54 protein-coding genes, 3 tRNA genes and 4 pseudogenes (1 of these 61 running past the window's edge) are annotated in these 56,777 nt (G+C 52.2%); 43 read left to right on the plus strand and 18 right to left on the minus strand.

All coding sequences use genetic code 11. The features are described from left to right. Positions 1-329: 329 nt before the first annotated feature. Complete coding sequence (gltX, locus tag EH228_RS07980; RefSeq protein ID WP_152321150.1) at positions 330-1,745, plus strand: glutamate--tRNA ligase; 1,416 nt, start codon at positions 330-332, stop codon at positions 1,743-1,745. Positions 1,746-1,911: 166 nt separating this feature from the next. Here gltX and EH228_RS07985 read toward each other — a convergent pair whose 3' ends face one another. Continuing rightward, positions 1,912-2,271, minus strand: coding sequence for a YfeC-like transcriptional regulator (locus EH228_RS07985; RefSeq protein WP_152321151.1), 360 nt, complete (start codon positions 2,269-2,271; stop codon positions 1,912-1,914). Between the two features lie 137 nt (positions 2,272-2,408). After that, positions 2,409-3,197, minus strand: a complete 789-nt coding sequence (locus tag EH228_RS07990; protein WP_152321152.1) for a formate/nitrite transporter family protein — start codon at positions 3,195-3,197, stop codon at positions 2,409-2,411. A 536-nt stretch (positions 3,198-3,733) separates the two neighbouring features. Here EH228_RS07990 and EH228_RS07995 point away from each other — a divergent pair. Beyond that, positions 3,734-3,809, plus strand: a tRNA-Ala gene (locus EH228_RS07995). A 44-nt stretch (positions 3,810-3,853) separates the two neighbouring features. Continuing rightward, positions 3,854-3,929 (plus strand) — tRNA-Ala (locus EH228_RS08000). Positions 3,930-4,033: 104 nt separating this feature from the next. Here EH228_RS08000 and EH228_RS08005 read toward each other — a convergent pair. The 4 genes from EH228_RS08005 to EH228_RS08020 are packed head-to-tail and all read right to left on the minus strand — an operon-like array spanning position 4,034 to position 8,264. Then, positions 4,034-5,626 (minus strand): rhodanese homology domain-containing protein, encoded by a 1,593-nt coding sequence (locus tag EH228_RS08005; RefSeq protein WP_152321153.1) that lies wholly within the window; start codon positions 5,624-5,626, stop codon positions 4,034-4,036. Continuing rightward, positions 5,619-6,212 (minus strand): cysteine dioxygenase family protein, encoded by a 594-nt coding sequence (locus tag EH228_RS08010; RefSeq protein ID WP_152321155.1) that lies wholly within the window; start codon positions 6,210-6,212, stop codon positions 5,619-5,621. The genes EH228_RS08005 and EH228_RS08010 overlap by 8 nt, the downstream gene beginning before the upstream one ends. Beyond that, positions 6,205-7,182, minus strand: coding sequence for an ABC transporter substrate-binding protein (locus EH228_RS08015; protein ID WP_152321156.1), 978 nt, complete (start codon positions 7,180-7,182; stop codon positions 6,205-6,207). Before EH228_RS08015 ends, EH228_RS08010 begins: the two co-directional genes overlap by 8 nt. Beyond that, complete coding sequence (locus tag EH228_RS08020; RefSeq protein ID WP_152321157.1) at positions 7,182-8,264, minus strand: LLM class flavin-dependent oxidoreductase; 1,083 nt, start codon at positions 8,262-8,264, stop codon at positions 7,182-7,184. Before EH228_RS08020 ends, EH228_RS08015 begins: the two co-directional genes overlap by 1 nt. Positions 8,265-8,489: 225 nt before the next feature. Here EH228_RS08020 and EH228_RS08025 point away from each other — a divergent pair, with 225 nt between their 5' ends. Continuing rightward, entirely contained in the window at positions 8,490-9,413 is a 924-nt protein-coding gene (locus EH228_RS08025) for an ABC transporter substrate-binding protein (protein ID WP_240116255.1), read from the plus strand. A gap of 1 nt (position 9,414) precedes the next feature. Continuing rightward, positions 9,415-10,722 (plus strand): LLM class flavin-dependent oxidoreductase, encoded by a 1,308-nt coding sequence (locus tag EH228_RS08030; protein WP_152321159.1) that lies wholly within the window; start codon positions 9,415-9,417, stop codon positions 10,720-10,722. 54 nt (positions 10,723-10,776) lie between these two features. On the opposite strand, the gene EH228_RS08035 is transcribed toward EH228_RS08030, so the two are convergent. After that, positions 10,777-11,961 carry a NupC/NupG family nucleoside CNT transporter gene (locus EH228_RS08035; protein WP_152321161.1) on the minus strand — a complete coding sequence of 395 codons (1,185 nt, stop codon included), beginning with the start codon at positions 11,959-11,961 and terminating at the stop codon, positions 10,777-10,779. A gap of 365 nt (positions 11,962-12,326) precedes the next feature. Here EH228_RS08035 and EH228_RS08040 point away from each other — a divergent pair, with 365 nt between their 5' ends. Next, on the plus strand, positions 12,327-13,565 hold the full coding sequence (locus EH228_RS08040) for an Nramp family divalent metal transporter (protein ID WP_152321162.1): 1,239 nt from the start codon (positions 12,327-12,329) through the stop codon (positions 13,563-13,565). Between the two features lie 21 nt (positions 13,566-13,586). On the opposite strand, the gene mgrA is transcribed toward EH228_RS08040, so the two are convergent. Beyond that, positions 13,587-14,579, minus strand: coding sequence for an L-glyceraldehyde 3-phosphate reductase (gene mgrA, locus EH228_RS08045; protein ID WP_152321164.1), 993 nt, complete (start codon positions 14,577-14,579; stop codon positions 13,587-13,589). 248 nt (positions 14,580-14,827) lie between these two features. Between mgrA and glk the strand changes: the two genes are divergently transcribed. The 3 genes from glk to alaC all read left to right on the plus strand — a co-directional run bounded on the left by glk (position 14,828) and on the right by alaC (position 17,949). Further along, positions 14,828-15,793: a glucokinase gene (gene glk, locus EH228_RS08050; protein WP_152321165.1), complete on the plus strand. Its 966-nt coding sequence runs from the start codon at positions 14,828-14,830 to the stop codon at positions 15,791-15,793. A gap of 275 nt (positions 15,794-16,068) precedes the next feature. After that, a complete protein-coding gene (locus tag EH228_RS08055; RefSeq protein ID WP_152321166.1) occupies positions 16,069-16,596 on the plus strand; it encodes a GNAT family N-acetyltransferase in 528 nt (175 codons plus the stop codon). Between the two features lie 120 nt (positions 16,597-16,716). Further along, positions 16,717-17,949, plus strand: a complete 1,233-nt coding sequence (gene alaC, locus EH228_RS08060; RefSeq protein ID WP_152321168.1) for an alanine transaminase — start codon at positions 16,717-16,719, stop codon at positions 17,947-17,949. A gap of 113 nt (positions 17,950-18,062) precedes the next feature. Here alaC and EH228_RS08065 read toward each other — a convergent pair. After that, positions 18,063-18,341: pseudogene (locus EH228_RS08065) on the minus strand (HlyD family secretion protein); the annotation flags it as partial. Positions 18,342-18,509: 168 nt separating this feature from the next. Here EH228_RS08065 and EH228_RS08070 point away from each other — a divergent pair. Beyond that, complete coding sequence (locus EH228_RS08070; RefSeq protein WP_152321169.1) at positions 18,510-18,797, plus strand: hypothetical protein; 288 nt, start codon at positions 18,510-18,512, stop codon at positions 18,795-18,797. A gap of 310 nt (positions 18,798-19,107) precedes the next feature. Beyond that, positions 19,108-19,989 (plus strand): SMP-30/gluconolactonase/LRE family protein, encoded by an 882-nt coding sequence (locus tag EH228_RS08075; protein ID WP_152321171.1) that lies wholly within the window; start codon positions 19,108-19,110, stop codon positions 19,987-19,989. Positions 19,990-20,107: 118 nt separating this feature from the next. On the opposite strand, the gene EH228_RS08080 is transcribed toward EH228_RS08075, so the two are convergent. Together EH228_RS08080 and EH228_RS08085 are read right to left on the minus strand one after the other, a co-directional pair. After that, positions 20,108-21,364: a mechanosensitive ion channel family protein gene (locus EH228_RS08080; RefSeq protein WP_152321172.1), complete on the minus strand. Its 1,257-nt coding sequence runs from the start codon at positions 21,362-21,364 to the stop codon at positions 20,108-20,110. Between the two features lie 237 nt (positions 21,365-21,601). Continuing rightward, complete coding sequence (locus tag EH228_RS08085) at positions 21,602-21,922, minus strand: hypothetical protein (protein WP_152321174.1); 321 nt, start codon at positions 21,920-21,922, stop codon at positions 21,602-21,604. Between the two features lie 140 nt (positions 21,923-22,062). On the opposite strand from EH228_RS08085, the gene EH228_RS08090 reads away from it, so the two are divergent. From EH228_RS08090 to EH228_RS08135, 9 genes and pseudogenes are all read left to right on the plus strand, one after another. Next, entirely contained in the window at positions 22,063-22,296 is a 234-nt protein-coding gene (locus tag EH228_RS08090) for a putative hemolysin (protein WP_152321176.1), read from the plus strand. Beyond that, a complete protein-coding gene (locus EH228_RS08095) occupies positions 22,280-22,714 on the plus strand; it encodes a DUF4186 domain-containing protein (RefSeq protein ID WP_152321314.1) in 435 nt (144 codons plus the stop codon). The genes EH228_RS08090 and EH228_RS08095 overlap by 17 nt, the downstream gene beginning before the upstream one ends. A 137-nt stretch (positions 22,715-22,851) precedes the next feature. Further along, positions 22,852-23,937, plus strand: a complete 1,086-nt coding sequence (locus EH228_RS08100; RefSeq protein WP_152321177.1) for a glycosyltransferase family 9 protein — start codon at positions 22,852-22,854, stop codon at positions 23,935-23,937. 851 nt (positions 23,938-24,788) lie between these two features. Beyond that, positions 24,789-24,977 carry a hypothetical protein gene (locus EH228_RS08110; RefSeq protein WP_240116257.1) on the plus strand — a complete coding sequence of 63 codons (189 nt, stop codon included), beginning with the start codon at positions 24,789-24,791 and terminating at the stop codon, positions 24,975-24,977. A gap of 108 nt (positions 24,978-25,085) precedes the next feature. Continuing rightward, positions 25,086-25,755 (plus strand): annotated as a pseudogene (locus EH228_RS08115) (IS6 family transposase). A 168-nt stretch (positions 25,756-25,923) separates the two neighbouring features. Then, positions 25,924-26,526: a CDP-alcohol phosphatidyltransferase family protein gene (locus EH228_RS08120; protein ID WP_152321182.1), complete on the plus strand. Its 603-nt coding sequence runs from the start codon at positions 25,924-25,926 to the stop codon at positions 26,524-26,526. After that, the gene (locus EH228_RS08125; RefSeq protein ID WP_152321184.1) at positions 26,519-27,448 is read left to right on the plus strand and encodes a phosphatidate cytidylyltransferase; all 930 of its coding nucleotides are present in this window, start codon (positions 26,519-26,521) and stop codon (positions 27,446-27,448) included. The genes EH228_RS08120 and EH228_RS08125 overlap by 8 nt, the downstream gene beginning before the upstream one ends. Before the next feature lie 9 nt (positions 27,449-27,457). After that, positions 27,458-28,090 (plus strand): lysophospholipid acyltransferase family protein, encoded by a 633-nt coding sequence (locus tag EH228_RS08130; protein ID WP_152321185.1) that lies wholly within the window; start codon positions 27,458-27,460, stop codon positions 28,088-28,090. Then, positions 28,087-28,341 (plus strand): annotated as a pseudogene (locus EH228_RS08135) (serine aminopeptidase domain-containing protein); the annotation flags it as partial. The gene EH228_RS08130 and the pseudogene EH228_RS08135, both read left to right, overlap by 4 nt. A gap of 27 nt (positions 28,342-28,368) precedes the next feature. Here EH228_RS08135 and EH228_RS08140 read toward each other — a convergent pair. Continuing rightward, positions 28,369-28,690: pseudogene (locus EH228_RS08140) on the minus strand (IS1 family transposase); the annotation flags it as partial. A 172-nt stretch (positions 28,691-28,862) separates the two neighbouring features. Next, a tRNA-Arg gene (locus tag EH228_RS08145) sits at positions 28,863-28,937 on the minus strand. Positions 28,938-29,665: 728 nt separating this feature from the next. On the opposite strand from EH228_RS08145, the gene ccmA reads away from it, so the two are divergent. Genes ccmA through mlaA form a run of 10 tightly spaced genes read left to right on the plus strand, consistent with a single transcriptional unit; the run spans position 29,666 to position 37,435 of the window. Continuing rightward, positions 29,666-30,283 (plus strand): cytochrome c biogenesis heme-transporting ATPase CcmA, encoded by a 618-nt coding sequence (gene ccmA, locus EH228_RS08150; protein ID WP_152321315.1) that lies wholly within the window; start codon positions 29,666-29,668, stop codon positions 30,281-30,283. Next, positions 30,283-30,942 carry a heme exporter protein CcmB gene (gene ccmB / locus EH228_RS08155; protein WP_152321186.1) on the plus strand — a complete coding sequence of 220 codons (660 nt, stop codon included), beginning with the start codon at positions 30,283-30,285 and terminating at the stop codon, positions 30,940-30,942. Before ccmA ends, ccmB begins: the two co-directional genes overlap by 1 nt. Before the next feature lie 57 nt (positions 30,943-30,999). Further along, entirely contained in the window at positions 31,000-31,743 is a 744-nt protein-coding gene (locus EH228_RS08160; protein WP_152321187.1) for a heme ABC transporter permease, read from the plus strand. Next, positions 31,740-31,973: a heme exporter protein CcmD gene (gene ccmD / locus EH228_RS08165; RefSeq protein ID WP_152321188.1), complete on the plus strand. Its 234-nt coding sequence runs from the start codon at positions 31,740-31,742 to the stop codon at positions 31,971-31,973. Before EH228_RS08160 ends, ccmD begins: the two co-directional genes overlap by 4 nt. After that, positions 31,970-32,461: a cytochrome c maturation protein CcmE gene (gene ccmE / locus EH228_RS08170; RefSeq protein ID WP_152321189.1), complete on the plus strand. Its 492-nt coding sequence runs from the start codon at positions 31,970-31,972 to the stop codon at positions 32,459-32,461. Before ccmD ends, ccmE begins: the two co-directional genes overlap by 4 nt. Beyond that, complete coding sequence (locus tag EH228_RS08175; protein WP_152321190.1) at positions 32,458-34,416, plus strand: heme lyase CcmF/NrfE family subunit; 1,959 nt, start codon at positions 32,458-32,460, stop codon at positions 34,414-34,416. Before ccmE ends, EH228_RS08175 begins: the two co-directional genes overlap by 4 nt. Further along, a complete protein-coding gene (locus EH228_RS08180; protein WP_152321191.1) occupies positions 34,413-34,970 on the plus strand; it encodes a DsbE family thiol:disulfide interchange protein in 558 nt (185 codons plus the stop codon). The genes EH228_RS08175 and EH228_RS08180 overlap by 4 nt, the downstream gene beginning before the upstream one ends. After that, positions 34,967-35,434: a cytochrome c-type biogenesis protein gene (locus EH228_RS08185; protein ID WP_152321192.1), complete on the plus strand. Its 468-nt coding sequence runs from the start codon at positions 34,967-34,969 to the stop codon at positions 35,432-35,434. The genes EH228_RS08180 and EH228_RS08185 overlap by 4 nt, the downstream gene beginning before the upstream one ends. Beyond that, on the plus strand, positions 35,431-36,642 hold the full coding sequence (gene ccmI, locus EH228_RS08190) for a c-type cytochrome biogenesis protein CcmI (protein WP_152321193.1): 1,212 nt from the start codon (positions 35,431-35,433) through the stop codon (positions 36,640-36,642). The genes EH228_RS08185 and ccmI overlap by 4 nt, the downstream gene beginning before the upstream one ends. Positions 36,643-36,673: 31 nt before the next feature. Continuing rightward, on the plus strand, positions 36,674-37,435 hold the full coding sequence (gene mlaA, locus EH228_RS08195) for a phospholipid-binding lipoprotein MlaA (RefSeq protein ID WP_152321194.1): 762 nt from the start codon (positions 36,674-36,676) through the stop codon (positions 37,433-37,435). Positions 37,436-37,494: 59 nt separating this feature from the next. On the opposite strand, the gene fadL is transcribed toward mlaA, so the two are convergent. Further along, positions 37,495-38,778, minus strand: coding sequence for a long-chain fatty acid transporter FadL (fadL, locus tag EH228_RS08200; RefSeq protein ID WP_152321195.1), 1,284 nt, complete (start codon positions 38,776-38,778; stop codon positions 37,495-37,497). A 378-nt stretch (positions 38,779-39,156) separates the two neighbouring features. On the opposite strand from fadL, the gene EH228_RS08205 reads away from it, so the two are divergent. The 4 genes from EH228_RS08205 to sixA all read left to right on the plus strand — a co-directional run bounded on the left by EH228_RS08205 (position 39,157) and on the right by sixA (position 43,747). Continuing rightward, complete coding sequence (locus EH228_RS08205) at positions 39,157-39,453, plus strand: YfcZ/YiiS family protein (protein WP_152321196.1); 297 nt, start codon at positions 39,157-39,159, stop codon at positions 39,451-39,453. Between the two features lie 172 nt (positions 39,454-39,625). After that, complete coding sequence (fadI, locus tag EH228_RS08210) at positions 39,626-40,936, plus strand: acetyl-CoA C-acyltransferase FadI (RefSeq protein WP_152321197.1); 1,311 nt, start codon at positions 39,626-39,628, stop codon at positions 40,934-40,936. Next, positions 40,936-43,056 (plus strand): fatty acid oxidation complex subunit alpha FadJ, encoded by a 2,121-nt coding sequence (fadJ, locus tag EH228_RS08215; RefSeq protein ID WP_152321316.1) that lies wholly within the window; start codon positions 40,936-40,938, stop codon positions 43,054-43,056. Before fadI ends, fadJ begins: the two co-directional genes overlap by 1 nt. Before the next feature lie 208 nt (positions 43,057-43,264). After that, entirely contained in the window at positions 43,265-43,747 is a 483-nt protein-coding gene (gene sixA / locus EH228_RS08220) for a phosphohistidine phosphatase SixA (RefSeq protein WP_152321198.1), read from the plus strand. Between the two features lie 32 nt (positions 43,748-43,779). Here the strand turns inward: sixA and smrB are convergent, their stop codons facing one another. Then, on the minus strand, positions 43,780-44,331 hold the full coding sequence (smrB, locus tag EH228_RS08225; protein WP_152321199.1) for an endonuclease SmrB: 552 nt from the start codon (positions 44,329-44,331) through the stop codon (positions 43,780-43,782). 163 nt (positions 44,332-44,494) lie between these two features. Between smrB and prmB the strand changes: the two genes are divergently transcribed. The 6 genes from prmB to EH228_RS08255 are packed head-to-tail and all read left to right on the plus strand — an operon-like array spanning position 44,495 to position 49,083. Then, positions 44,495-45,427, plus strand: coding sequence for a 50S ribosomal protein L3 N(5)-glutamine methyltransferase (gene prmB, locus EH228_RS08230; protein WP_152321200.1), 933 nt, complete (start codon positions 44,495-44,497; stop codon positions 45,425-45,427). Between the two features lie 15 nt (positions 45,428-45,442). Next, positions 45,443-46,528 (plus strand): chorismate synthase, encoded by a 1,086-nt coding sequence (gene aroC / locus EH228_RS08235; protein ID WP_152321201.1) that lies wholly within the window; start codon positions 45,443-45,445, stop codon positions 46,526-46,528. Positions 46,529-46,532: 4 nt separating this feature from the next. Beyond that, complete coding sequence (mepA, locus tag EH228_RS08240; protein ID WP_152321202.1) at positions 46,533-47,357, plus strand: penicillin-insensitive murein endopeptidase; 825 nt, start codon at positions 46,533-46,535, stop codon at positions 47,355-47,357. Positions 47,358-47,370: 13 nt separating this feature from the next. Next, complete coding sequence (locus EH228_RS08245; RefSeq protein WP_152321203.1) at positions 47,371-48,174, plus strand: sulfite exporter TauE/SafE family protein; 804 nt, start codon at positions 47,371-47,373, stop codon at positions 48,172-48,174. A gap of 57 nt (positions 48,175-48,231) precedes the next feature. Further along, positions 48,232-48,777, plus strand: coding sequence for an elongation factor P hydroxylase (locus tag EH228_RS08250; protein WP_152321204.1), 546 nt, complete (start codon positions 48,232-48,234; stop codon positions 48,775-48,777). A 24-nt stretch (positions 48,778-48,801) separates the two neighbouring features. Continuing rightward, positions 48,802-49,083, plus strand: a complete 282-nt coding sequence (locus EH228_RS08255; RefSeq protein WP_152321205.1) for a YfcL family protein — start codon at positions 48,802-48,804, stop codon at positions 49,081-49,083. Positions 49,084-49,095: 12 nt separating this feature from the next. On the opposite strand, the gene mnmC is transcribed toward EH228_RS08255, so the two are convergent. Next, positions 49,096-51,105, minus strand: coding sequence for a bifunctional tRNA (5-methylaminomethyl-2-thiouridine)(34)-methyltransferase MnmC2/FAD-dependent 5-carboxymethylaminomethyl-2-thiouridine(34) oxidoreductase MnmC1 (mnmC, locus tag EH228_RS08260; RefSeq protein WP_152321206.1), 2,010 nt, complete (start codon positions 51,103-51,105; stop codon positions 49,096-49,098). A gap of 158 nt (positions 51,106-51,263) precedes the next feature. On the opposite strand from mnmC, the gene fabB reads away from it, so the two are divergent. Further along, the gene (fabB, locus tag EH228_RS08265) at positions 51,264-52,484 is read left to right on the plus strand and encodes a beta-ketoacyl-ACP synthase I (RefSeq protein WP_152321207.1); all 1,221 of its coding nucleotides are present in this window, start codon (positions 51,264-51,266) and stop codon (positions 52,482-52,484) included. Positions 52,485-52,836: 352 nt separating this feature from the next. After that, positions 52,837-54,012, plus strand: a complete 1,176-nt coding sequence (locus EH228_RS08270) for an MFS transporter (protein WP_152321208.1) — start codon at positions 52,837-52,839, stop codon at positions 54,010-54,012. Here the strand turns inward: EH228_RS08270 and pdxR are convergent. After that, positions 54,006-55,439, minus strand: a complete 1,434-nt coding sequence (gene pdxR, locus EH228_RS08275) for a MocR-like pyridoxine biosynthesis transcription factor PdxR (RefSeq protein ID WP_152321209.1) — start codon at positions 55,437-55,439, stop codon at positions 54,006-54,008. The genes EH228_RS08270 and pdxR overlap by 7 nt on opposite strands. Positions 55,440-55,526: 87 nt before the next feature. Between pdxR and EH228_RS08280 the strand changes: the two genes are divergently transcribed. Next, positions 55,527-55,979, plus strand: a complete 453-nt coding sequence (locus EH228_RS08280) for a rhodanese-like domain-containing protein (protein WP_193323304.1) — start codon at positions 55,527-55,529, stop codon at positions 55,977-55,979. Positions 55,980-55,982: 3 nt separating this feature from the next. Here the strand turns inward: EH228_RS08280 and flk are convergent, their stop codons facing one another. Further along, a protein-coding gene (gene flk, locus EH228_RS08285; RefSeq protein WP_152321211.1) for a flagella biosynthesis regulator Flk crosses the window boundary here: on the minus strand, positions 55,983-56,777 show its 3' portion. The gene runs 231 nt beyond the window's last position; 795 of the gene's 1,026 nt are visible here — the last part of the coding sequence; its start codon lies beyond the right edge, outside the window; the stop codon is at positions 55,983-55,985.

The raw sequence follows: 56,777 nt of genomic DNA on the forward strand, positions 1-56,777 counted from the left end.
AACCGCCGACCCCCTCCGTGTAAAGGAGATGCTCTACCAACTGAGCTAATCACCCCCGCTGTGTGGAGTCGCATTATAGGGAACACGGGAAATGAGTCAACGGTTTTTAAAACGAAAATGTGCGTTCGTCTTAAAATTAAACAGGATGTAGTGGTTTTGTGCAAAAACAGTGCTCTGCGATGGTCTTTCCCGGCAAAGACGGTATTGAAGCCGGGGAATGCCGTTGAGGATTCGCCTTCAGATGGTAGAATGTCGCCCACTTTCTGTTGGTCTTGAGCAGACCTCCCCGGCGATGGCCGATTCTAATAGCGTAATTAAGGCAGCTGTTAATGAAAATCAAAACCCGCTTCGCACCGAGCCCAACTGGTTACCTGCATGTTGGCGGCGCTCGTACCGCGCTTTATTCCTGGCTGTTTGCCCGCCATCACGGCGGTGAGTTTGTGCTGCGTATAGAAGATACGGACCTCGAACGTTCTACTCAGCAGGCCATCGACGCTATTATGGATGGTATGAATTGGTTGAGTCTCAACTGGGATGAAGGCCCGTACTACCAGACCCGGCGTTTTGACCGCTACAACGCGGTTATCGACGACATGCTGAAAGCGGGAACGGCTTACAAATGTTACTGTTCGAAAGAGCGTCTGGATGCGTTGCGTGAAGCGCAGATGGCCAATAATGAGAAGCCACGTTACGACGGCCATTGCCGAGACAGCCACGAACATCATGCAGATGACGAACCTTGCGTGGTGCGTTTTCGTAATCCGCAGGAAGGCTCGGTTATTTTTGATGACCAGATCCGTGGCCCAATCGAGTTCAGCAATCAGGAACTGGATGATCTGATCATCCGCCGTACCGATGGTTCGCCAACCTATAACTTCTGTGTGGTGGTTGATGACTGGGATATGCAAATCACTCATGTGATCCGCGGTGAAGATCATATCAACAACACGCCGCGTCAGATCAATATCCTGAAAGCGATCGGCGCGAAGGTGCCGGTTTATGCCCATGTCTCGATGATCCTTGGCGATGATGGTAAAAAACTCTCCAAGCGCCACGGTGCGGTAGGGGTCATGCAGTATCGTGACGATGGCTACCTGCCAGAAGCGCTGCTCAATTATCTGGTGCGCCTGGGTTGGTCCCACGGTGACCAGGAAATCTTCAGCGTTGAAGAAATGACGCAGTTGTTCAGCCTGGAGGCTGTCAGTAAATCCGCCAGTGCTTTCAACACTGAAAAATTGCAGTGGCTGAACCACCACTACATCAATACTCTGGCGCCGGAATATGTTGCTACTCACTTGCAGTGGCATATTGAGCAGGAAAACATTGATACCCGCACGGGCCCTGAACTGGCACAGTTGGTTAAACTGTTGGGCGAGCGTTGTAAAACGCTGAAAGAAATGGCTGCTTCTTGTCGCTATTTCTATGAAGACTTCCGAGAGTTTGATGCCGATGCCGCCAAAAAACACCTGCGTCCGGTTGCACGTCAGCCGTTGGAAGTGGTGCGTGACAAACTGGCCGCCATCACTGACTGGACCGTGGAAAACATTCACCATGCCATCCAGACTACTGCCGATCAGTTGGAGGTTGGCATGGGAAAAGTTGGGATGCCGCTGCGTGTGGCGGTGACTGGGGCGGGTCAGTCTCCAGCGCTGGATGTGACGGTACAGGCGATAGGACAATCCCGCTCCGTTGCCCGTATTGAGAAAGCGTTGGCTTATATTACTGAGCGCGAAGCCCAGGCCTGATCCCTGGCTAACTGACCTGCCTGATGTCGATCGTTTAAGGGGCGTCTGACCGATCGGGTGGGAAGAAACAGGGAAGGGAGAAGAAAAAACGCAACACATATCTCTTTAATTAAAAACAATGCCGGTCACCTTAAGTGACCGGCATTAGGCCGACAGGCCGGTTTTTTTACTTCTCAGTCTGCTTGATATTCAGTCTGAGAAGCATGCCTTGTATACCTTCACGTAACAGCAACGCATAAAGCTGTTCCTGCTCTTCCGTGTTCATTTGTTGAATGGATGTCATCAGAAGTGCAGGAAGGGAGTTTTGTGTCACGCGATAAGTTGCCGTTGGCTCGGCAACGTGGCGAGTTGACTTTAGGAAGTTTCTGACATTTTCATCAATGTGGATCATCCGGGCTTTACCACCCTGAACACCGGGTTTGGGTACCGTCGTCCATTGCTCTTTCTTTACCCATTTATTGATGGTTTGCCGACTGAAACCCGTTTCCTGCGCCAGTTCTTCTGGCGTTAACCATTCCTTTTTCATTAAGCAATATCCTTTTTGCGTTTATTTGTAACGGGTACATATTACAGGAAATTGTTGTATGAACAACTAACAGGAAGGACTAATCATTGACTTAGCTCAGGAAAGCGATCCCTCTGTCTGACGACAGAGGGAAAAAATTAACGGGAGGCAGGAACAGACTGGTTTTGTGGCCGCCAGGCCATGTAATAGGCCAGACCGACAAACACGGCGCCACCGACAGTATTTCCTAAAAATACGGCAACAAAGTTAGGTAAATAATCAGCCCAGCTCATCTGACCGGCAAAGATAGCGGCAGGGATAATGAACATATTCGCCACCACGTGCTGGAAGCCGATAGCAACGAACGCCATGACCGGGAACCACATGCCGAAGATTTTTCCCACCACATCTTTACTGGCAAACGCCAGCCAGGTTGCCAGACATACCAGCCAGTTACAGCCAATACCGGAAATGAATGCATGCATAAAATCAGCCTGAACTTTGGCGTTGGCAATGGCCACGCTTTTCTTCAGGTAATCGCCTTCGGTCATGCCCAACAGGTGACCAAAAAACCACGCTACCGCAATGCTGCCGATAAAGTTGGACAGGGTCACCCAGAACCAGTTACGCAACACGCTGTAGCCGCTGATCTGCCGGGCAAACCAGGCAATGGGCATGGTCATCATATTGCCGGTCAGCAGTTCGCCTCCCGCCAGGACGGTCAGGATAATCCCCACCGGGAATACCGCCGCGCCTAACAGGCCGCCAAAGGACCCCCATTCCGCAGGCAATTGATTGATCACGTGAATATCCAACAGAAATCCGATGGCGATAAAAGCGCCAGCCAGGAAACCGAGGATCAATAATGAAAAAATGGATAAATGACTTTTGGCGACGCCAGACTGAATAGCGACCGCCGCGATTTCTTTCGGTGAATGCAAGGACATAATAGCTCTGATGTTGTCTGGTAAAAGAAAGAATGTCCGGATCCGTCACATGGAGAACGCACACGTCCAGCGCTGAGCAGGGTCCGGCATCCGGTAACGCGGGCAGTTTTGCACGGGAAATTAACAAAAACAAGCGTCATGGAGAGATATAATTAACCATATATTTACATTATTGTTGCTATCTGTGACGGATAGCAGGGGTAACACTTTGTCGTTGAACGTTTCATCTTTTTTTTAGCTTGTCTGAACCTGATATAGAGCCAAAATAATTTAAGTTACAGGATAAAAACGGCTGACATTTTTGAATCGTGCCAGCATGGCCTCTGGATGATATTCCGCCAGCGTGGTCCCGAATGATGAGATGTGAAGCATCAATAATGTACGAAGTTATTTCGTTGGGTGAGGAGGGAGAGAGCGTTTATACCGTGCTTTGACGGCTTTTTCAGCGATCAACCACAGATTAACAATTTGCCGTTGACACCACCGACGCTGTTTCATATTATCCCCGCCGTCAGGATGACAAGGTTTTTCGGTTCGGGGGTATAGCTCAGCTGGGAGAGCGCTTGCATGGCATGCAAGAGGTCAGCGGTTCGATCCCGCTTATCTCCACCAAATCGACCTCAGTGATTTGGTTCTGGAAAACAGTTTTTTGTTGTGGGGGTATAGCTCAGCTGGGAGAGCGCTTGCATGGCATGCAAGAGGTCAGCGGTTCGATCCCGCTTATCTCCACCATTCAGATTATCTGTAGAAGCTCTGCTCCGGCGGAGTTTTTTTGTTTTTGTCGCGAATAAAAAAACGGACAGAATCGCTTCTGCCCGCTGTGGCGGTTACGCTGCTTACAATGACACGTTAAAACCATGCGTACCATCGCGGTCCAGTTGTGCAATAAGGCCAAATTCCCAGTCCAGATAAGCCTGCATCGCCTGTGTTGAATTGTCGGTGCCTTCATACGGGCGACGATAACGATCATTTCGCTGTTGTAATAGCCGGGTTTCGCCTTGTTCCAGAGGCAACCCTGTGGCTTTCCAGGCGGCGTTCCCTCCTTTCAGTACGGCTACTGGCTTACCCGTCAGCGCGGCCACCTCATCAATGGCATAACGAGCCAGTAAGCTGCTGCCACAGGTCACCACGTAGCGCTCAGCTTCAGGCAGCACCTGCGCTCCTTTAATGGCCAGCAAGGCGCGGGTCAGCCATGCGGCTCGCGGAATATGACCGGCAACATAATTGGCGCTAGTGGTGAAATCCAGTACCTGGGTCTGCCCGGCGTCCAGCAGCCCGGCCAGTTGCGCCGGTTCGAGCTCTTCCCGCGCAGGCAGCGGTGGCACTTCGGGTACCCAGGCCCCTCTGGCACTGAAGTCATCCGCTGTCAGCCCATCCAGCACTGCGATATCCCAGCCCATTTGCGCCAGCCATGAGGCGCTCATATTGGCGCGCACACCTTCACGGTCGATCAGCACCACTTTTGCGCCGCGTACACTGGCATAATGGTCTGTTTCCTGCACTAACTGCCCACCGGGGACGTGACGGGAACCCGGCAGGTGGCCTTCGGCGTACTCACTGGCATCGCGGACGTCAAAGAGATAAATCGTGTGCGTTCCCTGCTGTTGCCACGTTTGCAATTGGGGGAGCGTGATGCGGTTGACGCCAGCCCGGTCTGCTACCTCTCGCGCGTTTCGTGCCGCCTGCGCCAGTGCCGTTTCACTCACTTCGCCATAACGACGAGACTGCCCATGTTCCAGTTGCAGTCCTGCCAGTGTCCAGCCTATGGTACCGTTTCTCAGCGCCCACACGGGATTGCGGATCCCCGCATTGATCAGCGACTGTGTACCGATAATGCTGCGGGTTCGGCCTGCGCAGTTGACAATAATTTTAGTGGTGGGCGAGGGAACCAAATCTCTGACTCGCAACACCAGCTCTGCGCCCGGCACGTTCACGCTGCCGGGAATACTCATGGTCTGGTATTCATCAAAACGACGGCTATCGAGTACTACCACGGGCTCATCGCTTTGCAGTAGTTTTTGTACCTCTGCTGCCGGTAGCGAAGGGGTTTGACGGCGGTGTTCAACCAGCTCACCAAACGCCTTGCTTGGTGAATTAACATCGATGAACAGTTCGCCGCCTGCTTCACGCCAGCCGTTTAGTCCCCCTGCTAACAGGGCGACATCGGTGTACCCCAGCGCGTTCAGGCAGCTTGCCGCCATTTTCGCCAGCCCTTCGCCATTATCGTAGACCGTTATCTGTGTGGCGAAGCGCGGCACACGATTCAGGATTTCGATTTCCAGTTTCGAGAGCGGAATATTCACGGCGAAGAGAGGGTGCCCTTCGGCATACTGTGCTTCTTCGCGCACGTCGATCAGTGCCACTTCCTGGCGGGTTAACAGCGCATGACGAAGTTGGTCATAACGGCGGTGAGCAAACGTTTCAGCCATGTGAGAGATCCCAGATATTAGGTAAAAAGGCGTTGTTATAGCCTGAGATAAACGGTTTTTCATGGCCATCTTCAGTATAAACGGCCCGCTTAACCGCACCGATATTGCCGCCATAAACGTGAATACTGATCGAGGTCTGATTATCGAAGGCGTTACTGACGCGATGGATGTCACCCATGTTGGGCGAAACCGCTTCCACATCACCCGGATTAAGCCGTACGGGCTCACCTTGTTCATGCAGGTGGCCGAGCGGATCACGCCGGAAATTTTGTGAAATCTCCGCGCCGCGTAGCATGCCTATCAGTCCCCATACCCGATGGTCGTGTACCGGCGTGGACTGCCCTGGTCCCCAGACGAAGCTCACCACGGAAAAACGCTGGCGGGCATCGGCATACAGTAAATATTGTTGGTAACGCTGTGGGCTGGGACGAGTAAATGCTTCCTCCAGCCAGTCATCGTGGCGAATCAATTGGGCTAATCGTTGGCTGCCGAGGGCAAGGATTTCCGCTTCACTGGGCTGGCTGTCCAGCAATGCCGCCAGGTCGCCGACAAATTCACGCAGGCGCTGGTGCTGTACGTCACTCATGCTTTGTCTCCTGGCTGTCCGCTATCTGATTGGCCTGTGCCGCCAGACTGTAGTCAAAGGCATTCTGTACGTTGATCGCTTTCGGCAGAACATGTTTTTTATAGAAGAAATCGGCGGATTGCTGCAGGGTCTCCGCCAGCTTCGGGGTGAAATCCACCGGACGGATCTGTGCGCTGCTTATCCAACGTTGGGTGATTTTTTCCGGCATATCCAATGATTTCGCCAGTGCCTGAGCGAAGGCTTCAGGATGCTGAGACGCCCAAACTTGTGCTTTGGCCAGTCTGGCTTGCAGGTCGGCGATCGCCTGGCGTTTCTGCGGATCTTTCAGTGCGTCTTCCCGTGCCAGCGCATACGAATAGCCGGAGAGGATCCCTTTTCCACCGCCCTGTGGCACCAGTATGTCTTGATCCACCACCACCGCGGAAGAGACATAAGGCTCCCATGTCGCCCATGCATCCACCGCATGGCTGGCAAGGGCGGCACGGCCATCGACCGGGCCGAGAAAACGCAGTGTAACATCGGAGGGTTTCAGTCCGGCGCGATCCAGCAAACCGAGTAACAGATAATGTCCCCAACCGCCCTGGTTAACGGCAATTTGTTTACCTTTCAGGTCGTTCAGACTATGAATACCGGAATCAGAGCGGGTCAGCAGGGCGATACTGTCGGGATTATTTTGCCAGGCCCCGACTGCTTTTACCGGCGCGCCTGCCGCGTAAACAAACAGAAAAGGCAGGTCGCCGGTAAAGCCAACGTCCAGCGCGCCTGCATTCAGGGCTTCCTGTACGGGGGCGCCGGAATCAAACGCGGTCAGTTTTAAGTCGTAAGGCAGATTATTCAGTTGTCCGGATTCACGCAGTGAAATAAAACGGTCACCTTTGACATCCCCCAATCGCAGAGTCACTTTCTCTGCCGCGCCAGCAGAAGTCGTGATAGCCGACAACAAAACGGCGAGCAACAACATCAGACGCATCAGGCGCTCCTTGCCACACGGCGCGCCGCGACTTTCTCACGAGTCAGCGGGAGAAGCTCTTTACCGTATTCCACTACGTCGTTCAGTGGATCGAACCCACGGATCAGGATGCTTTCAATACCGAGGTCGTAATAGTCCAGCAGGGCATCGGAAACTTGATCCGCGGTTCCCACCAGGGCGGTGGAGTTATAGCCGCCTGCCACCAGTTTCGCGATACCGGTCCAGAGGTTTTTATCCAGTCTTTCTCCCTCGTTGGCGGCAGCCATCAAACGTTGTGCACCGACACTCTGTGGTTTAGGCAGACCGAAATCATGACCGGATTCAAGCAGTTTTTGGCGGGCTGTCTCGCGGATATATTCTGCTTTTTCCCAGGCCTCTTTTTCCGTCGCCGCAATAATGGGGCGAAAGGAAATATTAAAGCCAATCTGTCGACCATGTCGGGCGGCGGCGGCCCGTACCGTACGCACCGTCTCTGCGGCGCCAGCCAGTGGTTCGCCCCAGAGGGCAAAAACGTCGGCATGGCGCGCCGCCACGTTGATCGCTTCCGGCGAGGAGCCGCCAAAATAAATCGGCAGACGGGATTGCCGTGGTTTTACCGCAGAAAATGCCTGCTCAACCTGATAGTACTGGCCATGATAATCGTATGGCTGTTCCGATGAGAGGCTTTGGCGCAATACGCTGAGGAAATCATCGGTGCGTTCATAGCGTTGGATTTTATCCAGGAAGTCGCCGTCACGGCGCTGTTCGGCGTCATTGCCGCCACTGATGATATGTACCGCCAGGCGACCATCGGTTAATTGATCAAGTGTAGCCAGTTTACGGGCCGCGAGGGTTGGGGAGACAAAACCCGGACGGTGCGCCAGCAGGAATTTTAGTGTTGATGTCTGTGCGGCGGCGTGGGCGGTGACCAGAAAACCGTCAGGTTGATCCGACCAGTACCCCACCAGTACCCGGTCAAAACCAGCCTGTTCATGGGCACAGGCAAAGTCGGCAATATACTGTTTATTAAACAAAGGGCCGCTGGCGGGAATGATCTCTGAAGCCAGACGATGACCAATCATGCCTAGAAACTGGATACTCATAAGGTTTTCTCCGATGTGTGTGTAGGTGTATCGGCGCTGAAGAGAAAACCCTACTGTTGAAGGCGTGCGCTGTGAAATGCATAAATCTGCGTTAGTAAGCAAAAAAACAGCTAACTGTTCACTGGCTGGTATATGTATTTTTAGTATAAACATTCCACATAAAACGCATTTAGATTCTAAAAAAGAAGATGCTAGTCTCAGGTTTTTCGTTGATTGAGACAACGCATGAAGAAGATGTACCGTTTATCGTTAATGGGTCTGATGAGTCTGGTTTTTTCCGCATCGGCGCTGGCGGCGGGCACCCTTTCTGTCGGCGATCAGCGTGGGAACGCCAGAGCCATCCTCGAAGCCGCAGGCGAGCTGAATAATCTGCCTTACACCCTGGAATGGCATGAATTCGCCAATGCCGCACCGTTGCTGGAAGCGATGCGCGCCGGATCGCTTGATGCGGGCTCGGTAGGCGATGCGCCGCTGACCTTTGCCGTCGCGGCGGGGCTGGATGCCAAAGGTATTCTGGCAACGCAATATGCCGGTAATGCGATCATCGTCAGGAAGGGCAGTCCGCTCCATTCAGTGAAGGATCTGGTCGGCAAACGCGTTGCCACCGTAAAAGGTTCCTCCGGCCATAATCTCGCTCTACAGGTACTGACGAAAGCAGGGGTGGATCCCAGGACGGTTAATTTTGTGTTCACCACGCCAGCTGAAGCAACGTTAGTGCTTGATCAGGGCGGGGTGGATGCGGTGGCAACCTGGGAGCCTTACGTTTCCTTTGCCACTCACCAGTCTGGCGCCCGGATCCTTGTTGATGGTAAAGATTATCCCGCCATTAGCTACCTGGTCGCCAGCAATACCGCGATTGCTAACAAACGTTCTGAACTGGCGGATTTTACGCAGCGGCTGACCCGCGCCCGCGCCTGGGGTGAAAAGCATCCGCAGGCTTATGCGGCATCGATCAGCAAACTGTTGCGTATTCCACAGGACGTGGCGTTGGCCAAGGTGCAGCGTGAGATCAATACGGTGGACAGCAATCAGCAACAGGTGCTGGCGATACAGCAAAATACCGCCGATCGATACGTGAAAAATGGCCTGATCCCCAAACCGCTGACCGCCGCGTCTTTTATCGATCTCAGTCTGTCTCAGGATCAATAATATGCATTTAGCGCTCTATCTCAGCGATACCGGGCTGCATGCAGGCGGCTGGCGCCATCCTGAGGCACAGAATCACGACCCGATGCAGCTCAGTACCTGGCTGAGTTTGGTTAAGAAAGCGGAAGAGGCGAAGTTTGATTTCGCTTTTATTGCCGACAAACTGTCGGTGGATGATATTTACGGCAACGATATTGCGGCCACTATACAGTATCGGCCCGGTTATGCGCGCCCTGAGCCGATGGTGTTGTTGACTGCCCTCAGTCTGTTTACCGAACGGATTGGGCTGGGGGCGACAGTCTCAACTACTTATGGTGAACCTTTTCACACCGCCCGCACCCTCGCCACCCTCGATCATTTCAGCGCCGGCAGAATGGCGTGGAATGCCGTGACGTCAACCAACGATGGTGAAGCCCGTAATTTCAGCAGACAGCAGCATTTGGGGCATAAGGAACGCTATCAGCGGGCGGGGGAATTTATCGATGCGGTACATCAGTTATTGGCAAGCTGGCAGCCAGGAGCATTGCTGGCAGATAAAGACAGCGGCGTGTATGCCGATCCGCAAAAGGTCAGTTATACCCACTTTCACGGCGAACATTTCCAGATCAAAGGTCCACTGACCGTAGCGGCCCCGCCACAGGGCAGGCCGGTACAGATCCTCGCGGGTGTCTCGCAGGACTTCAAAACCGTCGCCGCCCGGGTGGCTGAAGTGATCTTCACTGTGCAGCCAAATCGTGAACGGGCGAGGCAATTTTACCAGCAATTCAAAGCGGAAATGGCCACGTTGGGTCGGATGCCGGACGCCTGTAAAGTATTACCGGGCGTTATGCCCATCGTTGGCGCCACGCAACGAGAGGCGGAGGAAAAGCGACGATTGTTGGACGAATTGGTCAATCCGCTGGCGGGATTGAGCTTTATGTCGGCGAGTATGAACTATGACTTGTCACAGCATGATCCTGATGCGTTGTTTCCGGATATTTTCCCGTTGATCAGCGGCAGCAAGGGACGTTTTGAATACGTGATTGCTCAGGCCCGTAAAGAAGGAAAAACGCTGTCTGAAGTGGCGAAGGCCTATGCGGCGAGCGCGTCATTTCAGGTTATGGCGGGTACCGCGGAGAGCATCGCAGAGGAGATGATGGCATGGGTAGAGGCCGGGGCCTGTGATGGTTTTGTGTTGATGCCGGCGGATATGCCTGCTTCACTGCATGATTTTGCTGATTATGTTATTCCCGAGTTGCAAAAGCGTGGGGCATTCAGACAGGATTATCAGGGCAGCACGCTACGCCATCATCTGGGGCTGGCGCGGCCTTAAAAAGGGAGGTGACCCGTGTGCCTGGCGCAGACACACGGTAATCGCTTTGTCGGGTTACAGTACCAGACCGGCGACAGAAGCAGACAGCACGCTGACCAGCGTGGATCCGTACAGCAGCTTCAGACCAAAGCGGGAAACCACGTTACCCTGTTCCTCATTCAGGCCTTTGATGGCACCGGCCACAATCCCGATAGATGAGAAATTGGCAAAGGACACCAGAAACACCGACAGGATGCCTTCTCCGCGTGGTGACAAATGCCCGGCCAGTTTCTGCAGATCCATCATCGCCACAAATTCGTTTGATACCAGTTTGGTCGCCATGATGCTGCCAACCTGTAACGATTCGCTGGCGGGTACGCCCATTACCCAGGCAAATGGGTAGAACACATAGCCCAGCACCCCCTGGAAGCTGATACCGAAAATGGTATCAAACAACGCGTTAATTCCGGAGATAAGCGCGATAAAACCGATCAACATGGCTGCGACGATCACCGCCACTTTGAAACCAGCGAGGATGTATTCTCCCAGCATTTCAAAGAAGCTCTGCCCCTGGTGCAGATTGCCCAGCTTCAGATCTTCCTCGTTTTCCACCCGGTATGGATTGATCAACGACAGTACAATAAAGGTACTGAACATGTTGAGGATCAGTGCTGCCACAACGTACTTCGGCTGGAGCATGGTCATGTATGCCCCGACGATGGACATAGAAACCGTCGACATGGCTGTTGCTGCCATGGTGTACATCCGCCGTTGCGACATGTTGCCGAGAATATCTTTATAGGCGATAAAGTTTTCTGATTGTCCCAAAATCAGCGAGCTTACCGCGTTAAAAGATTCCAGTTTCCCCATACCATTGATTTTCGACAGCACCGTCCCGATTGCGCGGATAACCACGGGCAGGATGCGAAAGTGCTGCAAAATACCAATCAGCGCCGAGATAAACACGATAGGGCAAAGGACGTTCAGCCAGAAGAAGGCCAGCCCCTTATCGTTCATATTGCCAAAAACAAAATTTGTCCCCTGGGAGGCATAAGACAATAGCTTGTCGAACAGACCCGCAAACCCTTTTACGAATCCGAGACCGGCTTCTGAGTTCAGGAAGAACCAGGCGAGCAGGACTTCAATGACCAGAAGCTGAACAATAAAACGTACGCGAATGTTTTTGCGATCATTACTGGCCAGCAAGGCCAGCAACGTCACCACCACCAGCGCCAAAGCAAAATGTAGAATGCGGGACATGATTGCTCCAAATTTGAAGGCTGTTATATTTCGCTGCACATTCTATGTAACAAGTTACAGAAATACGAGATCAACGCCTCAATATAATAATTCCCTATCATTGGATTCAGGGAATGTTCTTCTCGGTCACACTCCTGGGATTTTTTTTAAAAAAAACGGAAGTTTGTGAGGGCCTGTTTTTTACCCTGGAGTAAATGATGTTGCTCATTTGTTGTCTGAAAAACTCTTGTCCCGAAGTATAGCCAATGCTATGTTTTTTAGTGTTGGCTATCACAGCGATAACAATAATCAATTTAAATGCACTTGATAATCATTATCAACTAAAAGACACTATCCTCATTAAGTGTATGGGCAGAGGTATCACCATGTTTGAAGGCCATACTACAGAGCAAACGCTCCGTAGTTCCCGAAAAATCAAGTTTGCGCTGATGGGGCCTGCTTTCATCGCGGCTATCGGTTATATCGATCCCGGTAACTTTGCCACCAATATCCAGGCGGGCGCTTCCTATGGCTATAAGCTGATGTGGGTGGTGGTCTGGGCCAACATTATGGCCATGGTTATCCAGTTAATGGCAGCCAAGCTCGGTATCGCTACCGGCAAAAATCTGGCCGAGCATATCCGTGACCGTTTTCCTCGCCCGGTGGTGTGGTTTTACTGGGTGCAGGCTGAAATTATTGCAATGGCGACCGACCTGGCCGAATTCATTGGTGCGGCGATTGGTTTTAAACTGCTCTTTGGCGTCAGTTTGTTGCAGGGAGCGGTGCTGACCGGCGTAGTGACTTTTCTGATCCTGATGCTACAGAGAAGAGGAAAAAAGCCGCTGGAACTGGTCATTGGTGGATTGTTGCTGTTTGTGGCGGCCGCTTATGTGATTGAACTGTTCTTCTCTCAGCCGAAGATTAGTGACCTGATGACCGGCCTTGCGGTGCCTTCATTGCCGACGGCGGATGCGGTGTTGCTGGCTGCCGGGGTGCTGGGTGCGACCATTATGCCACACGTGATTTATCTGCACTCTTCGCTGACGCAAAGTCCGGATGGCGGTACGCGAGCCGAGCACTATTCCTCTACCAAACTGGATGTGGCGATTGCGATGACGATTGCCGGGTTTGTCAATCTGGCGATGATGGCGACGGCGGCAGCGGCATTTCACTTTAGCGGCCACACCGGAATCGCTGAACTCGACCAGGCTTATCTGACGCTTGAGCCGTTGCTGGGGCGGGCGGCGGCGATGGTGTTTGGTCTGAGTTTGCTGGCGGCGGGGCTTTCTTCCACGGTTGTCGGAACGATGGCCGGACAGGTCGTGATGCAGGGATTTATCCATGCGCATATTCCGCTGTTGGTACGCCGGATGGTGACGATGTTGCCTTCCTTTATTGTGATTATGGCTGGCTGGGAACCGACGCGGATCCTGCTAATGAGCCAGGTGTTGCTGAGTTTTGGTATCGCCCTCGCATTGATCCCGTTGTTGTCCTTCACTGGTAACCGTCTGCTGATGGGCGATATGGTTAACTCGCCGCTGATGCAAGTTAGCGGCAAGGTGATTGTGGTTATCGTCGTCGCACTGAACCTTTACCTGTTAGTCGCGATGGCAATGGGACTGTAATGACTGCCAATAACAATGTTGTTAACAACAGAGGATGGCATCAATTCGTTCCCGTTCCGCCTGACTGAACTCCCGGTTTTGCAGCATACCGACCGCATCATCGATCTGACTGGTTTTACTGGCGCCAATCAGCACCGAGGTGACGCGGTTGTCGCGTAGCACCCAGGCCAGCGCCATCTGCGATAGTTTCTGGCCACGTTGTTGCGCCAACGCGTTAAGCTGCCGCACTTTGTCCATTTTCTCTGGCGTCAATTGCGTGTCAGTGAGGAATTTACTGCCACTGGCCGCTCGTGAATCCTGCGGAATACCTTGCAGATAACGATCGGTCAGTATGCCGCCAGCCAGCGGAGAGAAAGCAATACAGCCCACCCCTTCGTTACTCAGCACGTCCAGCAGGCCGTTTTCCGGCGCACGTTCAAACATCGAATACTTTGGCTGATGGATCAGGCAGGGGGTACCCAACTGCCGCAGAATAGAAATGGCTTCATCTGCCCGTTCTGCGGGATAGTTGGACAGGCCGATATACAGCGCTTTGCCCTGGCGCACAAGATGGTCCAGTGCGGTCATGGTCTCTTCCAGCGGTGTTTGTGGATCCGGCCGATGATGATAGAAGATATCCACGTAGTCCAGCCCCATGCGTTTCAGACTTTGATTAAGGCTGGCAACCAGATACTTGCGTGACCCCCAGTCGCCGTAAGGGCCGTCCCACATGGTGTAACCCGCTTTTGACGAGATGATCAGCTCATCGCGCAGGGCATGAAAATCTTCCCGCAATATACGGCCAAAATTTGTTTCAGCCGCGCCCGGAGGAGGACCATAGTTGTTGGCGAGGTCAAAATGCGTGATACCGTTATCAAAAGCATGTTGTAACAGGGTTCTGCTGTTATCGACACGGGTGCTGTCGCCAAAGTTGTGCCACAGGCCGAGAGAAATGGCGGGCAGTTGCAGACCACTGTGGCCACAACGATGATAATGCATCGTCTGGTAACGTTTTTCATCAGGTTGATATAGCATCAAAAAATCCTGTGCGGGAACATGGAAGCATCATAGTGTATACGGTTACATCAAACACTATCATCGCGCGAACAACAACGCGAGGTAACAGATTTCAGATTGATGCCCGTGGGCAATGACTACCAGGACAGGTAAGGTAGGCGGGATCGCAGTGTGATGTTACGCTCATCCTGAATAAGGTGGGCGTTGTTGTTTGAGTGGGGGATATTTATTATGGGCCTAAATGACGTAAGCGGAGTAAAACAATAATGACTCAGTATGCTTTGGTAGGGGATGTCGGCGGAACCAATGCCCGTCTGGCGCTGTGTGACGTTGAGAACGGAGCCCTATCACAAGCCAAAACGTTCTCCACAGCAGACTACGACAGCCTTGAAGCCGTGATCCGTTGCTATCTGGATGAGCAGAAACAGAAGATTACCGATGGCTGTATTGCGATTGCGTGCCCAATAACGGATGACTGGGTTGAGATGACTAATCACGACTGGGCTTTCTCGACCAGTAAAATGAAAGCACATCTTGGCTTTGAACATTTGGAGATCATTAACGATTTCACCGCAGTTTCCATGGCCATCCCCATGTTATCTGACCAGGATGTGATGCAGTTTGGTGGCAAGGAAGCGGTGAAAGATAAACCCATAGCTGTTTATGGCGCAGGTACCGGACTTGGCGTGGCGCATTTGGTGCATGTTGACAAACGCTGGGTCAGTCTGCCGGGCGAAGGCGGGCATGTGGATTTCGCCGCCAACAGTGATGAAGAAGACCTGATTCTTGAAGTGCTACGGGCGGAACTTGGGCATGTTTCTGCTGAGCGGGTATTGTCAGGCGCGGGACTGGTTAACCTTTATCGGGCGATTGTTAAATCAGATGACCGGGTACCGGAAAATCTCAAACCGAAGGATGTGTCTCAACGGGCGCTTGATGATAGCTGCACTGACTGCCGTCGCGCACTGGCGCTGTTCTGTGTGATCATGGGGCGTTTTGGCGGCAATCTTGCGCTGAATCTTGGCACTTTCGGCGGTATCTATATCGCTGGCGGTATCGTCCCGCGCTTCCTGGAATTCTTCAAAGCGTCTGGTTTCCGGGCTGCGTTTGAAGATAAAGGGCGCTTCAAAGATTATGTCCATAACATCCCGGTTTATTTGATAACCCACGATCAACCCGGTCTGCTGGGGGCGGGTGCGCACCTGCGTCAGACACTGGGCCGCGTGCTGTAAGTCAGCGCCTGTGGTGCCGGAGCATTCCGGCACCACAGAGCCTGCTTCTCCCTGTCAATATCGTCATTCTCACGGCGACCCAGTCTTATTACTGGAGCACGGGAGGGAGCCACATTCCTGACTATGATCGCCATGGTTAATGTACCTCACTGTCTCCGCAAGGAGCCTGGGGAATTTATTGTGTGTTGGTGGTGTGAGGATGATGCAACGTAAACAGGTAAAGCGGAAATTAGCAGGTATAAATTTCAGGGTATTTCCCTTTTGGTGAGGACACCATGCGACTGATTACTGAACGGCTGCGGCTGGACCGTTTGCAGCCGGAAGACTGGCAACTCTTTCGCCGTGTGCATACTGATCCCGTCAGCATGAAATTCATCAGTAGTGTGCCGCAGTTGGCGGATATCCGGCAGCGGTTTGCTGATCGGTTGATGCCGTGGCAGGTCACCAGTTTTCATATGTTGTGCCTGACGATCCGCGTGCAAAGCAGTGGTGAAGCCGTGGGGCTGATTGGCGTCAATGCTGAATGGGTGCCTTATCGCCAGGCGGAGGTCGGTTATTTGCTGCTTAGCGACTATTTCGGTAAAGGTTACGGTAGTGAAGCGCTTGGTGTATTAGTGGATTACCTGTTTAAGCAGTGTGAGTTCCACAAACTTAAGGCACAGGTGGTGGAAGGCAACTGGGCTTCACGGCGGGTGCTGGAGAAGAATGGTTTTCAGCTTGAAGGGACCTTTCGGGATAATTATCTGTTATGTGGCCAATGGGTGAACGATTGGGCGTTTGGCAGGCTGTATTTCGATAAATAAAGTTATTTTATTCCACGGCTCTCGACAGTCCAACATCTGATACGTTATGTTCATTCTTCGACCAGTTTCTGGTCAGCGTCGCTCGGACGGTCCGGGCGCTAACGTAAATCAGAGGATCCTATGGCTGACAACAGCTCCGTTCGTCGTTTTTCCCGCATTGAACGCCTTCCCCCTTATGTGTTTAATATCACCGCCGAATTGAAAATGGCTGCGCGCCGTCGTGGTGAAGACATTATTGACTTCAGTATGGGGAATCCGGATGGACCAACGCCGCCGCACATTGTGGAAAAACTGTGTTCTGTCGCGCAGCGTGATGATACGCATGGTTATTCCACCTCACGCGGTATTCCCCGTCTGCGGCGTGCTATTTCACGCTGGTATGCCGAGCGTTATCAGGTGGATATCGACCCGGAGGCCGAAGCTATCGTCACGATCGGCTCGAAAGAGGGGCTGGCGCATCTGATGTTGGCGACGTTGGATCATGGCGACACGGTGCTGGTGCCCAATCCCAGTTATCCGATTCATATTTACGGCGCGGTGATTGCCGGAGCGCAGGTTCGTTCCGTCCCACTGGTCGCTGGCGTCGACTTTTTCAACGAACTGGAGCGGGCAATCCGTGAAAGCTATCCGAAACCGAAGATGATGATCCTCGGTTTTCCTTCCAACCCGACCGCGCAGTGTGTGGAACTGGACTTCTTTGAGCGAGTGATCGCTCTGGCGAAGCAGTATAACGTGCTGGTTGTTCATGATCTGGCCTATGCTGACATCGTTTATGATGGTTGGACGGCGCCATCAATTATGCAAGTGCCTGGTGCTCGTGATGTGGCGGTCGAATTCTTTACCCTGTCTAAAAGCTACAATATGGCGGGCTGGCGTATCGGCTTTATGGTCGGTAATAAAGAGCTGGTGGCTGCGCTGGCCCGGATCAAAAGTTATCACGATTATGGCACCTTCACTCCCTTGCAGGTGGCGGCTATCGCCGCACTGGAAGGTGAACAACAGTGTGTCCGTGACATTGCGGAACAGTATAAACGCCGTCGCGATGTACTGGTGAAAGGGTTGCATGAAGCTGGATGGATGGTTGAGATCCCGAAAGCCTCAATGTATGTCTGGGCAAAGATTCCTGACCACTATGCCGCGATGGGATCGTTGGAATTTGCCCGGCATTTGTTGCAGGAAGCCAAAGTCTGTGTGTCGCCGGGGATTGGTTTTGGTGACTATGGTGATACGCACGTGCGTTTTGCGCTGATTGAAAACCGCGATCGTATTCGTCAGGCGATAAGAGGGATTAAAGCGATGTTTCGCGCCGATGGCATTCTGCCGGGAGTCAGTGTCCGCGAAGCCGCTGAGTGACAACAAAGGGCAGGTTGCCAGGCCTGCCCACGTTTTTCCTGCCAGTGTTATTTATAGCATCAGATAAAAAACACCCACCCAATTTACCCCGCGCTACTGCAAAATAAAGGCCATTATTTTAGGATATTACCGCGATCAGAACGCTCAATCACCGGGACCACTGACATGCCTACACGCAGGCGATCCAGCCTGGGTTGAGTGGGTTCCAGCAGGATGTTAACCGGTAGACGTTGCACGACTTTGGTGTCGTTTCCTGTGGCGTTATCGGCGGTTACCGCGGCGAAAGTCGACCCGGCGGCGGGCGCGATACTGTCAACATGACCACGTAGCGTCATGCCGGGCAGGGCATCGACAGTCAGTGAAACCGCTTGTCCGGCATGGATATGTGCCAAAACATTTTATTTTGCCGCGTTTATTTCCAAAATATTTCAGGCGATTTACTTTGTTGACGTTATTGGAACATATTGCATTTATATCGTAAAAAATGTGCAAATACAGCCTATTCCGATGGAGGAAGTCGGTGGGGTTGATATCATAATCTCCGTGAGAAAGGAGAAAAAATGAACAAACTCATGACAGGCTCACTGGCACTGGTCGTACTGATATTAACCGCCTGTACTTCCAGCAAGCCTGGCGCATTCGAGAAAGTTGACGAAGATCCTGCGGCAAATTCTGTGCAGTATCGTTTTAATCCTACCACCGTCAATAAACAGGCTTTAGCGCAGAATGTGGAACGCTACTGTACAGAACGTGGGTTTGATAAAGTAGATCCGATTAAGCCGCAGAAAAGTCGTTTACCCGGATTAATGACCATTTGGTACCAATGCAATTACAGTATTAAAAGTTGAACATAAAAATGGGCGAGAAAACCTCGCCTGTTTTTCTCCTGATGCGTTTGCTCATTATTAGAGTGAGTAGTCGTTCATCAAACTCCGATTGTCACGTTCGTTGTCCCCGTTGTGATTCTGCTCTGGTTTATCGCCATACTTATCTATAACCCTAAAGATCAGGAGCGCTTTCACTGTCGGGCATTGCTGGGGTAAATAACACGGTAATATCAGGATAATCGCCAGCGGCGACTGGGGAGGTTATTTATCGCCGGGATGTGTCGTTTTATGCGTCAAACTTCGGTCTGCTATTTATTAATAAGGAGAAATCATGCGCTATCAGGTTGACAATGTACTGGCGGCACAGGCGGAACTCGGCGAATGCCCGGTCTGGTCGGTCCGTGAGCAGGCGCTTTATTTTGTCGATATTCTGGCTCCGGCGTTGCATCGTTTCGATCCCCGAAACGGACAGCATAAGGTGATGCCGGTGGCGGAGCACATTGGTTGTTTTGGCCTGAAAGAAGACGGTGGTTTTGTCGCAGCGCTGCGGAGCGGCGTGTGCATGCTGGACAGCGAAGGACAGATAATCAGCAGAGTCGCGCCCAATCCCGGAGACGCGGCACGTAGTCGCTTTAATGATGGTCGCGTCGACCGCTTTGGTCGCTTTTGGTGTGGCAGCCTGTGGGAACCGCAGGATCGCAATGGGGGGACGTTGTGCCGGTTGGATGAAAATCTGCTGCTGACGGTGCAGGCAGACGATGTCAAGATCTCTAATGGGCTGGCTTTTTCACCTGACAGCCGCTGGATGTACCACAGTGATACGCCAAACGGCGTGCTGTACCGTTACCCAATGGATGAGCAGGGTGAAATTGGTCCCCGCGAGGTGTTGCGACGTTTTGTGCAGGAGCAGGGGGGAGTACCGGATGGTGCCGCAGTGGACAGTGAAGGTTTCTATTGGGCGGCGATGTTTGATGGCGCAAGGGTTATCCGCCTGAACCCGGCAAACGGCGAGATAGTCGATGAGATCCCCCTGCCAGTGCGCTGGCCGACCATGGTAGCCTTTGGCGGCGAAGATTTGAAAACGTTGTATATTACCAGCTCGCGTGAGGGGCGTTCAGCGCAGGAGCTGGCCGAGTATCCGCAATCCGGCGATGTGTTTGCTGTCCGGGTCGAGGTGGCGGGGATTGCTGAGCCGCTGTTTCGCAGCCAATAGCGTGTTTTGATTTTTTAAGTCGCTATTGCCGCTGAGGAAAGATCAGGACGGCGTCTTCCTGACCGCGCCGTCCGTGGTGCATGAATTCCTCACCTGTTCTTGCTGTCAGGCTGTGTGGTTATCCGTTGCTGGCGCTGGCAAGCCGCATATGACGCAGATCGTTACCGGTTGGCGTCTGATGAACTCGCAGGCCAAATTCTGGTAGTACCGCGAAGATATAGTCGAAGATGTCAGACTGAATTTTTTCATACTCCAGCCAGGCAGTGGTGTTAGTGAACACATAGATCTCCACGGGTAAGCCGTCTGCTCCCGGCGCTAACTGGCGTACCATCAGCGTCATATCTTTGTGCGTGTGTGGATGTGCTTTCAGCCAGGCTTCCAGCCAGGCGCGAAAAGTACCGATATTAGTCATCCTGCGACCATTGAGCGGGGTGCTCAGATCGCAGCCCAGTTTGGTGTTCCACGCCGCCACCTCTTCACTTTTGCCTGCCAGATACGGCGTCAACAGTTGTGCCCGTTGCATCTCTGCAATGTCGTTGTCGTTAAGAAAACGGATACTGGTGGTATCAATATTGATACTGCGTTTGATGCGGCGACCGCCAGATTCAGCCATTCCGCGCCAGTTTTTGAACGAATCTGAAATCAGCGCATAGGTTGGAATAGTGGTAATGGTATTGTCCCAGTTTCTCACTTTTACCGTGGTCAGGCCGATATCTGTCACCGCGCCGTCCGCGCCGTATTTCGGCATATCCAGCCAGTCGCCCAGCTTCAACATATTATTGGCAGAAAGCTGGATACCCGCCACCAGACCGAGAATAGGATCTTTAAACACCAACATCAGCACCGCCGTCATCGCGCCCAGGCCGGTCAACAGCACCATGGGGGATTTGCCTATCAGCACGGAAATGATCATCAGCGCTACCAGTAAGGCGGCGATCAGCTTGAGGCTCTGAAAAATTCCACGCAGTGGTAACTGAGTGGCGAAACTGCTGTTTTCCGAGATGCCCAGAACCAGATCGAGCAACGAAAAGAATATCAGCAGAGCAAAAATCATCATCCATACCTGACTTATCACCATCAGCATACTGAATAATGGTTCATGGCCTTGCAGGAACATCTCCAGTTGGATTTGCAGCAGTATGCCCTGCAACAGCAGTACAACACGGCTGAACAGCCTGGTATCGATTATCGCTTGTGGCCACTGACGCGATGATTTTGCGGCAAAGCGGCGCAGGAAAGGTAGTGCGGTTTTGTGCAGTAAACCATGGACAATGAGTGAGATAACTAAAATGATACCGATGATGGCAGACAGGGCGATCACCGGCGCATAAGGTAAATCGAAGGTCGTAAGCCACTTGAGAATATATTGATACATCTGATTTTTTCCCTGTGTTAAAGCAGTTCCAATGTGTTTTATCGGCTTTTTACGATGCCGGAGCGGCGAGGATAACGTGACTGGAAGCGCAAAATCAAATTGCAGGCTAAGGAACATCTGATAGTTAAAAGCGGCAGGAAAGCGTATTTCTTGATTTTTTAATCTATTGCGTCAGTTGATTGCCGGGGTATTGGTGTCAGTAACGGAGCGATGCTTACTCGCATCAATAATTGACTGTCAGGACAAATACAATACCGCACCCGGGATTTTTAGCAAGGTGAACAGTTCTGCAGGGCTACTGTTAGAAACATCTTTATGCAAGAGCGGGGTGCTGAATACCAACTTATGGATCCGTTTTAGCTGGCGCCAGATCAGGAGAGCGGAGACAGCCAGTGAGCAGTTATTATCGTTGCGAACGCAGAGCAGAGTATAATGCCACTCCTCGTCCAGTTCGTTGGAGAAAAACTGGATGGACTCTGCGGGTATCAACGCACGGATATCCGGCAGCAGGAACTTGCTAACACTGCGGGTCAGTCTCAGGGTAAATGTGGCCAGCATCCGTACAAATCCTTTGTTGGCGTGAGCATAACGCTTATCTTAGTCAATTTAGGGTGAAGTTCAACGTATTAAACTTTCTGCGAAATTTGATTTGCGTGCAATAAAAGGGGAGATATTATTCTCCTCTCATCAGGAGAACCATGAAGAAAATCATTTTATTGCTGTGTTTCACTGCGGCGAGCGGATGCTCAGATCCGGCGGAAAAATCGGCTGCCCCAGCGAAAGTCGGTATGGCGAATCCGGCCTCAGTCTGGTGCATAAAGCAGGGGGGGAAACTGGATATCGTGAATACGGATAAAGGACAGGTTGGCTACTGTACACTGTCTGGCGGTGAGCGAGTGGAAGAATGGACGTTGTATCGTCGTGACCATTGATGATCTTTTCCGGCGACTGTCTCGTTCTTCTTTCAGGCAACGTTTTCATCTTGGAAACGCGGAGTATCAGTACTGCCTGAAAAAAGGGGAAGTGCAGATCCGGCAACATGCCGCCGAGTTTATTAAAGCGCGACTGGCGCCAGCCATTCCCGCTAACGATGGCAAACAAACGCCAATGCGTGGACATCCGGTCTTTATTGCCCAGCATGCCACGGCGACCTGTTGTCGTGGTTGCCTGAGTAAATGGCATAATATTCCGCCGCTGCAGCCCATGACCGAAGACCAGCAAGCCTGGGTTGTGGAGGTGTTACTACACTGGATCCATCAGGAAATGCAACGCCCGCAGCCAGCTGAAAAGCAGCGCAAAACCAGCAGTAAAGCTAAACCTGATCAGAACCAGCAACTGGATTTGCTGTAAGCGAAAAGTTTATCGTGCAGACGGTTGATTTGATTTGCCGCGGCTGGACAGAAAACATCCGGTTTTCTGTCTTGGGGGAGGGCGGTTGATAACGTGACTGGACGAGAAAAACGTTAAGCCGACATTAAGGACATAAAATGAAAATACTGATTATTCGCCGGGACAATATTGGTGATTTGATCCTGACCACTCCTCTCATTGCAACATTGGCTAAGTCCTTTAACTGCAAAATTGATCTGTTGGTTAATAGCTATAATCAATCTATCCTCGACAACAACCCACATGTTGGTCGTATCCACCTTTATAGCAAATTGCATCACCGCAAACCGGGCCAGTCTGCTATTGGCGTCATTCTTCGTCGTCTAAAAACGTATATTGATATCCGGTGTGCTAAATATGATGTTGCGATCATTGCACGTGAACACTGGGATAAACGCCCGTTGCAATGGGCCAGGATAGCGGGTGCGAAAAGGATTATAGCGGTTGGCGATAATCCCCCGCCGATCATCACAGACCCTATTCCAGTACCAACGGAACACTGCCACATCGTTGAGCTCCTGGCTCAACTGGCTAAACCTGTTGGGGTTAGTAGCGCGCCGGGGCCACTTGAACTTTATGTGACTCAGGATGAAATAAATGCCATGGTATTACGGCTTATGCTCCCTGAGGGCGTGCCGATTTATGGTGTGCAGATAAGTGCAAGGAAGGTCCTGCAACGCTGGCAGGCTGAAAAATTTGTTGAGCTGATTCATAAAATGAGTCAGCGAGAGAACTGTCATTTCCTGTTGTTTTGGGCGCCTGGGGCTGCTGATAATAAAGAACATCCCGGTGATGATGAAAAAGCGCAACAGATAATTCAGGCATGTGAGAACGTGTCTCTGACCCCCGTCATCACTAAAAATCTTAGAGAGTTAATGGCTGCCATGTCGTTGTGCGATCAAATAGTGACCAGTGATGGCGGTGCGCTGCATGTTGCCAGTGGCGTGGGTATTCCCACGGTGGCAATGTTTGGCAATAGTGATGCCTGGTTTTGGCGACCATGGGGTGTGCCATGCGAGGTCATTGAAGCTCCCGACAGTAATGTAAGCCTGTTAACCGTTGATGATGTTTTTACGCGCTTTATCACACTTCGGGCTCGCATTGTCGCTGGAAAGTCAGGCGATGCGGCCTCCTCTGATGATAAAGCCGTGTTTACGGGGGGGCAGCAAATTGAACATGACTGACCATTCGACTACCTCAGAATAAAATGATACCTACAGCATATTTCAAGCTGTGGTACGTTGAGATGGTGTTCAGTGACTTGCATGGCATATCTGTGTATGCTCATTGGGGTGGCCTTTATTGTTCTTATGATTCGATTTGGTCACAGTCTCATCCCGTTAGGGTTATTGCTGGTGTTGTTCAAAAACGCTTTTAGCCTTTTTCTGCAATTTTAATTATTGCAGATATATAATCAGTACGTCAGTTGGTTATCTATTTCACAGCAAGGGAGGTTGTTTTTATGGGGTTTAATAAATTAATAACACCTAAGATCATTTTCGCAATATACATAATCACGATGATTATTTTCATTGGTGCAGGCGTGCTAAGTCTGATTAATGGAAGTGTAGGCGTTGCAATACTGTACGTGGTAATTGCTTTATTTAGTCGGATATTTTTTGAGTGCATCATGATTTCGTTTAAAAACAATGAATATCTCAAACGTATTGCTGAGGCGCTTGAAAACAAACAATAATGGTAAAAACCATGGAGTGTTCAATAATTCAGCGGTATAACAGATGATTTTAATACTCCCGCCCCCAACGAGGGGCGGATGTTACAGATCAGATGGAATTTAACGCTTTTCATCCTTTTCCCACTATCCTGTTTTGATATTACATAGCCTGCAGATTATCTCGTCGTTTCTTTATGCTGTAGTAAACACAGAGGTTCCAGTAAAGTTTTCTATTTATGGGCCTTTAGGAATTTTGTATTGCGTCCAGACAAGATGCTGTGAACCGCCCCGGAAAACCGGGGCGGTTCAAAATCTAAAATAATCGCAAAGGATTTGGTTGATCGGAACTTGATTAAAAATATGAAGCATCAGGGTTACAGAAAACACCATGTTGAAGTCGAAGCTGAAAACGAAAAAGATGCAAGAAATAAATTTAATGAATTTAATCGTGGCTATCTCGATTCCATACGGGAGTTATCAGGAAGTGCTGTCATTTGTGCTGTAAGCGTAATTGCAATAACAATTATTTTCATCATTCGTTCCTGGTAAGACAGGATGAGCTATGAAAAAATGAGAAATATAATATGTATTAGGGTTCTGTCGCATTAAGAAGTCGTCGGATAACATACTGTTTTTTTTATGTAATGGTGCCTGACCCTGTCTCCGATCCAAAAATCCTTTAAACGCCTGCATTACCCCGTCGATATCATCGCGAAATGTGTTCGCTGGTATCTGGCTTATGCTCTGAGCCTGCGCAATCTTGAAGAGATGATGGCAGAGCGTGGCGTGGGGTTGGTCATTCCAGACTTCACTGCTGGATAAGGCATTCCGTCAGCATAAACGTACCGTGGGTCACCGGTGGCGAATGGATGAAACGGACATCAGGGTGAGAGGCAAGTGGAAATACCTGTACCGGGCAGTTGACAGCGAAGGCCAGACCATCGACTTTCTGCTGACGGCGAAGCGTGATGCGGCACCTGCCCTGTGCTTCTTTCGTAAGACTATCCAACATCACGGTCGGCCAGAAGTAGTGACCATACACAAAAGTGGAGCGAATACAGCAGCACTCACGGTGCTTAGCGCCGACAGAGAAGACGATGAGCACATTAAGGTCAGGCAGAGTAAGTATCTGAACAATTTGATTGAGCAGGACCACCGGAATATCAAACACCGAATACGTTTGATGTTGGGATTCAAATCGTTCCGGCGTGCACAGTGCCTCCTGGCGGGAATTGAACTGGTTCACATGATACGCAAGGGGCAGTACGAGCATCCGGGCGGGGACGGTTTGTCTCCTGCAGAACAGTTTTACCTGTTAACAGTCTGAAAAACAGTCAACATAATTTTTGTCACACTGCTGCCGTTAATGCGACAGAACCATAATTATGGAGTATTAATTGAGGTAAATAACAAAAAGCTGAATTTATTGACGTTGAATTAATCTTGATTAGGATTTTTAAGATAAATATTAATAATATAAGGAAGGAACCATAACATGACATTGTATGATATTAAACCTAAGTTTCAGAACTTGTTACGACCTGTCGTCATCCGTCTTCATGCCAGAGGCGTTAGTGCTAACCAGGTGACATTACTGGCAATGCTGACATCTATATTATTAGGTGGAGTACTTATTGTGTTTCCGATGCCAATCCTGTTTGTTTCTTTGCCACTCTTTTTATTTTTCCGTATGGCTCTGAACGCCATTGATGGTATGTTAGCCAGAGAATTTAACCAGCAGTCAATATCTGGCGCCATTCTCAATGAAACGGGTGATATTATTTCGGATGCAGCGCTTTATCTTGCCTTTGCTTTCCTTCCCGGCATATCGCTCTGGCTGGTAGTGTTGGTTGTACTGCTCGCCTGGCTTACCGAGTTTTGTGGCATTATTGCTCAAACCCTGACGGGTATCAGAAGCTATCGGGGACCCTTAGGGAAAAGCGATCGCGCCTTTATCTTCGGTGCCTTAGGTCTGGCTATTGCTTTGTGGCCGCAGTATATGAGTGTTGCCAATATCGTGTTTAGTATCAGTGCGTTGCTGTTAATCTGGACCTGCATGAATCGCTGCTGCAGTGCGATGGAGGTGAAAAATGCCTGATTCCATGCAGTTATTGTATTATTGCCTTGGTGGGATCCTCAGTGTTTTATTGCTGGCGACGTTGATTATTATCGGTTTAAAACAATGTCGTCCTCAGCATAACTGGCTGGAATTACAGCAACGTATTAACAGTTGGTGGGTTATTCTCGGTCTGTTTTCACTGGCAATGTTGTCACCAAGGTGGTTGGCGCTGACCTTCTTTGGATTTATCAGTTTTTTGTCATTAAAAGAATATTTGACTCTGGCCCCAACGCGACGTTCAGACCATGTGCCGCTGCTCTGGATGTATGCAGCGATTCCTTTGCAATACATTTGGACGGGCATGGCATGGTACGGGATATTTATTATCTTTATTCCGGTGTATGTGTTTTTATTTCTTCCCGTACGTATGGTTATCATCGGCGATACTAAAGGTTTCTTACATTCAGCATCAGTAATGCACTGGGGCATGATGAGCACGGTATTTGCATTAAGCCATGTTGCTTACCTGTTGACCTTGCCTGGGAGCGATGCCAGTGAGGGAACATTGTTGGTTATTTTTCTCGTTGTCCTGACTGAATTAAACGATATTGCTCAGTATTTATGGGGCAAGTCTTTGGGGAAAATAAAAGTTATTCCTAAAGTCAGCCCCAATAAAACCTGGGAGGGATTGTTGGGTGGGGTGTTTACCACAACACTGTTGGCGACTGTTTTGGGACCGTTATTAACGCTAATGGATTGGAAACATGCGTTTGGCGCCGGGATGATTATCGCCCTGGGTGGATTTTGTGGTGATGTAGTCATGTCGGCCATTAAGCGTGATTTTGGCGTAAAAGATTCAGGAAAACTGTTGCCTGGGCATGGTGGTATTCTGGACAGGGTTGATTCTCTGATTTACACAGCACCGCTGTTCTTCCACTTTTATTATTATTTTTATATTTGAGAGGCGCTCATGAATCGGATGTTGCGCTGGATTTTTACCCTGTGTGTTGCCTATCCTTTGGTCTGGGTCTGGTTGGGCGTATCTATATCCAACCGAAAAAAATTACCGACAGACGGCCCCGCAATTATTGTCGCTAATCACAACAGTCACCTGGATGTGCTGGCACTGTTCACTCTTTTTCCGCTTTCCACGTTAGTTAAAGTACAACCTGTCGCTGCGGCTGATTATTTTTTGAAAAATAGACTGATTGGCTGGTTTGCCCTGAAGGTCATCGGCATTATTCCTGTCTATCGGGGAGCCCACCAGGCCAACCCTTTACAGGCTTGTGTTGAAGCATTAACGAACAAGAAGATCGTTATTATTTTCCCCGAAGGTACTCGTGGAGAAGCTGGTAAATTTTCAACCATCAAGTCCGGTATTTGGTATTTAAGCCAGCAATGTCCGGATGTTCCCATTATTCCCGTTTATATGCATGGTCTGGATCGCTCTATGGGGAAAGGGCATAAGTTTCCGGTGCCATTTTTTATCGATATCTATATTGATGACCCCATTTCTTTTGATTCCGATAAGGTTTTGTTCAAAAGGACGTTATTAAATCGTTTTGTTTTATTACAACAGCACGCGATAAGGAAAAGAGTATGAGTCAGGAAGCTCGTTTGTTTCATGATGGTATGTTCTCAACCAGTGATAAAACCTCTTTGTATTTTCGTCACTGGCCAGCAACGGAAGGCCATTGCCGAAAAGTGATTGTGCTGTTTCATCGCGGGCATGAACATTCGTGACGTTTACAGCATATTGTCGATGAGATGATGATGCCCGATACTCATTTTTACGCGTGGGATGCGCGTGGGCACGGGCAGTCGACAGGAGCGCGAGGCTATAGTCCGAGTCTGGTTATGTATTCAATATGGTGATTGGAGTTATGATGCATAATGCTCACGCTCGATAAACGTACCAATGATCCTGTCATGCATTTCAGCTGATTTTGAGTACCCCAGTGTCTTGCGGTTCAGTCGTTTTAGTCTGTTGCGAAGGTTCAGGTTTTCACGTTCAATTCGTGGTGTGTAAAGCTTACCCGTAATGTGCTTTTCATTCGGTAACACGTCATAAGCACTGAAATTATCTGTACACCAGAAGGCCACATTAAAACCTGAAAGCCCCCCCCAGTAACGTGCGTAGTGTTTTCTTGCTCCGGCGACCAAAAGCATGGGCAACAATACGTTTTAGACGGTGCTCCCATGCTTCAGTCATCATGTCGTGGTTGGTTACGTTGAGCTCGGTACTCTACCTGCATTTGACATGAGTAGACACACGATGAATGACCATGACGCCTTAACGTATATTTCGAGGGAACAACATGTGACCTGAAAACAGTGGAAGGAGGACACCTGGCGAACAATGGCTAACGGTGTAATGGTGTCCCCTGCAGGAATCGAACCTGCAACTAGCCCTTAGGAGGGGCTCGTTATATCCATTTAACTAAGGAGACAGCGGCGCGCAGTATAACGCGTTTCCAGCCGCAGATTAAGCACTTACCTGCCTGACTGCTGATTTTGTCAGCAATTTCTTGCAACTTTGCCTCTTTTTTCAGGTTTCTTTAGCGATGTTGATGGCTAAAGCTCACTACTTCAGTGGTCCATTTTGCGGAAAATTGCGCTGGATCAATATCCGCATATTCACTGAGGATTATGTTAGTGAGACGTAAATCAAACCCCTGTTTCGCTCAATCCTGAAAGGAGTAAGACTATGTCTGCTAAGCTCTCGCTTGCTGTTCTTATCGTGGTCTGGCTGGGCTATATCGTGTTTGCTGGTTCTTATTACGCTAAGACATTTGCCCTGTTCGGCTAGGCATACAGTATCTGTCGGCAACGGGCCATTAACGCCCCTTGCCGGTTTTTTGCAGTGGCGAATAGTGTTTCAGTGTGCCATTACTTTTCCCGCTATTAACCCTCACTTCCGCCTTTTTAGCATTCACCTATCCTCTGGCAGTTCCAGTGTTTTTCCTTTAACGTCATGGCGTTTAAGGCTTCAGAAATGTAACTAACTTTCAGATTAAGCGTAACAAACTTTTAACTATGGCTTTTTTTTGCAGCGGTGGCAGAGGCTGACGGGCATAATGCAGCTTGATATGGCGTTTCGCTTCAGGCTTAGGCTGCGATGTCCTGATTTCCTGTGGTACTATTTCACTCATCATTAACAAGTGTGGCCTTAGATCCGATGCTGGAAGCCAACAATCTGACCTGTGTGCGTGATGAACGGACGTTGTTCAGCGAACTCAGTTTTACCGTTTCTGCGGGCGATATTGTCCAGATTGAAGGGGCGAATGGCGCAGGAAAAACGTCACTGCTGCGCATCTTGGCGGGTTTAAGCCGGGCTGAACAAGGTGAGGTGCTCTGGCAGCAACAGTCCATTCGCCAGCAGCGGGAAAGCTTTCATACGGCACTCCTTTACCTCGGGCATCAGCCGGGCGTGAAAGCAGTCTTGACCGCGAGAGAAAATTTGCATTTTTTTCATGCTCAGCATGCGGAAGAGGCCCTCTGGCAGGCACTGGAAGAGGTAGATTTAACCGGTTTTGAAGATGTTGCTGTGGCTCAGCTTTCTGCGGGTCAGCAACGTCGCGTAGCACTGGCAAGGTTGTGGTTAAGCGACGCGCCATTGTGGATCCTTGATGAACCGTTGACGGCAATTGATAAATCCGGCGTAGCTAAGTTAATAGCATTGTTTAACCGTCATGCTGATAGCGGTGGTGCGGTGATCCTGACCACCCATCAGGAATTACCGGCAATTGAACGCACCGTGCGCAAAATTCGTCTTGCTGCCTCGGAGGGCGTCTGATGTTTTGGCGCGTTCTGAAGCGCGAACTGCGCATTGCTTTTCGCAGCGGAGCGGAAATTATCAACCCACTGTGGTTTTTCCTGATAGTCATCACGCTGTTTCCTTTAGGGATCGGGCCTGAACCGCAACTGCTGACCCGCATTGCCCCGGGTATTGTCTGGGTCGCGGCGCTGCTTTCTTCGTTGCTGGCGCTGGAACGTCTGTTTCGTGATGATTTTCTTGATGGTTCACTGGAGCAGCTACTACTGTTACCCACGCCGTTGCCGATAACCGTATTAGGCAAAGTGGCTGCCCACTGGATGGTCACGGGCCTGCCGCTGTTGCTGCTTTCTCCGCTGGCAGCCTTGCTGCTCTCGGTTGATTTTGCCAGTTGGCGCGCCATTGCGCTGACATTGCTACTGGGTACGCCGACGCTGAGTTTCCTGGGATCCATCGGTGTAGGGCTGACGGTGGGGCTGCGGCGGGGCGGCGTGTTATTAAGTTTGCTGATATTACCGCTAGCGGTGCCGGTATTGATTTTCGCCAGTGCGGCGATCGATGCGGTGGGAATGGGGCTGCCGATCGACGGTTATCTGGCCATTCTTGGCGCGATGCTGGCAGGGAGCGCGACCCTGGCGCCTTTTGCAACAGCAGCCGCGCTACGTATCAGCGTGCATTGACAGATGACGGATTAAAAGCGCCATAACGCTTTTTCTTTTTATGTGAGCAAAATAACAATGTGGAAATGGTTACATCAACTGGGCAAGCCCGATCGGCTGTACCGCTTATGTGGTCAACTGGTGCCCTGGTTCGCGGTGTCAGGCATTGTGACGCTGCTGTTGGGCTGGATTTGGGGATTTGGGTTTGCGCCAGCCGACTATCAGCAGGGCAACAGCTACCGCATTATGTATATCCATGTGCCAGCCGCCATGTGGTCAATGGGGGTCTATGCGTCAATGGCGATAGCGGCTTTTATGGGTCTGGTCTGGCAGTGGAAAAGTGCGGATCTCGCCGCTGCCGCCATGGCTCCCGTTGGCGCGGTTTTTACCTTTATTGCGTTGGTCACCGGGGCTGCCTGGGGAAAACCGATGTGGGGCACCTGGTGGGTTTGGGACGCACGGCTCACTTCTGAGCTGGTACTGCTGTTCCTTTATATGGGCGTTATCGCACTCTATAACGCCTTTGATGATCGTCGGGTTGCGGGGCGTGCAGCGGGGATCCTGATCCTTGTCGGCATCGTCAATTTGCCGATCATTCACTACTCAGTGCAGTGGTGGAACACTCTCCATCAGGGCTCTTCCGGTATTCTGCAACAGGCTATTGACCCCAGCATGCGCACACCGTTGCGTTGGGCGATCCTGGGTTACCTGTTGGTCTTTGTCTCCCTGACGTTGATGCGCTTGCGTAACCTTATTCTGTTCACTGAACGCCACCGTCCGTGGGTGGCCGAAATGGCCGCAAAGGGAGGGCGTAAGGCATGACACCCGCTTTCTCATCCTGGCAGGAATTCTTCGCGATGGGCGGTTACGCCTTTTATGTTTGGTTGGCGGTGGCCTGCACACTGGTTGCCATGGGGGGGCTGCTATTGCATACCATTATTCAGCGTCAGCGGTTGCTGGGTGATATCCGCCAGCGTCAATCACGGGAACGCCGTATTCGTGCGGCAAAAACAAAAAAAGTCGCCAGTGAAACGGCAGGAGAGTCACAGTGAATAGCCGTCGTAAAAATCGCCTGATTCTGGTGCTCGCGGTATTGGTCGGTCTCGGTCTGGCGACTTCTTTAGTGATGTATGCGCTGCGTTCGAACATTGACCTGTTCTATACCCCCAGTGAAATTTTGAACGGCAAGGGCGAGAACCATGAAAAGCCGGAGCCAGGTCAGCGTCTGCGTGTTGGCGGCATGGTGATGCCAGGCAGCGTGAAGCGCGATCCGAAGACTCTGCAGGTCTTTTTCAAATTGTATGATGCTAAAGGCGTGATCAGTGTCAGTTATCTCGGCATCTTACCTGATCTGTTTCGTGAAGGGCAGGGGGTAGTGGCACAAGGTGTGCTGGAGGATGGCGACCTGGTCAACGCCAAAGAAGTGCTGGCGAAGCACGATGAAAAATATACGCCGCCGGAAATTGAGGATGCGATGAAGCAAAACCATAAAGTGCCGTCGTCGGCTTACCAGACGGCTCCACAGGGAGGTCAGTCATGATACCGGAAATCGGGAGTTTCCTGTTATGTCTGGCGTTGGCGCTGTCATTGCTGCTAAGTGTTTATCCCTTGTGGGGCGCCGCCCGACAGGACCGACGGTTGATGGGGCTGGCCCGTCCGCTGAGCTATGCGCTGTTTGCCTGCATTCTCGCGGCTTTCATGGTACTGGTTCATGCGTTTGTGGTGAATGATTTTAGCGTGGCTTATGTGGCGGCCAACGCCAATACGTTATTACCGGTCTGGTATCGTATTGCCGCGACATGGGGCGCTCACGAAGGATCCCTGTTACTGTGGCTGTTACTGCTCAGTAGCTGGACGCTGGCGGTGGCGTTGTTCAGCCGCGGGATGCCGCTGGATTCCATCGCTCGCGTGTTAGCGGTTATGGGAATGATCAACCTCGGCTTCCTGCTATTTATCACCTTAACGTCTAACCCATTTACCCGTACGTTGCCGGACTTCCCGATTGACGGCAGTGATCTTAATCCGATGTTGCAGGATATCGGCCTGATCTTCCATCCCCCCTTGTTGTACATGGGGTACGTCGGTTTCTCGGTGGCGTTTGCTTTCGCCATCGCATCGTTGATGGCGGGACGACTGGATACGGCCTGGGCGCGCTGGTCACGTCCCTGGACGACGGCAGCGTGGATCTTTCTGACCATCGGTATTGTGTTGGGCTCGGTCTGGTCCTATTACGAGCTGGGCTGGGGCGGCTGGTGGTTCTGGGATCCGGTTGAAAATGCCTCCTTTATGCCATGGCTGGTAGGCACCGCACTGATCCACTCGCTGGCGGTGACTGAAAAGCGCGGGACCTTCAAAGCCTGGACGGTGTTGCTGGCGATCACCGCATTTTCTCTCAGCCTGCTGGGGACTTTCCTGGTGCGTTCAGGGGTGCTTATCTCCGTGCACTCATTTGCTTCCGATCCGTCACGCGGCATGTTTATCCTCGCTTTCCTGGTGATTGTTATTGGTAGCTCATTGCTGCTGTACGCCATCAAAGGCAGTAAGGTGCGCAGTCGGGTGCAAAACGAAATCTGGTCTCGCGAAACCTTCCTGTTGGGGAATAACATTCTACTGATTGCCGCCATGTTGGTGGTGCTGCTGGGGACGCTATTACCGTTGGTGCATAAGCAGCTTGGTCTGGGCAGTATCTCCATCGGTGAACCATTCTTTAATACGCTGTTCACCTGGCTGATGGCGCCGTTGGCGCTGATGTTGGGGATCGGGCCGCTGGTGCGCTGGCGTCGTGATCAACCGCAGAAGCTGTGGAAGCGGTTAGCCGTGGCATTGGTGGCGACGCTGCTTTTGTCAATAGTGTTGCCACACCTGCTGCAGGACCGCATTGAAGCGATGACGGTAGTGGGCCTGTTGATGTCGATTTGGGTCATTTTCCTGACGCTGATGGAGTTACATGAGCGTGCTACCCACCGTCACCGTTTTTTTGCCGGATTGCGCCATCTGTCGCGTAGTCACTGGGGCATGGTGCTGGGGCATCTGGGCGTGGCGGTTACCGTCATCGGTATCGCTTTTAGCCAGAATTATAGTGTGGAGCGCGATGTGCGCATGCGTCCAGGCGATTCGGTTGATCTCCACAACTACCATTTTACCTTCCGCGATGTGCATAACCTGCAGGGACCGAATTATAGCGGTGGCGTGGGAGTCATTGACGTCACGCGCAACGGCAAACATGAAGCGACGCTGTATGCGGAAAAACGCTATTACAGCGTAGCGCATACCATGATGACTGAAGCCGCTATTAGCGGGGGCTTCACTCGCGATCTCTATGCCGCATTGGGTGAAGAGCTGGAAGATCACTCATGGGCGGTACGACTTTATTACAAACCTTTTGTGCGCTGGATCTGGCTTGGTGGCGTGTTTATGGCGGTAGGCGGTATTTTCTGTCTGCTTGATCCGCGTTACCGCTCACGCAAGAAAGCGCAAAAGGAGCTGGTATCATGAATAAAAAAATCCTTTATATTCCGCTGGTGTTGTTTTTGCTGTTGGCCGCCGCGCTGATGTGGCAACTGACCCGTAATGCTCACGGTGATGATCCGACCTTGTTGGAATCCGCGCTGGTGGGAAAACCCGTCCCGGTTTTCAAGCTGGAATCCCTCGATCAACCAGGCAAAATTTACGATCAGTCGGCGCTGATCGATGGCAAGCCGTTACTGCTTAATGTCTGGGCGACCTGGTGTCCGACGTGCCGTGCCGAGCACCAGTATTTGAATACCCTGGCGACAAAAGGCGTACGGGTGGTCGGCCTGAATTATAAGGATGATCGCGAGAAGGCGATTAACTGGCTCAACTCACTCGGCAATCCTTATGCCATGAGCCTGTATGATGGTGACGGCATGCTGGGACTTGACCTGGGTGTCTACGGCGCTCCGGAAACGTTCCTGATTGATGGCAAAGGGATAATTCGTTACCGCCATGCTGGCGATATGAATGAGCAGGTGTGGAACAGCGAAGTGAAGCCATTGTGGGAGAAATATAGCAAGGAGGCAGGAGCTTGAAACGCAGCATAATTATTGTGTTCAGCACGCTGTTGTTTGCTTTCAGCGCGTTGGCTGACAATATCGATACTTACAAATTCTCTTCAGTGGATCAAGAGCAGCAATATCGCCATCTCACCGAGTCGCTACGTTGTCCGAAGTGTCAAAACAACAGCATTGCCGATTCTAACGCGATGATCGCCGGTGACATGCGCCTCAAAGTCTATGAGTTACTGCAAAGTGGTCAGACACCGGATGAGGTGAAAGCCTATATGGTTGCACGCTACGGCAACTTTGTGACCTATGAACCCCCGCTGTTGCCTTCCACACTGATCCTTTGGGCGGGTCCGGCGTTATTTGTCATCGTTGGCGCGTTGGTGATTATCCTGCGCAGCAGAAAACGTCAGCCGTCTGAGGCTGAGCTGGATGCGGAGCAGCAGGCACGGCTCGATGAGCTGCTAAAAAATAATGGGAAGCAATCATGAGTGGATTCTGGTTCATCATCCTGGCACTGCTGATGGTGGCAAGCGCAGTGCTGCTGATTGCTGGTGGACGTAAACATCGTTCAGTGGCCGCTGATCGCGATACACTTAACAAAACGTTTTATCGTCAGCGTCTCCAGGAACTGGAGCATGATGAACAACAAGGCATTGTTGGCGAACGTGCGGAAATGATCCGTGAATTGCAGCAAACGTTATTGCTGGATATTCCCCAGGACGAACAGATTGTTGAGCGCAACGTTAGCCGTTGGGTGCTGTTGCCGGGGGTTATCGTTATTTTCGTTGTCAGTTTGGGCTTTTATTTTAAAACCGGCGGTCTGGTTCAGGTCATGGCCTGGCAGCAGGCGCAAAATGATCTTCCCGCGCTACGGGCGCAGCTCATGGATCCCCAGGCAAAACCATTGAGCATGGACGAACTGGCGCGGCTGGGACTGGGGATTCGAACTTCACTGCAGGATGATCCGCAGAACGTCAATGACTGGTTAATGCTTGGTCGTATCGGAATGGTGCTGAACAACGCAGCGACTGCGACTCAGGCTTTTCAGCGTGCGATGCAATTGGCGCCGAATAACCCAGAAGTAAAGTTGAGCTATGCTGATGTGCTGACCCGTTCGCAAGACCCGGAAGACAATCGTCAGGCAAGCGTGATGCTCAATCAAATGATCAAGACGGATGGCACTAATTTGCGGGTGCTCGGCCTGTTAGCATTTAATGCTTTTAGCCAACAGAATTACGCTCAGGCGATAGACACCTGGCAAAAGATGTTACAATTGTTACCGGCTGACGATAAGCGTACATTGATGATCCAGCGCAGTATTGAGCAGGCGAAGACGGCGTCAGGTCAGCAGAACAGTCATCTGAGTTTGACCGTTCAACTGGCTCCGGGGGCAGAAAAAATGTTACCCGATGGCGGAGTATTGTATATTTCCGTCACCGACGGCGCTTCTCCGGTTCCGGTAGCGGTGAAAAAGCTGCCGTTAAGTCATTTTCCTTTATCACTGACGTTGGATGACAGCAATGCGATGATGCCGAGTCGTCTGCTTTCCGCGCAGCATCAGGTTCAGGTGCGTGTGCGTATTTCGCGTGATGGCAGTGCCAATCCTCAGTCCGGCGACTGGTTTGGCCTCAGTGCCGTTACGCCTTTTGATGGTCATCAACAACTGACAGTTGAGATTAACCAACAACAGCCATGAGCGATTTATACTTCAATACAGGGAGACAGATATGAGCTACCGCGTGATGGGCGTTACGCTTGCCAGCGTACTGCTGATCGGCTGTGCCAGTTCTAAGACGGCAGACCAGCCTCAGGGAAGGTCCGATCCGCTTGAAGGCTTTAACCGTTCAATGTTCAACTTCAATTATAATGTGTTGGATCCCTACGTGGTGCGCCCTGTGGCGGTTGCCTGGCGTGATTATGTCCCGGCTCCTGCCCGTACCGGATTGAGCAATTTTCTTGGTAATCTGAGTGAACCGTCCACGATGGTGAACTATTTTATTGAGGGCAAGCCTTACAAAGCGATGATCCATTTCAACCGCTTTTTCCTGAATACTATTCTGGGGATGGGTGGCTTCATTGACGTGGCTGGTATGGCGAATCCTAAACTGGCGAAGGAAGAACCACGTCGGTTCGGTAGCACTCTGGGCCATTATGGTGTTGGTTACGGTACTTATGTCCAGTTGCCGGTCTACGGCAATTTTACCCCACGTGAAGATGTGGGCGGCCTGGTGGATGACCTTTATGCACCGCTGGGCTGGCTGACCTGGTGGATGTCGATTGGGAAATGGACATTGGAAGGGGTGGAAACGCGTGCGCAGTTGCTGGACAGCGATGCGATTCTGCGTAATTCCAAGGATCCTTATGCCTTTGTTCGTGCGGCTTACTTCCAGCGTCATGATTTCCTTGCCAGCGATGGTAAGTTGATCCCGCAGGAGAATCCGAATGCGGCGGCTATCCAGGACGATCTGAAAGATATCGATTCAAATTAAGGATTTCTTTCCATTAACAAAGGCCGGTCAGATGACTGGCCTTTGGTATTTTTGTCACCTCAAAACGTGTAGTTAAAACCCGCGCCATACAGCCAGGCTGTACCGGTTGAGCGGAAGGTATAAGGGCCTTCTTTAATCGTCACACGCTGCCCATGCATATAAGAAATACCCAGGTCAATTGAGGCATGTTGGTTGAAGGCATAGGAAACGCCGGTGCTTAGCCACAGGCGATCCTGATCCGGGATGGAAATCGATCGTTTGTCGGCCGGAACGGGGCTGTCATCAAAGGCGATGCCCGCGCGGAACGTCCAGTTATCATCATAGAAGTACGAAGTGCCCAGTGCGATGCGCCAGGCGTCCTTGTAGCTCTCATCTTTATAGAACAAGGTCTGTCCGTGGTGACTGGTCGCTTTTAGCTGTTGGAACTGGCTCCAGGTGGTATAGGTCAGACTGTAGTGAATTGCCCATTGCGGGGCTACCCGATGATAACCGGAAACTTCCCACATTTCCGGCAGATTCAGGGTCAGGGAACCAGGGATCGTTGAACCGTTGGTACCATACGGTAACCCGAGATTCATTGCCTGGTTGAACGGGTTGATATAGCCTGGAATACTGCTTTTATAGTCGCCATCAAAGTCGACTTTAACTTCTGAGCGGTAGCTAAAGCCGAAGCGGTTATTTTTATCCACTTCATACAGGACTCCGGCGTTCCAGCCATAGCCCCACTCACTGCCTTTCAGATGCGCAATCTGCGTATTGGCAGGCATCGCTAATGCTTTACCTGACTCACCGGCATAACGTGCTATTTTCGCGCGTCCATAGACGGCGTCGAAACCAACACCAATGCTGACGTGCTGATTAAGGCGATAGGCGGTACTAAGCTTAAAATTAACGGTTTGTAGGTCTGTTTTACCCGCATAAGGGCCGGCAGCGTAATTCTGGCTGAATTCAGTCGCCAGACCATAATTCGAACTCGCTGAAGCACCAAGCCACCACCGGTCGTTGACCGGCTGCACGTAATGGATATCCGGTACCCACTGGGTTGGCGCGATATTATGGGCTTTCAGGCTCTGACCGGAAACGTGGGTCCCGTCAATATTCACCTCGGGATCAATAAACACTGCGCCCACTGAGAACATCGGGCGGTTCATCAGGGCCATGGTCGCCGGGTTGCGGCTGGCGGATGCCGCCGTATCACCCATTGCACCTTCACCTGAATAGGCCCGGCCTAAGCCGATGGTGGAAAATTCGTTAAGTTGAAAGCCAGCGGCGAAAAGGTCCGGAGAAACTAATACCATTGCTGATGCGAGTACCGATGGTGTAAGCCGGTTTTTATGGATCATGACCGCAACCTCATTATTTGATTTTTATTAATGCCGTTACGTTGCGTAACAAATGAGCGAAAAGATCAGGGGCTGAGATAAAGCAAACAAATCAGACCAGTGCTCCCATTATAGGTCTGACCAGTTAAATTGTTTCAATAATGTTTATAAAATATTTCTAAAATGATCCAAGAAAGGAGATCTACATAACAAAAAGCACTGGGTTCACAGAGGGCCTCACAGGGCTGATTTGTTTCAGATCAATTTTTATTGTGATATTCGTCAGTTAATGGTGCTTATTCACGCAATCACCGGACAACTTATTTTCTCCAGCGTAAACTGTGAGCAACCTGTTAATCGAGCGCCTGCGCGTTTTGCGTCGGCAAAATGGAGGATCTTATGACTCATGCCATTAAAAAATGCAGCGCGAATGAAACCGCTGCCTGCTGCTGTGTGGATGTTGGAACCATTATGGACAATACCGACTGCACGGCTTCATGGAATCAGCTGTATGCTAATCGCCAGCAGGCGGAAGCGATGCTGGAGCAACTGACGGCAAAAGCCCGTCAGGTCGAATCCGAGCCGTGTGAGATTAATGCACGTCTGACAGAACAACCGGAAGGCGTTCTGTTGGCGGTGGATTTTACTTTCAGCTGCCAGGCTGAAACGATGATTTTCCAGCTCGGCCTGCGTTAATCCCTGTACACCGGCAATGAGTGGGGTCACCCGCTCATTGTTACGTAAAGCGTGTTTGTTCTCGCATTTTTCTGCCTCTCTCCGTGCAAAATGTAAAAATCTGGTTAACATTAAACAGGTCAGACCTCTTTGGCCCGCGATACCGTTTTCCAATTTTTTACAGGTGATAAGAATGCGTAAAGCATTACCTTTGCAGACTGGACAGGGCGCTCGTATTGCCATTACTCATGGTTTACGCACTCCTTTTGCTCGCCAGTCGACCGATCTGCAGGGGATCCCCGCCGTGGAACTGGGCCGCATGGTGGTCAGTGAACTCCTGGCCCGCAGTGAGATCCCGCCAGAAGTGATTGAGCAGTTGGTCTTTGGTCAGGTGGTGCAAATGCCGGAAGCACCCAACATTGCACGAGAAATCGTGCTTGGCAGCGGCCTCAGTGTGCATACCGATGCCTATAGTGTTAGCCGCGCCTGTGCGACCAGCTTTCAGGCGGTGGCTAATGTGGCGGAAAGTTTGTTGGCCGGAACCATTCAGGCCGGTATGGCCGGGGGCGCGGATTCTTCCTCTGTTTTGCCCATTGGCGTCAGTAAAAAGCTGGGGCGCGTGCTGGTCGATCTCAGCAAAGCCAGAACCTTCTCGCAGAAAATGAAACTGCTCAGCCAACTGCGCCCACGTGATTTGTTGCCAGTACCGCCTGCCGTGGCTGAATACTCAACGGGTTTACGGATGGGAGACACCGCGGAGCAAATGGCGAAAAGCTACAGTATTACTCGCGAGCAGCAGGATGCACTGGCGCATCGTTCCCATCAGCGAGCGACCCGAGCCTGGGAAGAGGGACGACTGACCGGGGAAGTGATGACTGCTTTTGTGCCGCCGTGGCGCAACGCGCTGGAAAGGGACAATAACCTGCGGCCACAATCGAGGCTGGAAGATTACGCCAGACTGCGTCCTGCCTTTGATCGTAAACACGGTACGGTCACTGCAGCTAACAGCACGCCGCTAACCGATGGTGCAGCCGTGGTGGTGTTGATGACCGAGTCCCGGGCGAAATCGCTGGGAATTGTGCCATTGGGGTATCTGCGCAGCTATGCCTTTACCGCAATATCGGTCTGGCAAGACATGTTACTGGGGCCGTCTTTCGCCTCGCCGCTGGCGCTGGATCGCGCTGGAATAACCCTGAACGACCTGGCATTGATTGATATGCATGAGGCGTTTGCTGCCCAGACATTGGCTAACATGCAGCTATTTGCCGATGCACGTTTTGCCCGCGAGGTACTGAACCGTGGTCACGCGTTAGGGGAAATCAATCAAGAGAAATTTAATGTACTGGGCGGTTCGATAGCCTACGGTCATCCTTTTGCCGCCACGGGGGCCCGAATGATCACTCAGACACTCAATGAGCTACGCCGTCGCGGGGGAGGGCTGGGATTGGTCACCGCCTGTGCGGCAGGTGGTTTGGGAGCGGCAATGGTGCTGGAGGTCGAATGATGGATCTGCAATCGGCATTCACGTTCACTATGCGGCCGGATAACGTCGGGGTGATCACTGTTGATACGCCTGATGAGAAAATGAATACGCTGAAGGCTGCGTTTGCCGGGCAAATTCGGCAAGTGATTGCCGGGGCGCGTCGCTATCCACACCTGGCCGGGCTGGTGATTATTTCCGGCAAGCCGGACTCTTTTATCGCGGGCGCGGATATCGCTATGATTGACGCCTGTGCTTCAGCCCAGGAAGCAGAAGAACTTGCCTGCCAGGGCCAGCAAGTGATGTCAGAGATTGCTGCGCTTTCTGTTCCAGTGGTTGCCGCCATTCACGGCGCTTGCCTGGGAGGAGGGTTGGAACTGGCGCTGGCCTGCCATCAGCGGGTTTGCTCGTTGGATGATAAAACCCGTCTGGGCTTGCCGGAAGTGCGCCTGGGACTGTTGCCCGGTTCTGGCGGTACGCAGCGATTACCCCGTCTGATTGGCGTTTCTGGTGCGTTGGAGATGCTACTGACGGGGAAAACATTACGGGCTGAGCAGGCGTTAAAAATAGGTCTGGTGGAGGATGCCGTACCACAGTCGATTTTGCTGGAAACGGCGGTAAAGATGGCACGGGCGGGATACCATCCACACAAAACTCTGCCGCTGCGTGAGCGGTTACTGAATACGTCGGCAGGACGGACGTTGCTGTTTATGCTGGCGACTAAACGGAGTCAGGCTAAAACCCGCGGCAACTATCCCGCCACACAAAAAATCCTGTCGGTGGTAAACACGGGTTTGCAGCGGGGAGATAGCGCGGGTTATGCCGCTGAAGCGAAAGCGTTCGGACAGTTAGCGATGACGCCGGAGTCTGCTGCGCTGCGCAGCATTTTCTTTGCTACCACGGCAATGAAGAAAGCGCTCGGGGCTGGCGCGATACCGCGGGAGATTAAAACGGTCGGTGTGTTGGGCGGTGGACTGATGGGGGGCGGGATCGCGTTTGTTACCGCGACCTACGGTAAACTGCCGGTGCGTATCAAAGACATCAACACGGCAGGCATTAACCGTGCGCTGAAATACAGTTGGGATTTGCTGAGCAAAAATGTGCAGCATCGCCGCATGACGCCGATGCAAAGGCAGCAGCAGATGGCGTTGATCAGTGGCGGCATGGATTATCAGGGTTTTCATCAGCGTGATGTCATTATCGAAGCGGTGTTTGAAGATCTCTTACTCAAGCAACAAATGATAGCGGAAGTGGAAGCTCATACTTCCGCACAGACCATTTTCGCCTCGAATACTTCTTCGTTATCCATTGGCGATATTGCCGCTAATGCCCAACGTCCGCAGAATGTTATCGGGCTGCACTTTTTCAGCCCGGTGGACAAAATGCCGCTGGTCGAGGTTATCCCTCATACCCGCACCAGTGCTGAAACCATTGCCACTACAGTTGCGCTGGTGAAGAAACTGGGGAAAACGCCGGTGGTGGTAGCAGACAAAGCCGGGTTCTATGTGAATCGTATTTTAGCCCCTTATATTAATGAGGCGATGCGCTGCCTGCTGGAGGGGGAACCCATTGAGACTATCGACCCCGCCTTGCTGGATTTTGGTTTCCCCGTGGGGCCAATCCAACTGCTGGATGAGATCGGTATCGATATCGGCGCGCATATCATGCCCGTGCTGGAGAAGGCCTGGGGAGCACGTTTCAGCGCGCCTGAAGCCTTTAATGCAGTGCTGAATGATAACCGTAAGGGCAAGAAAAATGGTCGGGGTTTCTATTTATATGACCGTAAAAAAACAGGCAGAAAAAAGTCGGTGGATACCCGCATCTACCGGTTGCTGAACATCACGCCGACGCGTCATCTGGGGAGCGATAATATCATTCAGCGCTGCGTGATGATGATGTTGAACGAAGCAGCAAGAACGCTGGATGAAGGCGTGATCAGTTCCGCGCGCGAGGGTGATATTGCGGCTGTCTTTGGCATGGGTTTTCCGCCGTTTCTGGGGGGGCCGTTTCGCTATATGGATCGACTCGGCGCGGCCCAGGTCGTGAATACGTTAGCGTTGTTGACGCAATCACAGGGCGATCGTTTTATCCCCTGTGAGCGCCTGCGACAGATGGCCCATTCCCAGGACACTTTTTACAAATGAGTGTCTAAGCATCATAGCCATGATGATTCAGGGGGTTAGATTTTATCCTTCCAAAAGGGGATATCGTACTGTTCTGGAAAGTGGTTATTTAGTAAACAATCGGTTGACTATACTCAAGGCATTGGGGTACAACACCACGTTCATTCACTGAATGAAGAGTCGGAAAGCGGTTTTTTCTGGCGTTTTTGTTTAACAACAGCGGTGCATTATGCAAGTTTTCATTATGCGTCACGGCGATGCGGCTTTAGATGCAGCCAGTGATTCAGTCAGACCTCTGACTCATTGCGGCTGTGATGAATCACGCCAGATGGCGAATTGGCTCAACGGCCAGGCAGTCGATATTGAGCGAGTGTTGGTCAGCCCTTATCTGCGGGCTGAGCAAACGCTGGCAACGGTGCGTGAAGCGTTGACGCTGCCGGATGGACAGGATGTTCTGCCGGAGCTGACGCCGGGCGGCGACCCTGCGCTGGTGGCCTGCTATTTGCAGGTATTGGCGAAAGAAGGGGTTAAATCGGTGCTGGTCATTTCCCATCTCCCACTGGTGGGCTATTTGGTTTCTGAGCTTTGCCCACAGGAAGCACCGCCGATGTTTGCCACTTCCGCCATTGCCTGCATCGACTATGATGCAGAAAACGCCAGTGGTACGCTTGAATGGCACATCAGTCCTGCAAAGCTGGCTAAAGCGATGTAGTTTCTGCGCGGGCCGGTTTCCCGGCCCCCCTCTTAAGGGAGTTCCGGCGGTTGCCATTCTTCCACTTCAATCAGTACCAGCAGTGCGGCATCTCCGCCGAACAACCTGGGCGCCTGATGAAAAGCCATCACCAGCGGATGCTGTGCCAGCCACAGTGGGGTTTGTTGCTTCAGCACATGCTTACCGTGGCCGTGCATGACGCTGGCGCAAAAGATGTGTTCACGACGACAGGCGGCAATCAGCGCACCCAGTTCCTCTTTCGCCTGTTTCTGTGTTAAGCCATGCAAATCCAGAAAAATCTCGGGCGTATAGTCACCACGGCGTAGCTTTTTCAACTCATAATGGCTGGCGTCACTGCGGACGTAACGCACCGGACCGTCGTCCGCCAGCAGTGGCTGGAATTCATCGGAAAAATAGTGGCTGGCGTTCATTTGTTCAGACAACAGGCGCTTTTGCGGCACAGCCGTTATTTTTTTGCGTATCGGTTTAGGGACAATGGTGTCCTGAGTCAGCTTGCGGGTATCGCTCATCAGTCCGCGGAACAGAGCTTTATCTTCGGCGCTTAAGGGGTTTTTTTTACTCATCTCATTCTCCTTGCGGCACCGACTTAAGTTATCAGCCATCCAGTTTACCCTGGCTTTTCCTGTCAGATAAACAAATGTCAGCTTTTTCACGCTGCTGCGCTGAATTATCGTCAGCTTCATGGCAAACTAACGACCGAGTTAAGTTTGGCCTGTGGAGGGCGCTTTGGACAAAATTTTCGTCGATGAGGCAGTCAGCGAGCTGCATACCATTCAGGATATGCTGCGCTGGTCGGTTAGCCGTTTTGCTGCCGCCGATCTCTGGTATGGACACGGCACGGATAACCCCTGGGACGAAGCGGTTCAGTTGGTGCTGCCCACGCTCTATCTGCCGCTGGATATTCCGGAAGATATGCGTACCGCGCGCCTGACTTCCAGTGAGCGCCACCGTATCGTCGAGCGGGTTATTCGCCGTATTAACGAGCGTATCCCTGTCGCCTATATGACCAATAAAGCGTGGTTCTGCGGCCATGAATTTTACGTCGATGAGCGAGTACTGGTGCCCCGATCACCCATTGCTGAGCTGATCAACGAACGTTTTGCGGGCATTCTGCCACATGAGCCCGGGCTTATTCTGGATATGTGTACCGGCAGTGGTTGTATCGGCATTGCCTGTGCTTATGCTTTCCCTGCTGCTGAAGTTGACGTGGTGGATATCTCCGCTGATGCGCTGGCGGTCGCTGAGCAAAATATTGATGCGCACGGCATGCAACACCATGTCACGCCAATCCGTGCTGACTTGTTCCGCGAGTTACCGAAAACACCTTATGATCTGATCGTCACCAATCCACCTTATGTGGATGAGGACGATATGGATGATCTGCCCGGTGAATACCGCCACGAACCGGTGTTGGGCCTGGCTGCGGGCAGTGATGGTCTGAAACTGGTACGCCGTATTCTTGCCTGTGCGCCGGACTACCTCAGTGAAGATGGGGTGCTGATTTGCGAGGTGGGTAATAGCATGGTGCATATGGTGGAGCAGTATCCTGACGTGCCGTTTACCTGGCTGGAATTTGCCAATGGCGGCGACGGAGTCTTTATGCTGACTCGTCAGCAGATTGTTGATGCACAGCACCACTTCCGCATTTATAAAGATTAAAAATCAGAGGATTACATGGCTGGTAATACAATTGGACAACTCTTTCGCGTCACCACTTTTGGTGAATCCCATGGTGTGGCGTTGGGCTGCATTGTTGATGGTGTCCCGCCGGGGATCCCGTTGACGGAAGCTGATTTGCAGCATGATCTTGATCGCCGCCGACCAGGGACGTCGCGTTATACCACGCAACGTCGCGAACCGGATCAGGTGAAAATTCTTTCCGGCGTGTTTGAAGGCGTTACCACAGGCACCAGTATTGGCCTGCTGATTGAAAATACCGATCAGCGCTCGCAGGATTACAGTGCGATCAAAGACCTGTTCCGTCCCGGACACGCGGATTACACCTACGAGCAGAAATATGGCCTGCGTGACTATCGTGGCGGCGGGCGCTCTTCCGCGCGTGAAACGGCGATGCGGGTGGCCGCTGGCGCGATTGCCAAAAAATACCTTGAGATGAAATATGGCATTAAAGTACGCGGTTATCTGGCACAGATAGGCGATGTGGTTTGTGAACTGAAGGACTGGGAGCAGGTTGAACAGAACCCGTTCTTCTGTCCGGATGTGAGCAAAATCGAGGCGCTGGATGAACTGATGCGTACGCTGAAGAAAGAAGGGGACTCGATCGGTGCGAAAGTCACGGTGCTGGCCGAACAGGTGCCGGTTGGCCTGGGCGAACCGGTCTTTGATCGTCTGGATGCTGATCTGGCCCATGCGCTGATGAGCATCAACGCGGTGAAAGGTGTGGAAATTGGCGATGGTTTTGCAGTAGTTAACAAACGTGGCAGTGAACACCGTGATGAAATCCGTGCTGATGGCTTCCAGAGCAACCATGCGGGTGGCATCCTCGGAGGCATCAGTACCGGACAGAGCATTCTGGCGACCATTGCCATGAAACCCACCTCCAGCATTACGGTTCCGGGTAAAACCATCAACCGTTTCGGCGAAGAAGTTGAGATGATCACTAAAGGCCGTCACGATCCCTGCGTGGGGATCCGCGCGGTGCCGATCGCGGAAGCGATGATGGCTATCGTATTGATGGATCATTTACTGCGCCAGCGGGCCCAGAACGCTGACGTTCATACGGATATTCCTCGCTGGTGATGTCATGAAAAAAATACTGATGGCGCTGGGTGCGCTATTGATCAGCACCTCAGCGCTGGCCGCCACACCGTGGCAGTCCATCCACCAGCCGATAAGTGGTAAGCCGCAGTCCATTGGCTCTTTTGCTAACGGCTGTATTATCGGCGCGCATCCTTTACCCCTGGAAGCGCCGGATTATCAGGTGATGCGCCAGGATCAGCGGCGTTTCTTCGGTCACCCGGATTTGATCCTGTTTATTCAGCGTCTTAGCGATCAGGTACACCATTTACAACTGGGTGAAGTGCTGATCGGCGATATGGGCATGGCGGCAGGCGGCCGCTTCAGCAGCGGTCATGCCAGCCACCAGACCGGCCTGGACGTGGATATCTGGCTACAGTTGCCGAAAACGCGCTGGACGTCAGCGATGTTGCTTAAGCCGCAACCACTGGATTTGGTTTCCGCAGACGGCAAAAATGTCGTGGCTCGTTACTGGCGGCCTGAAATTGACAGCCTGATAAAACTGGCGGCGAAAGATAATGATGTGACACGCATTTTCGTCAATCCGGCGATTAAAAAGCAACTTTGTGCTGATGCTGGCGCCGATCGTGGCTGGTTACGCAAGGTGCGCCCATGGTTTGGTCACCGAGCGCATATGCATGTGCGTCTGCGTTGCCCACCTGGCAGTCTGGAGTGTCAGGATCAACCCGCTCCGCCACCGGGCGATGGTTGCGGCGCCGAATTGCAAAGCTGGTTTGCGCCGCCAAAACCAGGCAAAACTGCCCCGGTAAAACGTGAGCCGCCACCGTTACCGCCTTCCTGCCAGGCTTTACTGGGTGAACATCGGCTTTAGGAACTGAAAGAAAATGGATTGGTTTGTCGTCAGCCCGCAGTGGGTCGGGCTGCTGTTTCTGGTGGCGATGGTGGCGGCGTTTATTGACGCCATTGCTGGCGGCGGCGGATTATTGACGGTTCCCGCACTGTTGTTTGTCGGTCTTTCTCCCGCTCAGGCGCTGGCGACCAATAAATTGCAGGCGGTGGGTGGCTCTTTTTCGGCCAGTCTCTATTTCGTACGGCGCAAAGCGGTCAACCTGCGTGAGCAATGGCTCAACATTGCTATGACGTTTATCGGTGCGGTGACAGGGGCCATCCTGATCCAGCATCTTCAGGCGGGTCTGCTGCGCCAGGTTCTTCCGCTACTGTTGATCGTTATTGGGCTCTATTTCTTACTGATGCCAAAAATTGGCGAAGAAGATCGTCAGCGTCGGCTGCATGGTCTGCCTTTTGCGCTGATCGCCGGTGGCGGTGTTGGTTTTTATGACGGCTTTTTTGGTCCTGGCGCCGGGTCGTTTTATGCGCTGGCGTTTGTCACGCTGTGCGGCTATAACCTGGCGAAATCCACAGCCCATGCCAAAGTTCTTAACTTCACCTCCAACTTCGGCGGTCTGATATTCTTTATGTTTGGCGGTAAGGTTGTCTGGGGAACCGGTCTGGTAATGCTGTTGGGCGCTATTTGCGGGGCCAGACTGGGCGCCCGCATGGTGCTAAGCCGGGGGAAGACGCTGATCCGCCCGATGGTGGTTATCGTTTCAGCCGTGATGAGCGCCAGGTTGTTGTATGACAGCCACGGAGCGGCCATTGCCGCATGGTGCCATCGCCTTTTTGGCTAATAGAAGCCCAGGTGCGCCACGGATTTGGCGCGATATTTTACAGAAGATGAATAATCCATGTGTTCTTCACACCATTATCAGCAACTGATTGATATTTTTGATCGCTGTTTTTTTGCCGATTATCAGACCCGCCTGATTAAAGGCGACGATGAACCGATCTATCTTCCTGCTGATCAGGATGTTAATTACCACCGTGTGGTGTTTGCACACGGTTACTATGCCAGCGCGTTGCATGAAATTTCACACTGGTGCATCGCTGGCGCTGAACGTCGTAAACAGATAGATTTTGGTTACTGGTATTGTCCGGACGGGCGTGATGCCCTGACTCAGAGCCAGTTTGAGGCGGTGGAAGTGAAGCCGCAGGCGCTGGAATGGATGTTTTGTGTTGCTGCCGGGTTTCCCTTCAATGTAAGTTGTGACAATCTCGATGGGGATTTTGAGCCTGATCGCATTGCGTTCCAGCGTAAAGTCCATGCTCAGGTTGTCAGGCAGTTGGAAAAGGGCATTCCTGCCCGGCCGGCTCGTTTTATCGCTGAACTGGGTAAGTACTACTCAACCCCTCCGCTGACGGAGGCACAGTTTCCCTGGCCGGAAGATCTGTGAACCGGGGAACGGATAAGGAATTTTATGATCGATGAATTTGAAGCGCGTATCCTGGCTCTGATCGATGGCATGGTGGACAGCGCCAGTGATGACGAGCTGTTCGCCAGTGGGTATCTGCGTGGACATTTGACGCTGGCGGTGGCCGAGATCGAACAATCTGGCGAGCACACGCCGGAAGCGTTGCAAATTCAGGTGCAGAATAGTTTGCAGAATGCTATCCAGGCTGGGGAGCTTTCTCCTCGTGACCAGGCACTGGTGATCGGGATGTGGGATAACCTGTTTCTGCAGGCGCGTAAATCAGCCTGATGAGCGTCTGAGTCAGGAAACTGACTTCACCGCTTTCCCTTTCAACAATTTCCGCACCCAGTAGCGATTAGGGTGGGTGGCGGCCAGGGTATCCCTGTCCAGAGGGATCGGCTCGTCGCACAGTTCCGCCGCCAGGACTTCCGCCGCCAGCGGGCCGCTGCACAATCCTCTGGAACCCAGCGCTCCCAGCACGAACAGACCTTGATGCACCGGCGCTGCAACGGCTTGTTCTCGCTGAGTCGCCAGGCTGGCATATTGTGCAAGAGTTTGCTGATAGTCGGGCAGCGGACCGATCATCGGCAGATGATCACGTGTTGCACAGCGCACGCCGCAACGGGCGCTTCCTGCACTGACATCCACTTCCTGCGCCCAGTCGGCATCAGGCAGGCAACGAATCAACCGCTGACGATTTTCACGCTGATCATCTTCACGCCAGGCTGTTGAGCTGTCGGCGCGGTGATAGCTGGCACCAATGCAATGATGCTGATTAGCGGGATTAACCGGGGTGAGATAGCCGTCATAGCACAGCACTTGCTTTAGTTTGCCAAGAGCGGGGGTAGAAGGGATGTGACTGACCTGACCGCTCACCGCATAGGCTGGCAGTTTCTCACTTTGTGCAAAAGAAGCCAGCGCATGACCCGTCGCCAGCACCACGTTTTTATGGCTTTGTGGCGGGCGTGCGGCAAAATGCAGTTGCCAGCCTGACGGGGATGGCGTCATGTTTGTCAGTCGGTGTTGCCAGTTCACCGTTAGCCCCTGTTGCTCAGCCAGTTGGAATAGTGCAGGGGTCAGTTGCTCCGGCGACAGCCAGCCTCCCAGTGGATAGGTCATCCCGCCGCAGTGAGTTACTACGCCGCTCAACATTGCTGTTTCTTCAGCGTTCACGCCACGGGCAATCGCTTCAGGCAGGCGCATGGCCAGTAACTGGTTTATTTTGTCACTGCTTTTTTCATCCCAACCCAGTTGTAAGACGCCACACCAGTCATGATCGAAGTTGACCGGCAGCTGGTCATAGAGCCGACGAGCAAAAGTAAACGCCCCCGGGAAGAAGCGGGCCAGTGCGGGATCATGATGGTTAAGCAGAGGATACAACGCCCCCTGGCGATTGCCGGAAGCCCCCTGCGCAGGCCTGTCATCGGCACAGTAAAGGGTGACTTTTTTGCCCCGACGCAACAGGGCGAGTGACAACAGCGCGCTGGCGATCCCGCCACCGATAATAGCGATATCATCTCCCGCGGCAGAAGGGCGTGAATACCACGGCGCCTGTACGGGGATTTCGTCAGATTGTTCAAATACGCCGAAAAGCATCTCGCGTTTCGGGCCAAACCCTTTGCGTTTACTTATCGTAAAACCGGCTTCCTGCAAGCCCCGACGCACCACACCGGCAGAAGTGAACGTTGCCAGCGTACCGCCGGTGCGGGCCATTTTCGCCATACAGGTGAACAGTTCCGGCGTCCACATTTCCGGATTTTTTGCTGGCGCAAAGCCATCAAGAAACCAGGCATCGACCTGTCGATACAGACTGTCATCAAAGGTGTGAATGAGCTGGTTAATATCGCCAAACCACAGGTCGAGCGTCACGCGCCCACCATCCAACAGCAGGCGATGACAGCCAGGCAGGGGAACTGGCCACTGTTTACGCAGCGCGGCAGCATAGTTCTCCAGTTCCGGCCAGCGGGCATGGGCATGAGCCAGATCACTCACATTTAACGGAAATTTCTCACAGCTGATAAAGTGTAAACGCTGTAGCCTGGCATCGGGGTGTGCTGACAGAAAAGCATCAAAAGCCTGCCAGAGCGTTAAAAAATTCAGGCCGGTACCAAAACCGGTCTCCGCAGTGATAAATAATTCGCGGGGATGCGTGTTAAACCGTGCGGGTAAATGATTACCGTCAAGGAACACATAACGCGTCTCTTCCAGGCCATTTTCATTGGAGAAATAGACGTCGCCAAACTCTCGGGATACAGGTGTACCCTGTTCATTCCAGCTCAGTTCAGCATGTTCGATGGAGGTGATTTTCACGGTAAAAGCTCAGTTATCAGGCGATGCCGCGATTGTAACGGTGTGAGTGAGCCCACGCAAATTTACAAAAGTTAACCGCTGATCGGACTTGTTCGGCTTACAACTGTAAGCTAAAGTGCCTGTCGAATCCTAAATATGAGCAGTGAAAGAGGTATTGAATGAAACGTGCAGTGATTACTGGCCTGGGTATCGTTTCCAGCATTGGTAATAACCAAGAGGAAGTCCTCGCGTCGCTGCGTGAAGGGCGCTCCGGCATTACCTTTTCTCAGGAGCTGAAAGATTCCGGCATGCGTAGTCACGTCTGGGGCAACGTCAAACTGTCTAAAGACGAGATCTCCAGCCTCATTGATCGCAAAGTTTTGCGTTTTATGAGCGAGGCGTCCATTTATGCCTATATTTCTATGCTGGAAGCGGTAAAAGACGCCGGACTGAGCGCTGAGCAGTATCAGAACAATCCACGTGTAGGGTTGATTGCCGGTTCCGGCGGCGGTTCGCCATTCAACCAGGCGGCAAGCGTAGATGGTATGCGGGCTAAAGGCCTGCGTGGCGTTGGCCCCTATATGGTGACCAAAGCCATGGCCTCCGGTGTTTCCGCGTGTCTGGCGACACCGTTCAAAATTCACGGTGTGAACTATTCCATCAGTTCCGCTTGTGCCACTTCTGCGCACTGTATCGGCAACGCTGTGGAGCAAATTCAACTGGGTAAACAGGATCTGGTCTTTGCCGGCGGTGGTGAAGAACTGTGCTGGGAAATGTCCTGTGAGTTTGACGCGATGGGCGCACTGTCCACTAAATACAATGAAACACCAGAAAAAGCGTCACGTACCTATGATACCAGCCGTGATGGTTTCGTTATCGCGGGCGGCGGCGGTATGGTGGTGGTTGAAGAGCTGGAGCATGCGCTGGCGCGTGGTGCGCATATTTATGCTGAAGTGGTGGGGTATGGCGCGACGTCGGATGGCGCAGATATGGTTGCCCCGTCAGGCGAAGGCGCGATGCGTTGTATGCGCCAGGCTATGCAGGGTGTTGATACCCCAATCGACTATGTGAACACGCATGGTACCTCGACGCCGGTAGGCGATGTGAAAGAGCTGGGGGCAATCCGCGAAGTGTTCAGCGGCAGTACACCGGCGATGTCCGCCACCAAAGCCATGACCGGTCACTCTCTCGGCGCGGCGGGCGTACAGGAAGCGATTTACTCTCTGCTGATGCTGGAGCATGGCTTTATCGCGCCAAGCATCAACATTGACGAGTTGGACCCGGCGGCGGAAGGTTTGAACATTATTACTAAACCTACCCAACAGCAGTTGAAAACGGTGATGTCCAACAGCTTTGGTTTTGGCGGTACCAACGCCACGCTGGTGATGCGTAAGCTGTAATTACCTTTAACCCCGCTCCCCTGGGGGGGGGCTGGAATGTTAACGCCCACGGCCATTAACTGCGGTGGGCGTTTTTATTTAACAGCCTGTTCCGCAGTGGAATGTTGCCTTAAGTTGTTGCTGAGTCTGTGGTGAGCGGTTGTGATTTTGTGTGCGCTCCAGGTGGGAGTGTGATTGACGCTCGGTTCACTTTCCGCCAGACTTATTTCAGTAATATTTCCCTTCAGCATCGTCACGATGTTGCGTAAGCGTTTAACGTTAACCAACGCACCCTGCCTGTTGTGGTACAACGGGCGTGTATGGGTGCGTCTGTCCGACGGCCCTTACGTTATAACAAGGAGCAACGTGACTCATGTCTTCAATCACACAAGACCGGCCCGCGCAGACGACTCTCTCACTGGCCAGTATTTGTTTTGCCGTATTTTTAACTTATCTGACGGCGGGCCTTGCGTTGCCGGTGATCCCGTTGTTTGTTCACCAGGAACTGGGACTGAATAACGTCATGGTGGGCGTGGCGGTAGGCGTGCAGTTTTTTGCCACGCTGCTGACGCGAGGATATGCGGGCAAACTGGCCGATCAGCGCGGGGCGAAGCGTTCGACATTACAGGGAATGCTGGCCTTCGCGCTGGTCGGGTTCGCCTATGTGGCGTCTGCGGAATTACCGTTGCCGGTGATGGCTAAATTTTTGTTGCTGGTGGCTGGTCGTTTGCTGTTGGGATTTGGTGAAAGTCAATTGCTGACCGGAAATCTGACCTGGGGCATGGGGTTGGTCGGCCCTAAGCGATCCGGCCAGGTGATGTCGTGGAACGGCATGGCGATTTACGGCGCGCTGGCCGCTGGCGCGCCATTGGGTCTGTTGCTGCATAACCTCTGGGGATTTATGGGGCTGGGGATCGCCACCATTGTGCTCCCGGCGTTGGCGCTGTTGTTTAACTTTTGGGTGAAGGCGGTGCCGCCGCACGGTGGCGAGCGGCCTTCACTGTGGAAAGTGGTTAAGCAGATCCTGGCCCCAGGTTGCGCTCTGGCTCTACAGGGAACCGGTTTTGCGGTTATAGGAACCTTTACCACGCTTTATTTCGCCAATCAGCACTGGGAAAATGCCGGTTACACGTTGACGGCTTTTGGGCTGGCCTTTGTACTGATGCGCATTTTCTTTGGCTGGATGCCTGATCGCCTGGGCGGGATACGAGTGGCGCTGTTTTCGCTGGCGATCCAGACGACAGGATTGTTACTGGTGGGACTGGCGACTCACGGCTGGGTGGCGCTGATCGGCGCAGCCGTGACCGGCGCCGGGTGCTCGTTGGTGTTCCCGGCACTGGGCGTGGAAGTGGTGAAGCGGGTTGAACCGCAGGTGCGTGGCACGGCACTTGGCGGATTCTCAGCTTTTCAGGATGTCGCATACGGCGTTACTGGTCCGTTAACGGGAATTCTGGCGACCTCGCTTGGCTATGGCTCTGTTTATCTTGCTGGCGCGGTATGCGCGGTGTTGGGGATCGTGGTCACACTGAATTTCGCCAGAAATCAGTAATGCAGGCGAGCCAGTTTATCCACGGCCTGAATAATCTCTGCCCGTTGCAGGGCGGAGAATCCCAATAACCAGCCTTGTTGTGGTGTTTCACCAGTATACAGAGGCGATAACCGAGGCAGGATTAATCCGTTCTTCCGCGCCTCATTGGTTAACCGCTCTTCGCCTCCTTGCGGCAATGTCACGGTGAGTTGCAGACCGCAACTGTGGCTTAATGGCAACAGTGGGGTGCCCAGTTGGCGATGCAGTTCACGCAGCAGCAGATGGCGTCGGCTGGCATAGAGTTTTCGCATCAGCCGCAAATGAGCCTGGAAGTGACCATGGTTAATAAAGTCTGCGGTGACCGCCTGCATCAGTTGTGCATTGTGACCGTCCATCACACTGCGTAACCGACAGCAGGCATCAACCAGCGAAGGCGGCACCACCAGATAAGCCAGCCGTAGAGAAGGGAACAGGACTTTGGAAAAGGTCCCCACGTACAGTACCCGTTCATCCTGATCCAGCCCCTGTAATGCCGGCATCGGCTGATCGTCATAATAAAACTCACTGTCATAATCGTCTTCGATAATCCAGCAGTTCTGATGGCTGGCAAATGCCAGCCATTGCAGGCGGCGCTCCAGGCTCATGGTGACCCCAGTGGGATATTGATGCGAAGGTGTGAGATAGACCAGTCTGGGGGCGGGATGGCTGGGTAACATCGCGCCCTGAGAATCCAACGGAATACTGATAACCTGGGCTCCGGCATGAATAAAGGCATTGCGGGCGCCAGGATAACCCGGTTCTTCAAGCCAGATCGGAAAGCCCGGGTCGCACAGCAGCGTTGCCAGCATTTGTAGCGCCTGTTGGGAACTGGTGAGGATGATCACTTGTGCGGCATCGCAGCGTAAGCCACGTGACTGACCGAGATAGCGAGCTACTGCTGCCCGTAATTCTGCTAATCCCTGCGGATCGCCATACCCCATGAGTTTTTCCGTTGAATGGCGCAGGCGTTGACTGAGCAGGCGACGCCATATGTCATGAGGAAAAGCCCGTAAATCTGGCGAACCAGCGGCAAAAGCCTGTGGAAAGAACGGGTCCTGACAACCTCCGGTAGCAACAATCTGTTGTCCACGGGATGAGAGTATGGGGAACGAAGTCCGGGGTATTTTCTTTACCCGGCGATCGGCTGGCAGAGCGATTGCCACAAAGGTGCCTTTGCCGATTTTACGTAATAAATATCCTTCGCTTTCGAGCTGTGCATAAGCCGCTTCCACCGTCACCCGGGATAGTGATAAATCTGTGGCCAACAGGCGAGAAGAGGGAAGGCGCTCGCCCTTTTGCAGCGTACCATGAGCAATCAACTGGCGTAATGTAGCGCACAATTTATCCCGCAAGGTCTGAGCCTGCTGTGCGGCAAAAAGAGAGAGCAGGGGAACGGTAGTCAGCGGCATAATGGTCTTATCATCCAGATGAAATGGGTATCATGGTTAAGGCCATTTCACCGTATCATCAGGTGATACATTACTCAAAGGAGTTCATTGATGACTGTTTCCGCTGTTTTACAATTTCCGCCGCCTTCCGCCACACAAAGTGCTGCCGGGTTGCTGGACAAGCTGGCCCATTACACTGATGCCTGGGATCTGGCGCAGGATTTGGCGAATGGCGTTACGGAGATCGTGGTGATCGATACCCGTTCGGAAGCGCAGTATCAGACCGGGCACATTTGTGGCGCGATCAGTTTCCCGCATCGCCGCATGACAACTGAAACACTGTCGGTGCTGGATAAAGAAAAAGTCTATGTCACTTACTGTGATGGCATTGGCTGTAACGGCTCCACCAAAGGAGCATGGAAACTGGCCAGTGCGGGCTTCCGGGTGAAGGAATTGATTGGCGGGCTGGATTTCTGGCTGCGCGACCATCATCCGGTGGCTCAGGGGACAGAAACGGGCGAATGGCCGATGCAGAGGGGGCTGAACGATTGTCATTGCTGAATCTCAAAGCCAGCACCATAGCAGTAAGGCGAGCAGGATGAATACAGCCAATGTGGTGAGCAGCGGGTGGGTGGTCAGTGGTCGCAGCAATGTCGACGCATAGTCAAACCGTGAGGCAACAGGCGGCAGCGGATTGATTTCGTCAGCGGTCAGCGGGGGCTCGCGTAATCTTGCGGCACGACGGGTGAAGAGCAGGTTGAGCAGGTCCTGAGCCTGGACGGAAGTCAGAACCGCTTGCGTAGCCAGGTGGAAACGCTGTTGGCTGGCGTCTTCCAGCATTTTCTGCTCAACGTTATCCGGCGGTACTTTTAGCAAAGAAAGCAGCATCGGCAGTGTTAGTGTCGTGTGCTGGCTCAGCGTCTGGCTGGCTTGTAAATACTGGGTCAGCAGAGGGAACAACCGTGATGGGATCGGATCACCATTGTGCAGGTTGACTATTTTGAGTACCGAGAACCACAATCTGGCTGGCTGTTCACCGGTTGCGGCGGCCAGCTTAGCAACCTGCTGATTCAGCGTATGATGCTCAGCAGGCAACAGCGTACGGTCGGTGATGTGACTTTGCTGCGGCTGCGGGATCGCTATTTGACCATTTTGCAACATGGTCAGCACCTGACGCATCTGGTCGGGATTCAGCGAACTGAGCACGGTAAGACCAAACTGTTGGCGAATAAAATCACTGACCGCCTGACGATTATTCCCTTGTGGCAGCAGATCGCTCAGTTGCTGGAATAACTGCCGGCTGGCATGGGTGTTTTGTACCTGCGACAACCGGGTGTTAAGAAACTGCTCAGCGGCAGG

The sequence above is a fragment of the Erwinia endophytica genome, assembly GCF_009295515.1.
GTDB lineage: Bacteria > Pseudomonadota > Gammaproteobacteria > Enterobacterales > Enterobacteriaceae > Erwinia > Erwinia endophytica.

Bases quoted from the DNA above. Each gene is read 5' to 3' on its own strand.
- EH228_RS08110 (WP_240116257.1), top strand. From the start codon at position 24,789: ATGAAGCATCAGGGTTACAGAAAACACCATGTTGAAGTCGAAGCTGAA.
- mgrA (WP_152321164.1), bottom strand. From the start codon at position 14,579: ATGCTATATCAACCTGATGAAAAACGTTACCAGACGATGCATTATCAT.
- EH228_RS07990 (WP_152321152.1), bottom strand. From the start codon at position 3,197: ATGTCCTTGCATTCACCGAAAGAAATCGCGGCGGTCGCTATTCAGTCT.
- EH228_RS08085 (WP_152321174.1), bottom strand. From the start codon at position 21,922: ATGCTGGCCACATTTACCCTGAGACTGACCCGCAGTGTTAGCAAGTTC.
- fadI (WP_152321197.1), top strand. From the start codon at position 39,626: ATGCGTAAAGCATTACCTTTGCAGACTGGACAGGGCGCTCGTATTGCC.
- EH228_RS08020 (WP_152321157.1), bottom strand. From the start codon at position 8,264: ATGAGTATCCAGTTTCTAGGCATGATTGGTCATCGTCTGGCTTCAGAG.
- smrB (WP_152321199.1), bottom strand. From the start codon at position 44,331: ATGAGTAAAAAAAACCCCTTAAGCGCCGAAGATAAAGCTCTGTTCCGC.
- EH228_RS08025 (WP_240116255.1), top strand. From the start codon at position 8,490: ATGAAGAAGATGTACCGTTTATCGTTAATGGGTCTGATGAGTCTGGTT.
- EH228_RS08255 (WP_152321205.1), top strand. From the start codon at position 48,802: ATGATCGATGAATTTGAAGCGCGTATCCTGGCTCTGATCGATGGCATG.
- EH228_RS08120 (WP_152321182.1), top strand. From the start codon at position 25,924: ATGACATTGTATGATATTAAACCTAAGTTTCAGAACTTGTTACGACCT.
- EH228_RS08160 (WP_152321187.1), top strand. From the start codon at position 31,000: ATGTGGAAATGGTTACATCAACTGGGCAAGCCCGATCGGCTGTACCGC.
- EH228_RS08070 (WP_152321169.1), top strand. From the start codon at position 18,510: ATGAACAAACTCATGACAGGCTCACTGGCACTGGTCGTACTGATATTA.
- sixA (WP_152321198.1), top strand. From the start codon at position 43,265: ATGCAAGTTTTCATTATGCGTCACGGCGATGCGGCTTTAGATGCAGCC.
- EH228_RS08175 (WP_152321190.1), top strand. From the start codon at position 32,458: ATGATACCGGAAATCGGGAGTTTCCTGTTATGTCTGGCGTTGGCGCTG.
- alaC (WP_152321168.1), top strand. From the start codon at position 16,717: ATGGCTGACAACAGCTCCGTTCGTCGTTTTTCCCGCATTGAACGCCTT.
- EH228_RS08100 (WP_152321177.1), top strand. From the start codon at position 22,852: ATGAAAATACTGATTATTCGCCGGGACAATATTGGTGATTTGATCCTG.
- EH228_RS08005 (WP_152321153.1), bottom strand. From the start codon at position 5,626: ATGGCTGAAACGTTTGCTCACCGCCGTTATGACCAACTTCGTCATGCG.
- EH228_RS08090 (WP_152321176.1), top strand. From the start codon at position 22,063: ATGAAGAAAATCATTTTATTGCTGTGTTTCACTGCGGCGAGCGGATGC.
- glk (WP_152321165.1), top strand. From the start codon at position 14,828: ATGACTCAGTATGCTTTGGTAGGGGATGTCGGCGGAACCAATGCCCGT.
- fadJ (WP_152321316.1), top strand. From the start codon at position 40,936: ATGGATCTGCAATCGGCATTCACGTTCACTATGCGGCCGGATAACGTC.
- EH228_RS08130 (WP_152321185.1), top strand. From the start codon at position 27,458: ATGAATCGGATGTTGCGCTGGATTTTTACCCTGTGTGTTGCCTATCCT.
- ccmI (WP_152321193.1), top strand. From the start codon at position 35,431: ATGAGTGGATTCTGGTTCATCATCCTGGCACTGCTGATGGTGGCAAGC.
- EH228_RS08075 (WP_152321171.1), top strand. From the start codon at position 19,108: ATGCGCTATCAGGTTGACAATGTACTGGCGGCACAGGCGGAACTCGGC.
- fadL (WP_152321195.1), bottom strand. From the start codon at position 38,778: ATGATCCATAAAAACCGGCTTACACCATCGGTACTCGCATCAGCAATG.
- aroC (WP_152321201.1), top strand. From the start codon at position 45,443: ATGGCTGGTAATACAATTGGACAACTCTTTCGCGTCACCACTTTTGGT.
- EH228_RS08270 (WP_152321208.1), top strand. From the start codon at position 52,837: ATGTCTTCAATCACACAAGACCGGCCCGCGCAGACGACTCTCTCACTG.
- EH228_RS08055 (WP_152321166.1), top strand. From the start codon at position 16,069: ATGCGACTGATTACTGAACGGCTGCGGCTGGACCGTTTGCAGCCGGAA.
- fabB (WP_152321207.1), top strand. From the start codon at position 51,264: ATGAAACGTGCAGTGATTACTGGCCTGGGTATCGTTTCCAGCATTGGT.
- EH228_RS08035 (WP_152321161.1), bottom strand. From the start codon at position 11,961: ATGTCCCGCATTCTACATTTTGCTTTGGCGCTGGTGGTGGTGACGTTG.
- pdxR (WP_152321209.1), bottom strand. From the start codon at position 55,439: ATGCCGCTGACTACCGTTCCCCTGCTCTCTCTTTTTGCCGCACAGCAG.
- EH228_RS08205 (WP_152321196.1), top strand. From the start codon at position 39,157: ATGACTCATGCCATTAAAAAATGCAGCGCGAATGAAACCGCTGCCTGC.
- ccmA (WP_152321315.1), top strand. From the start codon at position 29,666: ATGCTGGAAGCCAACAATCTGACCTGTGTGCGTGATGAACGGACGTTG.
- mepA (WP_152321202.1), top strand. From the start codon at position 46,533: ATGAAAAAAATACTGATGGCGCTGGGTGCGCTATTGATCAGCACCTCA.
- ccmD (WP_152321188.1), top strand. From the start codon at position 31,740: ATGACACCCGCTTTCTCATCCTGGCAGGAATTCTTCGCGATGGGCGGT.
- EH228_RS07985 (WP_152321151.1), bottom strand. From the start codon at position 2,271: ATGAAAAAGGAATGGTTAACGCCAGAAGAACTGGCGCAGGAAACGGGT.
- mlaA (WP_152321194.1), top strand. From the start codon at position 36,674: ATGAGCTACCGCGTGATGGGCGTTACGCTTGCCAGCGTACTGCTGATC.
- EH228_RS08180 (WP_152321191.1), top strand. From the start codon at position 34,413: ATGAATAAAAAAATCCTTTATATTCCGCTGGTGTTGTTTTTGCTGTTG.
- EH228_RS08015 (WP_152321156.1), bottom strand. From the start codon at position 7,182: ATGCGTCTGATGTTGTTGCTCGCCGTTTTGTTGTCGGCTATCACGACT.
- EH228_RS08245 (WP_152321203.1), top strand. From the start codon at position 47,371: ATGGATTGGTTTGTCGTCAGCCCGCAGTGGGTCGGGCTGCTGTTTCTG.
- gltX (WP_152321150.1), top strand. From the start codon at position 330: ATGAAAATCAAAACCCGCTTCGCACCGAGCCCAACTGGTTACCTGCAT.
- EH228_RS08080 (WP_152321172.1), bottom strand. From the start codon at position 21,364: ATGTATCAATATATTCTCAAGTGGCTTACGACCTTCGATTTACCTTAT.
- EH228_RS08010 (WP_152321155.1), bottom strand. From the start codon at position 6,212: ATGAGTGACGTACAGCACCAGCGCCTGCGTGAATTTGTCGGCGACCTG.
- EH228_RS08030 (WP_152321159.1), top strand. From the start codon at position 9,415: ATGCATTTAGCGCTCTATCTCAGCGATACCGGGCTGCATGCAGGCGGC.
- EH228_RS08250 (WP_152321204.1), top strand. From the start codon at position 48,232: ATGTGTTCTTCACACCATTATCAGCAACTGATTGATATTTTTGATCGC.
- ccmB (WP_152321186.1), top strand. From the start codon at position 30,283: ATGTTTTGGCGCGTTCTGAAGCGCGAACTGCGCATTGCTTTTCGCAGC.
- EH228_RS08125 (WP_152321184.1), top strand. From the start codon at position 26,519: ATGCCTGATTCCATGCAGTTATTGTATTATTGCCTTGGTGGGATCCTC.
- EH228_RS08040 (WP_152321162.1), top strand. From the start codon at position 12,327: ATGTTTGAAGGCCATACTACAGAGCAAACGCTCCGTAGTTCCCGAAAA.